A 57,671-nucleotide genomic window follows, 5' to 3' on the forward strand; every position below is an offset into this window, starting at 1 on the left:
TATGTGGATCTTGGTACTTGGTTACACCAGTTAAATGGTGTGACTAAGTTTTTGTTGTTTATTACATGGATAACGGTTGTATTAACCACATTTGATTTGCGAATTATTATTCCCTTAATACTGATCGGTTTATATTTATTGAAAGAGACGAAGGTGCCTTTTTCTGCGTATAAACCTCTTTTGATTGGCACTGCAACTGTATTAAGTATGAATGCTGTATTTATGTTTTTACTTGCGCCAAATCAAGGGAATGAATTGTTGGGTTCTACGACTGTTTTATTGCCTATCTTTGGTAGTTATGCAATTACTCAAGAGACCTTATTTTATTTAGTAACAGTAACGTTAAAGTACTTTAGTATGTTCCCAATTGCTTTGGTATTTGTATTTACAACACACCCAACAGAGTTTGCAGCAAGCTTACATCGTCTTGGTCTACCTTATAAAATAGCTTATGCGGTTAGCTTAACGTTACGATACTTGCCTGAAGTTAAAAGTGACTTTATAAATATTATGCACGCACAGCAGGCCCGTGGTGTTGATTTATCGAAGAATGTTCCCGTATTTACACGAATTAGTAATATAGCAAAGATATTAGGACCACTGATTTTTTCTAGTTTAGACAGAGCAGATGAAATATCAAATGCAATGGTATTGAGAGGTTTTGGTCGAGGGAAAAGTCGAACGTGGTTTAGTGAAAAAGCGATAACTAAAACAGATAAAGTGATTATGTTAGGGTTATTCGTTATTGTGGTATTAGCGATTATAAAGCGAGTGTTTGAGACGTCGCTATTTTGGTATCCATTCAATTAATACCATAAATAAGATAAAGAGATAATAAAAGTAGGCAGCGTGGCCTACTTTTTACTTTTCTGCTTGGTTGAAATGTTCAATCACATCTGAACTGATATTTTCATGACTAAAAATAAGCATTGATGTTAGTTTTTCGACCATTGCTTCAGGCTCTAATTCACTAAAGATAACATTATTTATAAGTGTCTTAATCAGTAACTCTTCATGTTCTAGAAAACCACGAGCGTCAATTTCTACTGGTATATCACTAGGCATACGGTCAAATTGTAAAAAAGTCATATTATGTTGAACATTTGAGGCTAATAGCTGTTCTGGGAACCATTCTTCTCCAGTAACGACTTCAAGATCATCATCATGAGTCGCTTGAATATCTTGTAAGCATTTAATTAATTCAGAAATTTGCACATTGATTCTCAATATGTGGAGTAGTATTCATTAGTAGTAACACTATACTTAAATTTTAAAGGTGATTGAAACGATATTTAGTTCAATTACTTAAAGCGTTTGTTTTTTACCATTAATTTAATCTAGAGAATCCTTTTGCATAAGTACATTTTTAATTTGAAACCGACACTTCTTTTTATTATCTCATTTTTTCTTGTTAGCTGGGCTAATGCCGAGACGATTGATAATAAGAATGTTAAAGGGATCATTGAGAGCTCTTCTACAGAAAAAGAAAAGCAGTGGGGTATCGCTGGGGTCGTTAGGACGGCCAGTATTCCTTATGAAACGGACACTGAAACAGTATCAACGTTTATACCGATGATGTTTTTTGAGAATGATTATGTATTTATTAATGGTATGGAAGGCGGCGTTTTTTTATATCAAGAAAGTGAATGGCAATTAAGTGCCTTGATGAGACTCCGTTATTTTGATCTCCCTAAGGAAGTTCAAAATCAAGCGGGTGGAGATGTTGTCGATACCGGTTTTCAAGTTCGTTACCATATTGACGATGAGTGGTTTTTTGATTCAGAGCTAATGGTTGATCCTGAGTTTCGTGCTTATATGAATTTCACATTAGGTGCGGAAATTGAGTCTGGTGACTGGTGGTTTAATCCAAGTATTGAAACTCGATGGAAAGAAGCCGAGTTTAATAATTATTATTATGGTTTAAATGACGATACTAACGACAGATTAAGTGCAGGAGTTGATGTGAAAGCGGGTTTTATGTCTCGCTACCATGTTACGTCTAATTTATATCTTCTGGGAGGAAGTTATGTCTCTCGTTTAGATGATAGTGCCTATAGCAGTGAATATATTGATAATCGTTGGGAATTTGAATATTTCTTAGGGGTGGGCTTTTTTACCGATAGCGGTACTTCTTCCCGAAAAGACATTAAAAATAAGCCGTATTTACGAATCGCACATGGGTGGGCGACTCCTTCAAATATCGGCGATATTATTAATTTAGATACAGAAAAAGATCCTTACAATAATCAAATGACGTCTGTGTTTTATGGATTACCTTTAACAGATGAGTTGTTTTCTTTGCCGATAGACCTTTACTTGACTCCAGGTTATGTACAGCATTGGAAATCAGACGTACAAGATTTAAGTTCTGAATTTGTTGTCGCAATTAAAGCTTATGTAACTGTGCCATGGCCAACAAAATGGAGATTTGGTGTTGCAGAAGGCCTTTCGTACATTAACCATGTTTCCTATATTGAACAGTCTGAAATGGATGAAAAGGGCTATAAAGAAAGTAAATTGTTAAATTATCTTGATTTCTCTTTTGATGTCAATTTAGGCGATTTATTTAATCATCGAGATCTTGATGGTGTCTGGGTTGGTTATAGTATTCACCACCGTTCAGCTATTTTTGAAAATTCATCCCAATATGGCAGGATTAAAGGCGGCAGTAACTACAACAGTATCTATGTTCAATTCGATATTTAAATTATTCGACTAAATATAAAATAGCGCTGTATTTTTAATACGGCGCTTTTTTATATGTATAAATTATGTCAGATAAATATGGCCTGGTTTATTTAGCTATGAATTCTATTTTTTCGTCAATGATATAACGAGCAGTCATTATCTTGACTATAAAATCAATGAGTTAATTTTTGCGATCCAATGTTGCAACTTGTGAATTATAGCCATGTGTTTTTTGAACTTTGTCATAAAATAAGCTGAATATTAATGATTAACGGATTACTTTAACGATATTACTTTGCGATGAAAATTAAGTGGGTTATTATTTTTTTGAGACGAGTGTCTTATGATTTAAACGCTTGTATAAAGGATCACTATGCGAGTACTTCAAAAAATCACAATAGGGATGTTAATTTTCTCTATTGGTATCCTAACTTGGTATCATTTTTACGGTGATACAAAAACGATAACGATTAGCCCAAATATGCATGCATATTATGCCGCTGACGATACTAAGGTGGGTGGTATTAGTGAATCAAGACTTGTTGATGGTAATGGACAACCAAATTTAATATGTGAACTAAAAAGGGGTAACTATCCTTGGCCTTATTGTGAGGCGGCTATTCACCTTTCAGACAGCATTTTTAAAGGAATAGATCTCTCTGATTATTCAAAATTAGTGTTAGATATTGATTATAAAAGTACAGATCCTAACGGCCGTTTACGTGTCTATTTGCGTAACAGTAACCCCGCTTATACAAAAAGAAATGATGCAGCATCACTAAAGTTTAACGGTATTGAGTATGAGCCTGGTTTTAATACTGGACCAAAAGAGATTGATTTATCAGACTTCCAAGTTCTTACTTGGTGGATTGCAGATTATAAAGTAGCTGTTGAGCATGCCGCTCCAGAGTTTTCTAATATTTCGATTATTGAAATTGCGACCGCATCGGGTGTAGCTGATGGTGAGTTTGACATAACAATTAATAGCATTGAGTTTCGTGGCGTTTGGATAAAAGAAACGACATTACTCAAAAGTATTTTATACGTATGGTTAGCAATAATCATGAGTTATGTTTGGTATGAACAGAAAAGGCTTAATAAAAAGCTTAAAGCAAGTACTTATCGTGAAGGTAGGCTAAAAAACCTTAATGACAGCCTAAAAGAAAAAAATGTGGAGTTTGCTGAGCTTGCTCATCGTGATTCATTAACAGGAGCACGAAACCGAAACGCGGTGAGAGCTTGGCTTGATAGAATGTCACAACAAGTGCGCTGGGGTAAGCAAACATTTTCTGTTATCTATATTGATATTGATTATTTCAAAAAGGTTAACGATGAATTAGGCCATCAAACCGGCGATGATATATTAAGAGAGTTTGTATTGGTCATTACGGGAGCTATCAAAAGTACAGACTTTTTGGTCCGCTGGGGAGGGGAGGAGTTTATTGTTTTCAGCCCAAATCATAATTTAGTAGAAGCTGCTGAAAAAGCAGAGCAGATCCGCCATACAATTGAACATCATTTATGGTGTCATAATGAACCCTTAACCAGTAGTTTTGGGGTGGCTGAAATGAAAAACGAACGAATTACAGAAGTCATTGCACGAGCGGATGATGCTTTATATAAAGCAAAAAATGCCGGTCGTAATAGAGTTGTGATAAGTCAGAATATCGTAGTAGCAGAGTCTAGCGTTCATTATATAAACTAACAATTTTCAAAGAAGCCTTATTGTTTGATGCAGTAAGGCTTTTTTAGTGATTATTCAACAGGAGGAGAGCTATGTTTAATCGGTTCTTTAGGGCCTAGAAACTTTGGTTGAACATGAAATACATACAAATCTAGCATCGCTTTGGTTCTTGCAAGTACTTCTCTGAATCGAATTTTTCTGTTTGCCCATCCGGTGGGTGATGGAACGACTAAACAAACAGTATCCATATCGAAATGGTTAGAAATAAATACAGCACGTTGACAATGAAATTCTTGTGTAACAATAGTTAAGCTATTGGCATCAAATATTTCTTTGGCTCGTTGTACTGAATCTAATGTTCTAAATCCTGCGTAATCAAGCGTTATTTTATCTTCGGGGATCCCTGCTTTTAATAAATCGCGCTTCATTGTCCATGGTTCATTATATGAACGATGAGCATTATCACCGCTTAATAAAAAATGTGAGACTTTATTTTGTTTAAATAAAGCAATTGCAGCATCAATACGGTATTGATAATAAGGGTTTAATGTTCTACGAATATACTTACTAGTCCCTAGAACTAATGCCGTTTCTTGAGCCGGAAGGGCTTCAATGTCTTGGTATAATTGTGATTGTGTTGAAAAAGACATATAAAAATCGGCAGCTAAAACACAAGATGTAAGTGTAATCATTACAATCGTTGCTATTTTTAGCCACTTCTTCATTATGTCAAACACTGAGATTGTCATCATTCCTCAACTTAAATTAACGATACTTACACTTGGCGATTTTTCTGTGCCCACGCACCAATTATAATAAAGGTCGAAAAAACAATAGCAAGCATAAAAGCTGGCTGAATAGAGCGTAAAGCAGAACTGAGAATAGGCGATGCTTTTACAATTAACAATCCATAACCAAATGCATTAATGCCAATGAAAGCCCCTGTACGGATTAGGAAATGTTTACCTGATAAAAAGGCTCTAACTGCTCGATTAATATCACCGCCAAGCATAACAAGAGCACAAGCAATCATTGCAATTGAGATATCAGATAAATAAGGAGTTAAGTAGCTCCCCATGGAATTAAAAAAAGAAACAATGTGATTCATGTAAGCCATCTTTTTATAAAATAATTATTGCTGACTATTCTATCTCTTATAGAACAGATAGTTAAAAAAAAACCAGAGAAATGTTCTCTGGTTTTGATTTCGGTTGAAACTTTTAATTAAAACGCAGTTCGTTTGTAGCGACGGTAAACCGGTTTCCAGAAGTATTGTTCAATTTTTTGATGCAATGCTTCGTCGGTAATTTCTAAGGCATAACCTTGTTCGATTGCTTTTTTAGCAACGGCGAAAGCAATTTTCTTCGATACAGTATGTATTTCTTCCAATGGTGGAAGAAGCGCACCTGAGCCATTAATCGCCAATGGAGAACACTCTGCTAATGCACGACTTGATTCTCTTAACATTGCATCAGAAACACGAGTTGCTTTAATTGCTAAGACACCGAGACCAATACCAGGGAAGATGAAGCTGTTATTACATTGTGCAATTGGGTAAGTTTGACCGTTGTGAGTTACCGGATCAAACGGGCTACCTGTTGCTACTAATGCTTGTCCATCAGTCCAACGAATAATGTCGTTTGGCGTTGCTTCAACACGGCTTGTTGGGTTAGACAGTGGGAACACAATAGGACGTTCACAATGTTTATGCATCTCTTGGATAACTTCTTTACTGAACAACCCAGGGGCACCAGATACACCAATCAATACGGTTGGTTTAGCATTACGCATGACATCAACAAGAGAGTAGTTTGGCTCTTCAGAAACCCATTCTTTCGTATTTTCTGCTTTTTGAACTAAGCGTTGTTGGAAATCAAGCAGGTTGGGCATGCCTTCTTGCAATAAGCCCCAACGGTCAACCATGTACACTTGAGAGCGAGCTTGAGCATCAGAGATACCTTCCGATACCATCTGAGCAATGATTGCTTCTGCAATACCGCACCCAGCAGAACCGGCACCAAGGAAAGTCACTCGTTGCTGAGCTAATGAACTTCCTGCTGCTTTACATGCCGCAAGTAAAGAGCCAACAGTAACCGCAGCGGTTCCTTGAATATCATCATTAAAGCAACAAATACGATTTTTATAACGTTCAAGTAAAGGCATCGCATTTTTCTGAGCGAAATCTTCAAATTGAACGAGAGCTTGAGGCCAGCGGCGTTGAACGGCTTGAATGAACTCTTCAACAAAATCTTTATATTCGTCACCAGTAACACGAGGATGACGCCAGCCCATGTACATAGGGTCAGCAAGGCGTTGAGGGTTATTTGTACCCACATCAAGAACGATTGGTAAAGTATGAGCAGGGCTGATACCGCCACAAGCGGTATACAGTGCTAATTTACCAATTGGGATGCCCATGCCACCGATCCCCTGATCACCTAGACCAAGAATACGCTCACCATCAGTCACCACGATAACTTTTACGTTTTGGTTTGCAGCGTTGTTTAGTAGATCATCAATGCGGTTTTTGTTTTCATAAGAGATGAATAGTCCACGACCACGACGGTAGATGTTTGAGAAGTTTTCACACGCTGCGCCAACGGTTGGTGTGTAAATAATTGGCATCATTTCGCTGATGTGGTTTTGAACTAAGCGATAAAACAAGGTCTCATTCGTGTCTTGAATATTGCGAAGGTAGATATGCTTATCCATATCATTTTCAAAACTTTGATATTGCTTATAAGCACGACCAGTTTGCTCTTCAATACTTTCGATAGCTTCAGGAAGTAAGCCTTCTAAGTTAAAATATTTACGCTCAGTTGTGCTGAATGCGCTGCCTTTATTTAGCAGAGGAGTACTTAGAAGTGCTGGGCCAGCATAAGGGATATATAGGGGACGTTTGTTGTTATTCATTGTTATGCTTCTTCAAATCAAGAATGAACCACAGATCCTATGCCTACTTAACGCAAATATCAAAGCGTGAATGAAAATAAAGTGCGAATAGAGTCATGTTTTTATCAATCAAATCCGCTAAAGTAGTGAAATATCCTTTTATCTCTCGGTTTATATGTCTTTATTACCAATTAATGCGATTCATTCTGAGTTTTCTGCTTCTATTCCACGTAAAAATTTAGTTATTCAATCTGAAACGGGATCAGGGAAATCAACACATTTACCGTTATGGGCTGCTGAATATGGCAGAGTATTAGTGATTGAACCAAGACGAATTGCTTGTACTGCTTTAGCTGAGTATCTCGCTTTACAACATGAGTGTGTTTTAGGGACTGATATTGGTTATGCGATTAAATTGGATGCTCAATATAGCGAGGACAGCAAGATAGTCTTTGTTACTCCAGGTATTGCGTTAAAGTGGTTTATGGAAGATAGATTAGCAACGTTTGATGTTGTGATGATTGATGAGTTTCATGAGCGCCGCTGGGATACCGATATATTATTGGCCCTGTTAAATAAACACCAAAAACATCGGTTGATTTTGACGTCGGCAACAATGGAAAGTCAGAAATTAGCAGAATATGCCAATGCTGACGTATTAACGGCTGAAGGACGTCAATATGAGGTGATGATTTCAAATATTGCCGATCACCCGCAGAAAATGCCTTCGAACCAAGATTTAGAACAACGAATTATTGAGGCTTTAGTAAGCACATTAAAGCAAGGTGAAACCGGAGATATATTGGTATTTTTACCCGGTAAAAAAGAAATAATACAATGCGTTCAAATTGCGACTACAAAATTCTCCAACACTGTAGCCATTCCTTTATTTGCAGGCGTATCTGATACTTATCGACATCAAGCTTTAACTCAAACTTCTCAACAACGAATTATTTTCTCTACTAATATAGCTGAGACGTCGCTAACCATACCAAATGTTACTGTTATCATTGATTCTGGATTAGAGAGAAGGACGCACCAGCGTAACGGGCGAACGACTCTTTCACTGCAAGCGATTTCAAAAGCAAGCAGAGATCAACGTTCAGGACGAGCAGGTCGTACTCAAGCAGGGCGAGCCATTCGATTGTTTGGTGAACACGCACCATTAGAGTCAATGACACCTCCAGAATTACAAAGAGAAGAATTAGTTGAGGCAGTACTTGCTGCCGCAAGTTGTGGTGTTAAATTACGTGAGATAGCGCTTCTTGAATCCTTGCCTGAAAAATCACTCTGTTTAGCTGAAGATAAGTTAAAGCAAATGGGGGCGATTGATTCAGAATTACTCATTACCGACTATGGTTTACGTTTATTTCCTTTGCCTATTGATACTCTTTTTTCACACATGATTTCAGTGGTAGAAGGTAAAGCGGAAAAAGAAACCGTGGTTGATGTAGTCGCGGGATTATCTGTATCAAATAAACTGTGTTCATTGTCTAATTCTGAGATGGCGCTAGATGAATTTTTACGCTGGAATCCAAAGTCGTGTGATGTAGTAACGCTAGTTTCTATTATTCGTGGGCATGAATGCCATGGATTAACGATCGATGATGAGTTGCGTAAAGAAGCACAAGCTCTCGCGGTACAAATTAGGTCAGAATTATCATTACCTGAGTTAGAGGCGAGTAGTCGATTAAAAAGAGATGAAGTGTTACAGCAATTGGTTAAAAAATTACCAGAGTTAGTTTATATTCGAAGAGAAAAACGAAGAGAAGCGTTTGGTAATGGTAAGCAAGAGGTTGTATTAGGACGACATAGTCATTTTTTGCCTGTTTATGAGGCTGCTGTTGTGTTTGACCAATTTTCTCTTCCCGGAAGAGGCAATAAGCAGACTTTAACGATAGGTACAGCCTTAGCGCCAATAGAATTATCTTGGATTATTGATTCTGGACTGGCTGACTGTCGTATTGGCGAATGCATTCATGATGATAAAGATCTGAAAATCGCTCATGAATATTATTATGCAAATCGACTGTTAATGATTAAATATGTAGAGCCCACAGAGGTGGATGCGATTCCAGCAATCGTCTCTCAAGTCATGGAGGGGAGCATATTACCGTCATTTAAAGAGAAAAGAATGACTGAAATTGCGGCTTGGCAACTCTATTGTCAACTTAATGGCAATAAAATAAGTTCAGTAGTGACGTTTGAATCTTGGTTTACAGAACAATTAGAAGATCTTGGTATTACTTCTTTAGAAGAGATGACGATATTTGATGAAACTGATTTTATATTTGATGGGATCCCTGAGTGGGAAATGTCTGACTTTATAAAAACCTATCCTCAGCATGTTGTTTTGCCGGATATCACCTTATCTGTCGACTATTTCCCTCAAAGTAAGCGTATTTTGCTAAATTATGTAAAAGGCCAACGAAAAGGGGATGTTAAAAGGTGGGAGCTTCCAACCTGGTCTGGTTGGCGCATTCAATATAAAAAAGCCAGTCGTAACATTGACGTTAGATAACTCTGTGAGTTAGCGTCAATGTCGGTATGTATTTTGCTTATTAGTGAAAAAGACAGGTTTCTGACAAAAGGTCAATTATGAAAAAATGGATGCTATTAATTGCATTGGCGTTACCCTTCATTACATCAGCAAAAACGCTTAATAGTATTTCTGCTTACGAAGACAGTTATTTACTAGGAAGTTACACCGATAAAATAAACAAAGACGAATACGTGAGTGGTGGATTTGAAGATGCAAATGGTCTTCAAAATGTAGAAGTAAAGTTTCAGTTTTCCTTAGCTGTTCCATTAATTCCGATGAATAATACTACGGCTTTTATGTTTTCTTATACCCAAAAGTCATTATGGCAATTAGGTAACAATGAAATATCATCACCTTTTAGAGAAACGAACTATAAACCTCAATTTTTTGTGATGCATCAATCCAATATGTTGTTTTTTAACAGCGCAGAATTTGGTTATATGCATGAATCTAATGGTCAAACATCTGGATTATCTCGCAGTTGGGATCGAGTTTATGGCTCTTTAGAGCGTCTTGATGGACCGGTACAGTATGGTTTTCGTGCATGGTATGTCTTTAGTGATGAAGAAAATAACGAAGATATTAATGATTTCATGGCCCCTTACGATGTATGGTTAAAATTGGGGAATGACATTGGTGAATTTTCAACTCGATTTCATTATAACTTTGATACAAATAAAGGTGGCGTAGAAGCGGCCTACACGTTGTATGTAAATAAATTCATTGGCTTGTATGTTCAAGGTTGGACCGGTTATGGCGAAACGTTGATTGATTACAATTATAATCACAGCCGTATTGGTATTGGTATGAGATTATTACCACCAAATTAAGAGTGAATTTTATATACGATAACCCTCGTCATTTTTTGAATAGACCCTAATTCAGGGATTATTTGGTCTATGACAATGATCATTGTGATCCGTTTAAAATTGAATTACGATCGCGGCAGTTTTTTATTTGGATACACAATATGATAATAATGATGTTATTGAGTTTTGTTCTTATTGGGGCGGTACTGTGGTGGTTTTTTAGTCGCGGTAATGCAGCGTCATTGAATCCAGTTTGGATGATATTTATAGTCATCATTAGCATGATTGTTATTTTTTCTTCGGGTTTACGCCCTGAAAAGTTTGCTGTAAATAATAAAGTCATTACTGAACCATTAGGGCCCTTGTCGTATGATGACAAGATGCGCTATTTAGAAGACCAATTGAAAGCGTCGCCAAACGATGCTGAATTGTGGTTTGAAATAGGGCAAGGCTATTTACTTAATGGTGAATTGAATGCAGCCAATATTTGTTTTGGTTATGTTATTCGACTAACCGAAGAACCAACAGCAAATCAATACGCAGCCAAAGCTACTGCTCAGTATTATCTACATTCTCAGTTATTTGATGAAGAAATAGAAACACTATTGGATAAAGCGTTGGCATTAGATGAATACAATCAAGCGGCCTTAACGTTAATTGCTTCTGATCATTTTGTAACTTTCCGTTATCAAAAAGCAATTAATGCATGGCAGAAAATTTTAGATTCTGAACGTGTAGATGTTGATAGAGTAACTATCATTAATTCGATTAACCAAGCGAAACAATTAATGCAAGCTCGTCGCTAGTTAAAGAGTTAAAGAGTTAAAGAGTTAAAGAGTTAAAGATATGAAAAAGCCGATATTTCATTTGAAATATCGGCTTTTTTTATTGTTTATTAATGATAATTAAAACGCCACAATAATAAACATTCAGTTGAGTAACGTATTATTGTATTGGTGGATAATCTTTTGCTTCACGTTCTTTTGCTTGCTCATCCCATTTAGGTGCGAGGGTTTCTAAGAAATGTTTTTTCTCCGCTTCCATGCCTTCCATATCCATTCCAAGGGCTTTTTGTGCCGCAGCCTTGGTTGAAATGTCAGGAATAACTATCGGGTCGGTAATGCCTTTTTTCGCTAGTAGTCGAATAAGTTTAGTTCGCGCATCAGCCGCTTTATCAACAGCAGTGCCTAATACTTCTAGGGCGATTTCAGGTGCATGCATATGTATACCATGTGAAGCAATTGCATAATCCCAACGCCATTGTGCATGACGGATATCTAATAGGATAGGTTCCATCTCTTCTTTTGTTGCTCCAGCATCCCATGCTGCTCCTGCTTCAAAATGCGCAGCGACAATTTGACGCTCTGCCGTTAATTTCATTTTTAAAACTTGAGCTTTACGGCTTGCGACGACACCTTGTAGCATTTCTTTTGATTGCGTATGACAATTAGCACACGTATCTTCAAAGCGATCAAATGGGTTACCCACTTTGTGGTCTGTATAAACAGTGCCATCTTCATTTGTTACTTTTGGCATATGACAATCAACACAAGTGACCTTGTTTTTACCATGGATGCCTTCACGCCATGTTTCGTAGCCTGGGTGTTGTGCTTTTAGCATTGGAGCTTTAGAGACTTTATGAGTCCAATCACTAAAGCCAATTTCGTCATAGTACTCTTCCATTTCGTCAACCGTAGTCCCTTTATCCCAAGGGAATTTAACGGCTTTGGTTTTTCCTGTGAAGTAGTATTCGACGTGACATTGACCGCATACAGAGGCTTGTTGGTCTAAGCGTGATTGATCATCAAATGGTTTATTGATTGCATCCATTGCTCGTTCAACATGAGGTTTAGTAATAGCTAACGCGGGCTCGCCATTTTTAAATTCTTCGCTACGAGTATCGTGGCAATCAGCACAACCAATCGGGTTTTGAATTTCACTGCCTAAACGAGCCCATTTACCAGAAAAATAGCCATCTTCACCTTGTTCTTCGATGACACGGCCAACATCTGGGCTTTTACAGCTCCAACATGCCATTGGCATTGGGCCAGAGTTTGCATCGGTTGGGCCTGCGGTACGTAAGGTTTCACGTACATCATCTATCGCGTAAAAATGCCCACGGGCTTTATTGTAGTCTTTAGCAAAACCATAGCCTGCCCACATGATAACCATGTTTGGGTCTCCAGCTAAGGCATCTTCAATTTGTACGCTGTCAGAAGTAGATCGCCAAGATTTATATTGTTCAGCATGTTCTTTGGCATACGCTTCATTACGAGGGTCAACTCGTTCATTTTTTTCAGAATCGGCAAAGCTGTGGCTACTTAATAATAAGGTAGTCACCATGGCAATTGCAGCGACTGAACGACGGGTCCATTGCTTTTTCACAGTTGATATCTCCAATATTCTTGTTATGAATTAGCCAAGCGTTGTGAGAACGACTATCAATCAGAATTGGAAACATAATGAGTATATCGTAGATAAGGAAAGGTCATTTTTTCATCGGAGCTTGTATTGATTTACATCAAGTTACATAAGTGATCTATATCACCAATAAATACTTATACCTCTAAAGTATTAACTTAAATGCATCTTATTAATAATGGTTCTTATTTACCTTATATAACAGTGAGATAACTCTATCTGCGCCATATCACAAAAGTGGTAGACAGATGCATTTTATAAGACACACTTTGTATTATTTCGACACATTTATATATAAAATGTCTTTGTTAAGCGTTGTGGCTAACTATCCAATGAGAATTGATTTCAATGAAGAGCGTATTTCTTCATCAATACAATCACTCATCCATTTTATTTATGTTCGATCTTTGATTGATTTGACTGAAATAAAATAGGAAAGGGAAGGATATAACATGGGCAAAGTTAATTTAGCCATAGCCACAATGTTGAAGCTACTCTTCGCATTTTGTCTCTATGGTTTGTCTCTCAATGTTGCAGCGGATGAATCACCCCAATTAGTTGATGCTAATTCATCTGTTCGACATGAAGTGACACTAATTCGTGACCGAGATTACGCATGTACTCAATGTCATAAAGACGAAAAAGAAACACTCAAAGGTTCTCACGGTAAGAATGCATTTGCCATTCTTAAGCGTGATGTGAATTGTGTAGAGTGTCATAAATCAATAGGGCCTGATCATCGAGAAGGCGCTCCTCAAGTAACCAAATATTCTGCAGCACAATCAAAGCAAGGCACGGAAAAAGTGACCCTCTCGTTTGATGAAATTTTACAAGCTAATAGCCAATGTACTGATTGTCATACCTCAGAAAGATTACGTGATGATAGCTGGACGCATGACGTTCACGCTAAAAATCTAACCTGTTCATCTTGTCATATTGTACACGGAGAAAAAGAAGCGGTACTTTCTTTTGATCATTCATCAAAGATAAAGATGTGCGTTGATTGCCACGCTGATTTTAATCAGAAAGAAAATAAGCTAGGAGAATAGTATGAGTTGTTCTAGACGAAATTTTTTAGCAGGTTCAGGTGCGGTTATCTTTACTACCGGAGTCGCAACTACGTCATTAATAAGCAGTAAAAAAACGTTGGCTTATTCAATGGAAGATGGCGCAAAACGTTATGGCATGGTACATGATGAGACCGCCTGTATTGGTTGTACTGCGTGTACTGAAGCGTGCCGTGAAGTGAATAGTGTGCCAGAAGGGGTTTCTCGATTAGAGATTATCCGTAGTGAACCGCGTGGAGTGTTCCCTGATGTCGATTATCGCTTTACGCGTAAGTCATGCCAACACTGTGAAAATGCACCTTGTGTAATGGTGTGTCCGACAGGCGCTGCTTATAAAGACGAAGCAACTGGTATTGTCGATGTCCATAACGAAAAATGTGTAGGGTGCGGCTACTGTTTAGCGGCGTGTCCTTATCAAGTACGTTTCTTTAACCCTGTTACTAAATCTGCAGATAAATGTGATTTTTGTCGTGAGACGAATTTAGCTCAAGGTAAACAACCTGCGTGTGTTGAATCGTGTCCAACAAAAGCACTTATTTTTGGTGATTTGAACGATAAAGACAGCGAGATTAATGCGGTATTAAATAATAGCGTATTCTACCGAGATAAAGTGGATCTAGGCACTAAGCCTAAGTTATTTAAGATCCCAAACCAAAAAGGGGAGATTTAAGATGAGTGCATGGGAAGCTGCGTTTAATTTTGACTCCTTAGTTTGGGATTGGATCATTGCGATCTATCTTTTCTTAGCTGGTATGTCTGCCGGTGCCGTGATGATTTCACTGTACTTGAAGCGTAACGTCATTGAAGGAGATCCTGCGCATAACGGCATTATAAAAGCCATGGCGATTTTAGCGCCTTTTGGCATTATTGTCGGCTTGCTGATTTTGGTATTCCACCTAACAAAACCGTTAGCATTTTGGAAAATCATGATCTACTTTAACCCAACCTCGGTAATGTCGATGGGGGTGGTTTTATTTCAAGTCTACATGGTCGTCTTGTTTGCTTGGATTGGGATTATTTTTCGCAAAGATATCATGGGATTTTTAAAAGGGAAGTTTACTTTTATTGATGCTATTTTGTTGAAAATAGAGAAGTTTGAAAATGCGTTAGAATTTTTTTTAGGTATTCTTGCAATAATGCTTGCTGCCTATACTGGGTTTTTATTGTCCGCATTACAAACCTACCCAATGTTGAATAATCCGGTATTGCCGATTCTATTCTTGTTCTCTAGTTTATCTTCTGGTGCCGCGGCGTGTTTGCTGTTTGGTATTTTAGGTTTTGGCGAATCGAGTACAAGTACTTCAGTGAAGTGGATTCATAACTTTGAACGACCAGTCGTGCTGTTTGAGTTGTTTGTTATTATCACTTTCTTTACTGGATTGATCTTCAGTGGTGGCCAAGGTGAAGTAGCTGCTTGGGCTGCAATTGGTGGTGGATTTTGGGGTACTTGGTTCTGGGTAGGTGTTATTGGCCTAGGAATGATCACGCCATTGGCGCTCAATGCATTTGCACCTAAAGAAGTCTCGCATAGTAAGGGCTTTATTTTTGTAGTCACATCATTGAGCTTAATTGGTGTATTAATGCTTCGTACCTTTGTTTTATACGCAGGACAAATGACCGTCGTATAATGCAGTATCGTCATGTTTATCTTAAGTTACTTATTTAAGTCACACTAGGATAAGCATGACGTTTTTATTTTTTGAGGGATCAGTGGAGTCGTATGATTGCTGAAATAGGTCAATTTTGGTTAATAGCAACGATGGTGTTATCTTTTGTTGCTTCCATATCTGCTATATATGGAATATCACGTTCTCAGAATTCTTGGGCTACGTTAATTTTTCCTCTCTCGATTCTTAGTACTTTATTCTGTTTTCTTTCTGTGTCTGCATTGGGATATGGCTTCTATATTGATGATTTTTCTATTCGATATATTGCTGAACACTCTAACTCTGCATTACCTGTATTTTTTAAAATTGCCGCTATTTGGGGTGGTCATGAAGGGTCATTATTGTTTTGGGTATTAACTTTAGCACTATGGGCAGGGTTAATTACGCTAAAGAGAAAAACAATACAAACAGAGTACGTTATTCGAGTTTTATTAGTGCTTAATGCATTAATTGCTATTTTTTCAGCCTTTACTTTATTTGCTTCAAATCCTTTCATTATTTACGTTAATACACCATTAGAAGGTCGAGATTTGAATCCAATGTTGCAAGATATTGGATTGATATTTCATCCACCATTATTGTATTTAGGTTATGTCGGTTTTGCTGCCACATTTGCTTTTGCGCTTGCTGCATTAATGATGAAAGACGTACCGCAATATTGGGTTAAACACGCAAGACATTGGACACTATTAGCGTGGTCATTATTGACTGCTGGGATCAGTTTAGGCTCGTGGTGGGCATATTATGAACTCGGTTGGGGCGGTTGGTGGTTTTGGGATCCGGTTGAAAACGCCTCTTTGTTACCTTGGTTAACCGCAACGGGTTTACTGCATACCTTAATCGCGAGTGATAAGAAAAACCAACTTCTAAAAACGTCGATGATCCTGTCATTAGTGACATTTTGTTTGAGTATTTTAGGGACGTTTGTCGTCCGCTCAGGGGTGCTTACTTCTGTTCATGCATTCGCGGTGGACCCAACTCGTGGGATCATTCTTCTTCTGATCTTATTTGTGGTTATGTTAGTCTCTTTTTCTCTGTATTCATTAAAAAGTAGACAGTTAAATAGCCAGCCTATTCGTCATTTTATCAGTCGTGATTTTCTATTTTTATTGCTCGCAGGTTTATTTTTAATTGCAACAATCACGGTATTACTTGGCACATTTTATCCTATGATTTTCCAAATTTTTGGATTAGGAAATATCTCCGTTGGAGCGCCTTATTTTAATCTGTTATTTGTGCCAATGGCGATTGTTGCTTTGTTCATGATCGCCGTGTCGGTCTTTGTTCGTTGGGAAGGAAAGACAACAAATGCAAATACCAAGAAGATCGTTATTTCAGGCTTGATGTCTATTGTGCTAGGGCTAGGAATATATCGTGTTCAATATGAAAATATCGCAGTAATTCCTAGCTTGGTTTGGGTGCTAGCTTTCGCTGTAGTAATGGGGTCTATTTGGTCGCTGATACAGTCCAAAGGCAAAGCGCTAGGAATGGTTATCGCTCATATTGGTATTGCGATAGTGATGATTGGTGCAGCGATGAATAGTGAACACTCTTTTGAAAGCAGTGCGAAAATGGAACCGGGCATAACCGCTAAATTAGCCGATTATGAGATCACTTATAAAGAAACCGAATTACTGGTAGGTTCAAATTACACTGCAGAACAAGCAAATCTATTGATACGTGAAAATGGCAAAGAAATAGCCATGGTTCAGCCACAACGCCGTCATTATCAAGTTCGTGTAATGAACATGAGTGAGCCTGCAATGTATTGGTTTTGGCATGGTGACATATACGTGACGTTAGGCGAAAAATTAAAAGACGGCAGTTTCGCATTACGTTTACAATATAAAGCGTATGTACGATGGATTTGGTTTGGGTCTATTTTGATGGCGCTTGGTGGTGTATTAGCTATGGTAAAAAGAAAGAGTAATTATTCATGAAATCAACAGTAAAAATAGGGATCGCCGTTGGTGTATGTGCGATTGTCTTTATCTTGTTACTGACAGGATTAGAAACAAAAGAATCGACAACATCAACCGCAATGGTAGGGCAACCTATTCCTGCGTTTGAATTACCAGAAGTCATGGATACTTCCATATTATTAGATGAATCGTTATTTCAACAACAGCCACTAACTTTGCTAAATGTTTGGGCTGCATGGTGTGGGATTTGCAAAACAGAACATCAGTTTTTACATCAATTAAAAGAGCAGGGTGTGAATATTATCGGTTTGGATTATAGAGATGATCGCATTGCAGCTAAACAAGTATTAGAACAAACAGGCAGTCCTTATCAAGCGGTGATTTTTGACCCTAGTGGCTCTCTAGCGATGGATTTAGGTGTATATGGCACACCAACAACGTTTCTAGTGAATCAACAAGGTATTATATTACATCGCTTTACTGGTGCTTTAGATGAAAAGAAATGGCAGCGTGAATTTGCTGACTTTTTTGAGGCGAAATAATGAAGCGTTCTTTTAATCTATTGGTGTCGTTATTCTGCTTATGTTCTGTATTTTCCGTTAATGCATCATTGGATAGCAGTAATGGTTTATTTGTTGCTGCTGACAAAGCGACAATAGAAAGTGTAGAGCTGTTTGAATTTGATTCTCCAGAGCAGCAGCGACAAGCGATAGCATTGGCGAAAAGATTACGTTGTCCGCAATGTCAAAATCAAAACTTAATTGAGTCAAATTCACCGATTGCAAAAGATCTGCGTTTAGAAGTGTATCAACAGATCAAAGCAGGTAAGAGTGATAAAGACGTGGTGGCATTTATGACGCGCCGTTTTGGTGATTTTGTTTTATATGAACCGCCATTAAATGCGAAAACCATCGTGCTTTGGCTGTTGCCTCTGCTGTTACTCGTTGGCTTTGGCATTATGGCGGTTAAATCAGTGAAGAAGAATCGTAAACAGTAAGCTTAGCTTGCTAATGCGGTGTGCTCTGCTTCATAAGACCATTCTACACAACATTTTGCTAATATTTCTAGTGAGTCTAAGCACAGCTTTGGTGAATTCATATTTTGTTCAGCCAATGCGACAGGAATTTCAGTACAACCAAAAATAACCGCTTCTGCACCTTGGGCTAGCATATCTTCAAAAACAGGTAACATCATCGCTTTCCCTTTCTCTACATTACCTGCTTTTACTTCGTAAATTCCTGCCATCACTGCTTGTTGTTGTAAATCGTCAGTTTCAATCACATCATTTAAAACAAAAAAAGTCGCAATTATTGGTGGGCAATCATTGCGACTTTCTATTGCATATTATGCGTATCGTTATCAAGCTAGATTACATCCTGCGGGTGAAAAAGTGTGGAGTATTCTTTGTGATATCGAGTCTTAATTATTGATTATGGGTTCTTTATCAAAACTGATGGTTGGTACACAAAGAATTAAAAGGGACGCACTGATAATAGAAGCCATTAGATCTGTTGGCCAGTGCATTCCAAGCCATATACGGCTAAGCCCAACACCAATGCCCCATGTCAAGACAAGGAAAGTAAGCAAATAGTGCTTATGACGGAGTAAGAAACCTCCCCAAAATAAAACGCAAATTGCTGCAAAAATAGTATGCCCTGATGGGAATGAATAGTTCATACCACTACGCCATTGTTCGATACGAGCCGGGCTCACAATGTTTTCCACCTGCGTAATAAGTATGTCTTTATTACTTTCACTAAGGGCATAAAAATTTTCTGGACTATCGATTAAATCAACTTGGACTAAAGCCTGAGTATAAGGTCGAGGAATTTCTGTGATGGCTTTAACGCCAATTTTGAGGGCTAAACTTAACACTAAAAGGATAGCAAATTGAACATACAGAGCGCCTATTTTTTTTATAGGTAAACGCTTTAGTATAGGAATACTACAGAATATAGCTGATGTGAGAAGAAACATAGGCGACCCAGCAGAGCGACTTAACCAACCCAAACCATGACTTCCTATATTTGATAAAGGATCAAATAAATTTGGGGTTGGGATGATTAAAAGTATAGCTAACATACTTAAAATTAAAAGAATAAAAATAGCTAACTCATAGGTGCGGTATTTCGGTGAAAAAGAAAATAACATAGTAATTCATTTAATAAAATCAAGTAAAGGTAGTGTACTTTGCTTAGATTATTTATGGTCAAAATAAAGTAAGAAAGCCCACAATAAAATAGAGCGACAGGCCGTCATTGTAACAAGATATTTCAAGTGATCAGTGTTTTATTTTTTAAAGTGCCGTTATCTGTATTAATCATTGTAAGAGTAGATTTAAATGTTTGTCAAAAAACACGGGTCAGATATCTGCTCCGAAAGCATATCCATACACTCCTCACTCTATAAAAATAGAGCTAAAATGATAAGGCATTCTTTTTGATTTAATTCATAAAATTGATAGGTCGCTCAATGAATATAGACTCTAGAGGTATAGAGCCTTTTTTTTGCTTATAAAAAATGGTCTAATTACGCCTCATTCCTAATTCCTCGTTTGGTATCAACATGGATCCAGTTATTCGCCGAGCAAAAGAAATCGATCTCTTTCGCTTAAATTCAATGATGTATCAGTTACATGATGAACATCATCAGCAATGCCCTGAACTATTTAAAACAGCCTCTGAAATCGAAGAAGAGAAAAGCATTTCTCGCTACTTAGATGATCCTGATTGTATGATATACGTCGCCGAATTAGATGGTGATGTCATTGGTTTTGTCACTGGGCATTTTTGTGAATTAGTCTCTACAGTAAGTAAAGCGGTGATGATGGCTACTATTGATGAATTGTATGTAGAGCCACAGAGTCGACGTGCAGGAATTGCAGAAAAATTAATGACACGTATTGAGCAAGAATTAAAAGATTATGGAGTAAAAGAAATATTTGTTGAAGTGTGGGACTTTAATCAATCAGCATTGAAATTTTATTATCAACAGGGGTTGAAAGAGCATATTCATTATTTGCGTAAACCTTTGAAAGAGATTGAGATATGAATAAATTCCTAGCTTGCCTCTTATTGCTATCAGCTGCTTTTTCGGTATCTGCGTTTTCTAATGAGTCCTCGTTATCAAAAGGGGCGGTGTGTGTTGTCGATGATGGTTTCAGGGTTGTTCTTATTGAAGAGCTGATTACAGGTAAATTATCATTACCTGGTGGAATCATTGATGAAGGAGAAAGTGGAAAAGAAGCTGCCGAGCGTGAAGTTTGGGAAGAGACTGGCCTTGTTGTCACGGCAAAAGATATCTTGTATCAAGATGAAAAGGCAACGATTTACCGTTGCGTTAGTAATTCTGATATTGTCGCTTTTGATTTACAAACAGCAGATGGTTTCTTTCGTATTCCATCTTGGTTTGCCCCACATTATGGGATAGAAACCGAAGCGGTATATTTAACTGAACCATACAAAGTAGACCCTAATAAATATCGCTATCCTGAACAGTTAGAGCAATTACAGCAATGGTTTGCCAAGCCGATAGATGGTGGAAGTAATATCACTTGGGTTACGAATCTTGTCGGTCAAGCTTCAGATATTCATCAATATGAATTGAAGTTACTCATGTCGTTACGAGAGAGTATTAATGCATTACCAAGTATTGTTAACGTTGTAATTAAAGTATTTTTCACCCTAATTAATGAAACAGGGCAAGAAGCTTTTTTCTATGCTTTATTTGTCGTCGCTTTAGTTTATTTCGGAAGAGAGACTGCGCTGACATTACTGTTTGGTATTATATTAACGATAGTTTTTACTGGCTTAGCGAAACAGGGTTTAGGATTTCCTCGTCCATTTGTTTATGTTCCTCAACTGCAATTAAGTGCAGCAAATGGATTTGGAATGCCAAGCATGAATGCAATGCTTTCTACCGTTATTTACGGCATTTTTTATCTTGCATTAAAAAGAAAACAAGTTACTTCATCTACGTTGAAGATCTTTGGGCAGATTTGTATTTTTTTAATCATCCTTCAATCCTTTGCTCGTGTATGGCTAGGTATTCATTTTCTTAGCGATGTCGTTGCTGGGGTTTTATTGGGTATGATGGTCGTCTATCATTTCTCAAGTTTGCAAAAGAAACATGGCGATTTATTGTATCGAGTTATGGGAAGTGTTTCATTTTGGTTATTAATGGCAGTTGCTACTAGTGGCCTAGCATTTGTCATGTTCTATATGAATTATCTGTATATGGCAGCATTATGCTGGGGAACAACACTGGCACTTATATTGAAAAAAGAGCACGCCATGCTGGTCTCGATAAAGAGTCGTCTAATTGCATTTAGTTCTATTATTGTTTTAATGATGACCTTTCGCTTTGGTACCTATATGGTTCTAGACGCCTTGCCTTCTGGAAGCATTATTGTTTTAACGATAAAGGCAACAGCAAACTTTTTACTAATATTCTTGATTATTATGCTATCGGGATGGTTACCGAACTTGTTAAATAATCAAAAAAAATAGGTTTATTATAAAATATAATTGGGTTGTTTTAGTTAATACCTAGACAACCCAATTGTTTTATACTTAAATTGAATGTTCGTCTAGCCATGCTAAGGCTTCATTCTGTACTGATATTCTAGTGGTCTTATATAATTTACTACCAGTAAAATCTCTGTACTTTTCAGCCTCAGGATAAGATTTAGCTGCTGCTAAATTAAACCAAAAATACGATTTTTTCATATCTTGCTTAATATCAATACCCTTAAAATATAAAAATCCAAGGTTACGCATTGCGGTAGCGTTGTTGAGTTCTGCTGATTTTATATACAGAATCTCTGCTTGATGTGTATTTTGAACTAACCCTTTGCCTTGAAGGTACAAATCAGCCAGGTTATTCATCGCATTACTATTTTCTAATTCAATTGCTTTGTTGTACCAATCAATCGCGATAGGGTATTGATTCTCACTTTCATAGATTTTTCCAAGATTGTAATAAGCGATGGCGCTTTTATTTATAGCGGCTTTGGTAAAATACTGAATGGCAAGTTTTGTATTAATATCAGTGCCAATACCTTTAGCATAGAGAACGCCGATTTTATTTTGAGCTTCTATTGAACCGTTATTTGCTGCGCTTGTTAACCAAATTATTGCTTCTTTATAGTTATCTTGGTTTAAGTAGGCAGTACCTTTAAGGTAATCATTATGTGCGTCCGTATTAGCAAACGCGAGGGGGGAACATAATGCTGCAGATAGTAATAGAGTTTTTAATATTAATTTCATTACAGAACCAACTAGTTAGCTAAATATATAGCTGATATGTTAGCAACAAAAGAACAGTACGGCGAGTGATAAATGGATCGTATATTATTATATGAGATGCTAAAAACAGTAACGTTATTATGTGAAAATTAGTGATTATTTGATTTGATCATAAAAAGCCACTCTTTATAAATAGAGTGGCTTTAACATGATTATTTGTTTTGAATCGCGATTGAAGGTGGAAAAATATCTGATTTTCTAAATTCTTGCATTACACGTAACGTGATGTCTGTTTCAAATAGTTTTTCGAATTTAATATCAACGACATAAGCTTTACACGTTAATTGAATGGCTAAATAATTATCAGTAATACTTTGTTTAACTAAAACTACAACAGGTTTTGGTAAATGGATATAACGGCTAGAAGAGGCTGCTTCTTGAATAATATCACGAGCCGCATTAATGTCTTGATCCATCCCAATGTAGAAAGGGATAACAACTTGCATATCCAGTGCGCCGTAGTTCCCGCTCATTGCGACTTCATTTAAGAATTTATTGTTTGGGATCGTAATAATATCGTCGTTTAGTGTCTGCATACGAACTGAACGTAAACCAATGGCAATTATATCGCCATAATGTCCTTCAAAAGTGACTCTGTCACCCACTTGAAAAGGTCGGTCGATCATGATGGTTAACCCTGCGATAAAAGAAGCGGTAAGATCTTTTAGTGCAAAACCAACAGAGACAGCTAAAGTCCCCCCAATTAGGGCTAAGACTCTTTCATCAACACGGAAACTGAGCATGAAAACGGTCATACCCGTAGACATATAAATAAAAAATTGGAAGAAAGACTGTAGTTTTTGCATCAACATTCTACGTTGGGCAAATTGGCTACTAATACCATCCACAATTGATTGAGTAAAACGAAGCAATAACCAAGCAATAAAAACAATGATAAATGAGAATGCTACGCCGCTCCATCGGATTAAGCTTGCGAACTGATGTAGGTTATCAAGTGATTGAGGATCTTCAGCAAATGCTGTTTGTCCAAAACTACACGCAATAAGAAAAATAAATAATCGAAGCATATTATTTCACCAATAAATGTTGACGATGAAGAACATTAGTAATGTGACGGAACCAGTGATCAGAAATACGGGCTTTACTGTCATTCCATTCAATATAACCACGGCTTTGGAAGTAACGTAGGGTACTTATTACTTCGGCCATGCTTAAGCGGCTGCATTCACTCACGTCAGCAGGAGAGGCTATTTCCAATTGAACAATAGAGCGTAAAACAGCAAGCATAGGTTTTGGCATGGTTTCAAGATCATCAGAGTGTGGTGCTTTAAATAATCGGACAAGAACTGCATTTGAATCTTTATCACGATGAAGAGATAACCTAAAAAATCGCAAGGCAACGGTAGGGTTTCCATCAGAATAATCCCATAGAATACGGTAGAAGCCGTTTTTTGCTCGTTCTTCTTCAGTTAAGTCCTCTTCATCCCATTGTCTTGGTAACACCAACCCGTCAAAAGAAATAGTTGGTGTATTCTCAATGACTGTAATCCGAGATTCCAGTAATTGGCTAATTTGTTTTTCAGCCCATTTAGGCATGAAGGTAACTAAATCAAATAATAAACGCTCTCCACGCGCACGGTCGATAAAGCGCCAGCTTGATTTTTCAATGGCAAGAACAACGCGGTGACTTTTTCGTGCTCGGCGAAGTAAATTGGTTAACCTCATTAAATCCGCCAACCCATTAACTTTAGGTTTCACCAAACGTTGAGCATTATCAAAAGCAATTAAATAACATTCTTCGCAGTTTCTTAAATGCTGAAGAATATCTCTTTCTGAAGAATCGCCGCTTAAACCTAATTGAATTGCGAGTTCAGGAAGTAGAGCTGAATATCCATCATAAGGGCAATTAATGTAGATTGGCTGCGCATTTTTTACTTTATTTAAAATACGGTTAAGTAAGGTAGTTGTACCGACACCTCTTTCTCCGGATAAAACGCACACGGCAGGGCTTTCAGTCAGTAAATAGCGGGAGAGCGACGTTATTTCATCTTTAGCATAAGACTCAATTAAAGGGGAGTTTTCTGAGCCAGGTGCAATATAGTCAAAAGCCGTTGTCCCTTTTATACGAACCAAGTTAGAGAGTTCTCGCGAAACCTCTGTTTGTTTCGCTACTTCTATTCTAAATAAATAAGCGAGAGCATGACTAAAAGCCGCATATTGAGATAGAGAACTAATAATACTATGTTGAATAGATCGCCAAGATAACCAAGCGGCACTGCAAGCTATTGCAGGAATTGAAATTAAGAAAGTTTGTTGATTACGTACAGCCCACATAATTGATACAGGAAGTGGTTCAATACTGTTAATTCTATCAAAAACCGTTGTTTTCCATTGTTTTAAGGTATAGACAGTCAGTAGGATAAAGAACAAATAAACGAGTGAGTTTATCCATGCATAGATTGTTCCTTGGCCAAGGGTTCTTGACGAGATCTGCAAAATAACCCCTGCGACAATTGCTCCCCAAATATAATGGCGTATTGTTGATAAACGTAAGGCGGTAATGTCTTTTTTATTGTGTTTACTATTACGGTAAGTGAACTCAAGAACGAAACTTACAGCGATTGATCCGCCCAATACCCACCAAGTAAAAATCTCTAGGAAGATTAAGTGTTGTAAGCTTGGAAGCGTTGAAATAATCCGTAATGTTACGGTGATTAAAAGTAACCAAGCAATCGCTTTGTGTGCACGAGTTAGATACCAAATACTTCTGATAAATATGTTTGGTTTTGTCGTACCTTCGAGTTTTGAGATTTTAAAGTCGTTGATTAGGCGATCTGAGTTTCTCATCCACCAATTGAATATAAAAAATACGCACAATACTTTAAATATCACACTGATAATAGGAACTGGAGATATCTTTAAATCATGCAATAAGCTTTTAAAGCTGCGGATTTGATAATGTAAATAATATTCAATATTTAACTTAGTAATCGAAAGTTCAGAATAAAACTGAGTGACACCGTATGGACCAAAGCCGGTTAATTGTTCTCGAGTGGTTTGGTCTGTTAACGTTAGCAGTTGTTGCTTACTTAAATTTAAAGAATTAAGTGATTGATGGTTACTTTCTACGATAGACCACTCAGCTTCATTACTGTTATTTCTATATTTTATTAATGCATCTTCAAGATTTTTTGAGTGTTTTTTTTGCTCAATAATCGTGGATGATAAAAGTCGTTTTACTTGAGCGTAATTATTTTTTGAGAAAAAATGCTGCTCTGGAAGTGACTGAATATCCGTTTCAATTTTTTGGGCTTGTGGTGTGATTTCTATTAATTGGTCATCAGAAAGGTCCCAATTGGCATAGCTCAATTGCGGTAAGGTAAAAAGAAAAACAAATAAAAAATAATGAGAAAGTTTTTTCATATAAGCCAAGTAAATGAATAGTATTAATAATACCTTAGCTAAAATTTTTGAAAAAACCAGTAACAAAGGTAGGAATCGCGAACAAAAGAAAATTGCAGTCATTATTTAGTGTCTTTTTATAAAAAATAGACAGATAAAATTGTTTTACAAAGGTATTAATTCTAATTCAAGGTAAAAATCATTAGAATAGAGATAGAAATTTATTCCTTTTCGATGAGCTTACAATGTATTGGTTCTTATTTTTTGGTAGTGTAATTTGTTTAATTATCGTTGTTTTGCACTTTCAATCGATCGAACAGGAAAAAAGAGCAGCAGCACAACGTAAAACGCGCTCTCTGACCTCTTCAAGTCCCGTCACTTTTGATGAAGACGTCGATAGAAAAGATAAAATAGAACGAGCTAAAAATGGCAATATAACCGCTCAACTGGCATTGGGTGCAGATTTAGAACTAGTAGATCAAAACGGTGCGATAAAATGGTACCTTAAAGCGGCAGAGCAAAATAGCCAGCAAGCTTTTTACGCTTTAGTTAGGCTTTACGATGATAATTATGATGATCCAAATTCAAGTGAGAAGTCTAAATTTTGGGCAGCCCGTTTAGGTGATTCAAAAGGGCAACAGGAAGCAACGCTTACTTTAGGAAAGTTTTATTTAGAAGGCATAGGGTGTGATAAAGATATTGATATTGGCACTCAAACTATTACAAATTTAGCATTAAAAAATAACCTTAAAGCACAGCTTTTTCTTGCCCGTTGGTATCAAAAATTACAAAATGGACATCCGGAAGGTTTTTATTGGATGCTAAGAGCCGCTTATCAAGATGATGCGAAAGCTATGGTCACGGTTAGTTCTTGTTATTATCATGGTATTGGCGTAAAGAAGAATGTTTATAAAGCGATTTATTGGTCTGAGCGTGGGGGTGAACTTAAAAGCCCTGAATCTCAATTTCGTTCAGCACAATATAATCAGAAAATATCCTCCTCTCATAACGCAGTGGCTTATATTTGGGCTTACCTTGCTGTTGCGAACGGGTATGAAGACGCTCACAGCTTAAAGAATGATTTAGAAGCAAGTTTACCTTTAGAAAACCTATTAACTATTCAAAATGTCGCTCGTAAATTGCATGGTTTAATGGATGAAAAACCCGTTAAAAAACACTCAGTCATTCGCTTGTTAAATAAATTTTATGTAAGAGAAAACCATTTCCCGCCTGAAGATATCAATGACGAATGTGCGATGTATATAAATTAGCAGTATGATTGTAGATAGATAGTCAAAGCGATAGATACAAAAATGCCAGTCTGTGAAGACTGGCATTTTTTATATCATCGAAGTAGTTATCGATTAATCATCACGCATGATACCAAGAATACTTAGTAAGCTGATGAAGATATTGTAGATAGAAACATACAACGTAATCGTTGCAGAAATGTAGCTTGTTTCACCACCACGAATAATCGATTGTGTAGTCAATAGAATTGCACCTGTTGAGAACAGAATAAACATACCGCTCATAGCAAGGTGTAATAAAGGCATTTGTAGGAAGATGTTCGCTACCATACCAATAAGTAAAACAACAAAACCAGCCATTAACACGCCGTTAAGGAATGATAAATCACGCTTCGTTGTTAGTGCATAAGCGGATGCTGCCATAAATGAAAGCGCAGTACCACCAAGAGCCGTTAAGATCACATCGCCCATACCTGCACCAATGTACATGTTTAGAATTGGACCAATGGTGTAACCTAAGAAGCCAGTAAATAGGAATGTGAATAGAAGACCCATGCTGTTGTTACGGTTCTTTTCTGTTAAGTACAATAGCCCGTAGAAACCAACAAGCATAATGATAATACCCGGACGAGGTAGATTCAGAGCCATTGATACGCCAGCAACAAGCGCTGACCATAGTAGCGTCATAGACAGTAAGAAATAAGTATTACGTAATACTTTATTCGTTTGTAGAGCTGACTCTTGTGTACGAGTTTGGCCGAACATTTGATTATTCATCGTATTCCCCTTGGAATGGACAGACATAAATATATAGACAGTTATGGTGCCTATAGTTCAAAAAATCAAGGAAGTTCTGTTTTTTGAACTGAATTAGTTGAGCTAGAAACCATTTTACACCAGTGTATTAACTTAGGTGATGAAGTTTGTAAGTATCTGTAACAACAAACAGCGATCCTAAGATCGCTGTTTATGTGTTCTATTTGACTTTACAGTCGTCGTTTTAGCCTTTCTTCTTTAATGATGTAAAATCTGGCTTAAAAACAATTGTGTACGATCAGATTGTGGATTTTCAAAGAAATCGATAGGGTTGTTTTCTTCAATAATCTCCCCTGCATCCATAAATATGACGCGGTCAGCAACTTCTTTGGCAAACCCCATTTCGTGAGTTACACACAACATTGTCATCCCTTCATCAGTCAGCTCAACCATTACATCTAACACTTCTCGTACCATCTCTGGGTCAAGAGCTGAAGTCGGTTCATCAAATAACATTACTTGTGGGTTCATACATAATGAACGAGCAATCGCTACTCGTTGTTGTTGACCTCCAGACAGTTGGCCTGGGTATTTATCCGCTTGGTCAGGGATTTTTACACGTTCAAGGTATTTCATTCCCAATGCATCTGCTTCTGATTTAGGCATCTTTTTTACCCAAATGAGGGCAAGTGTGCAATTCTCAAGAACCGTAAGGTGAGGAAATAGATTAAAGTGCTGAAAACACATTCCTACCTCTCTACGAACCGCTTCAATGTTTTTTAAATCTTCAGTCAGCTCTGTACCAGAGACAAAAATGTGACCTTTTTGGTGCTCTTCTAAGCGGTTAATACAACGGATCATGGTAGATTTACCTGAGCCTGATGGGCCACAGATAACTATTTTTTCGCCTTTTTTAACTTGTAAGTTAATATTTTTAAGTACATGAAATTGACCATACCATTTGTTCATGTCTTCTAATTGGATCATATATTCTTGTTGAGTCGTCATAACTACATCCTTGAATTCTGTTAATTATCGCTTGTGGCCTGTATGAAGTTTGTTTTCTAAATAGATGGAGTATCTCGACATCGAGAAACAGAACACCCAGAAAACCAAAGCGACAAAGACATAACTTTCCGTAGAGAACCCTAACCATTCAGGGTCAGTATTGGCGGCTTGACCAATACCTAGTACATCAAACATACCAATAATAAGCACAAGACTGGTGTCTTTAAATAAACCAATAAAGGTATTTACGATAGATGGAATGGTAATCTTTAATGCTTGAGGAAGAATGATTAAGCGCATTTTCTTCCAATAACCTAACCCTAAGGCATCAGCCGCTTCGTATTGACCTTTTGGTATCGCTTGTAAGCCACCACGAACTACTTCGGCCATATATGCGGCACTAAATAGAACAACACCAATGAGTGCTCTAAAGAGTTTATCCAGTTCCATTCCTTCAGATAAAAACAGTGGCAGCATAACCGAAGCCATGAAAAGAACAGTGATAAGAGGAACACCACGCCAAATTTCAATGTAAACGGTACACATACTGCGGATTATTGGCATTTCAGAACGCCGGCCCAGCGCAAGCGCGACCCCAATCGGTAATGAAACAACAATACCTACAATAGCAATAACCAACGTAATTAATAAACCGCCCCAAAGGTGAGTATCGACAATGGGTAGCCCGAATACGCCGCCATATAATAAAAAGGCCGCAAAAAATGGGAAGATATTTACAAATACTAACCAAATAGCCACTTTTTTAGGGGTGTGTTCATAAGCGAGTAACGCAACAAAGATTGCGAGTAGTCCATAAAACAACTGAGGTCGCCAAAGCTCTTCCGTCGGGTAAAATCCATACATGAATTGATCCCAACGCACATTGATCATTACCCAGCAAGCCCCTTCGCTAGAGCAAGCATCTCGTGTTGTTCCAATCCAATCGGCATTGATGAGTGCCCAGCTGACTGCATTCCATAAACCACTAAAGGCTAAATAAGCGATGATAATGGTAAGAAGGGAGTTTGAAGGCCCATTAAATAGATTTTTCTTAAGCCACGTTATTACACCTACCGTATTTGCTGGAGGTGGAAGATCTGGCTGAAATTGATGTATGCTCATAGTTACCTCTCAACCAATGCGACTTTACTGTTATAGATATTCATCAAAAATGACGTTAATAAACTCAGGGTTAGGTAAACCGCCATTGTCATGGTAATGATTTCAATAGCTTGCCCTGTTTGGTTGAGCGTTGTGCCTGCAAAAACAGAAACGAGATCTGGATAACCAATGGCCATTGCTAATGAAGAGTTTTTAGTTAAGTTTAAATACTGGCTTGTTAGAGGAGGAATGATAATTCGCATTGCTTGTGGGATAACAACAAGCTTTAAGGTTTTATTTTTAGGTAAGCCTAAAGCCATTGCCGCTTCAGTTTGACCGTGGCTAACCGCATTAATACCAGAACGGACAATCTCAGCAATGAATGACGCGGTGTAAACACTTAATGCCACAACTAATGCAGCTAGTTCAGGGATAATGCTAATACCACCACGGAAGTTAAATCCTTTCAGTTCTGGATAATCGATAGAAACAGGCATTCCAGAAATAAAATAGGCGAGGGTCGGTAAACCGACTAGCAGTAAAACCGAATAGCGTAATACTGGTGTTTGTTGTCCTGTTAATGTTTGTTTGTTTTTAGCCCATCTTGATAGGGACATAATAAAGACAATCGCAAGCACAACGGCCATACCGATAAGGTTCGAACCTTCTTCAAAAATAGGACCAGGGAAGAATAACCCTCGAACATTTAAGAATACGCTTTCACCTAAGCTTAAACTTTGGCGAGGGGATGGAAGTGCTTGTAAAACAGCGAAATACCAAAAGAAAATTTGCAATAAAAGGGGGATATTTCGGAACGTTTCAATATATACCGCAGCACATCGGCTTACTAACCAATTACTTGATAAGCGCGCAATACCGACTGTAAATCCGAGTAGTGTTGCGAATAATATCCCTAGAACAGAGACCAGAGCAGTGTTTAAAAGCCCAACAACAAACGTGCGTCCATAAGTATGCGTTTCATCATATTCCACTAAAGATAAGCCGATACCAAACCCTGCTTCTTGATCTAAAAAGGCAAGACCAGTAGCGATACCGCGAGATTCTAAATTGGATAATGCATTATTAACTATGGAGTAAAAGAAAAAAACAAGTGCAGCAATGGCAAGCACCTGAAATAAAATTGCACGAAATGTTGGATTATAAAAGAGGTTTTTATTTTTAGATGACATACAACTACAACCTTAAATCCATTTATAAAAGGGGTGAAAAATCACCCCATAAAATTGTATTAGTTTCTATTTATTATTTGTCTCTATTTACCATAAGAATTAACGAATAGGTGCTGCGTACATGAAGCCGCCTGCGTTCCAAAGTGCATTTACACCACGAGAAATTTGCAGTGGTGAGCCTTTACCTACGGTACGCTCAAAGCTTTCGCCATAGTTACCTACTTGTTTCACTACTTGATAACCCCAGTCATCACGAATACCTAGGCCTTTGCCTTTTGGTCCATCAACACCAAGAATACGTTTGATATTTGGATCTTTAGATTTCAGCATTTGGTCTGCATTTTGAGAGTTGATGCCATATTCTTCGGCATTTATCATTGCATTTAGCACCCATTTATTGATATTAAACCATTGGTCATCACCTTGACGCACTACTGGTCCCAATGGTTCTTTTGAAATGATTTCTGGTAGAACCTGCGCTGTTTTAGGATCTTTAAGGTTTAAACGAAGCGCATAAAGACCAGATTGGTCAGTAGTAAGCGCATCACATCGACCAGCATCAAATCCTTTAGAGGTTTGTGCAGCAGTATCAAATACGACAGGTTTATATTCCATATCATTATTACGGAAGTAATCAGCAAGGTTCAATTCAGTGGTTGTTCCTGATTGAACACAAACAGACGCACCATCGAGTTCTTTAGCGCTAGTTAAGCCAAGCTCTTTTTTGACCATAAAGCCTTGACCATCGTAGTAATTTACACCAACAAAATTTAGACCAAGAGAAGTATCACGATGCAATGTCCACGTTGTATTACGTGATAGCACATCAATCTCACCTGATTGAAGTGCAGTAAAGCGCTCTTTTGCTGTGAGTGGAACATACTTAACTTTAGATTTATCACCTAATACAGCGGCAGCAACAGCTTGGCAGAATTCAACATCAATACCTTCCCATTCACCTTTTGAGTTAGGGTTTGAGAAGCCGGGAAGGCCGGTACTTACTCCACATTGAACATATCCATTCTTCATTACTTTATTGAGAGTACCTTCAGCCGCGACAGCTTGTGTAGACATAAGCAGTGCAGAGGCACTAAGAGCAGCGTAAAGAGCATTTGTTTTAAATTTCATCTGTGTTCTTCCTTATAATCCATTATTGAACTGGCGTATCACAATCTAATGTGTTGCGTTAGCCATTAGAGGGTACTTAATTGCTACTTTTATAAGCAGCTGTATTTAAACGATATACAATAGTTAATGATTTGTGAAATTAGCTAACAAATAAAATATAGGTAAATAGATCTGACTTATCCAGTATGGTTGGCGATAAAATCTAGTTTTTTTTTAAATAGCAGTGTTAATGATCTGGTCTGACGTTTAAAGTTGTTAATTAATTGTTAATTTGTATATTTTGTGAATATGTTAAGTCACATTTTATTTTTGACGCTTACCGCCACTACCTTAATGAATAGAAGCAAGGTATATTGTTGATACTAAATAAAAGACTCAGTGAGGATGTAATGAGATATTTTCCCATTTTTATGGATATTCAAAAGCGACCAGTTCTAGTGGTTGGTGGTGGGGAAGTTGCTTGTCGTAAAATCGATATGTTATTACAAGCAGATGCTGATATTACGGTTATCGCACCTTCGATAAAACCGTACTTATCTCGTTATGTTGAACAAGAGAAAATTACGTACCATAAAGGTTTCTATCATCATAGTTTACTTGATAATAAGTACGTGCAAGTATGGGCAACAACAGATAACTCAGAGTTAAATCACCAAGTATATAAAGATGCACATGGTGCAGGGATCTTAGTGAATGTTGTTGATGATACAGGGTATTGTGATTTTATTACGCCATCAATGGTTAATCGTGGTCGTGTTCAAGTTGCGATTTCAAGTGGTGGATCTTCACCCGTTTTAATCCGTATTATACGAGAACAATTAGAGACGCAGCTTTCAACTAAAATTGCGATGTTAGCTGACTTTGGTGCAGATAAAAGAAATGTGGTGAAAAAATATTTTTCAACTGTTGATGAACGTAGAAAGTTTTGGGAAATGTTTTTACGCTCTCCTGATATTGAAACGCTTACGACAAGAAATGAATTAGAACACTTATTCACTCGTTATTTGTCAAATGACATTAGTGTGAGATCTGAACGTAACTGGATTGAATACAATCAAGATACAGAGATGCTAACATTAAAATCATTACGTCTAATGCAACAAGCTGAATGGGTGATATATTTTAATGATTGTCCCTCTGAATTTGTTGAATTATGCCGTCGTGATGCTGAGCGAATTTCAATTAATTCGGAACAAGAAATTGCAGAGTATTTGCAACAAGCAGAAAAAGATCAGGTTCGAGTGACCATATTAATTAAAAAAGGCCACTTGGTATCAAATGCTCAATTACAAACTTATCTATCTAATGATATTTATGTAAAAACACTTTAAGGAAAGTGAATGCAATACTTGATCATAAAAAATGCGATTGCAGAGCAGATTGAAAATGGCATGTTAGAACCTGGACATAAATTACCCTCTGAGCGGGTACTTGCTGACGCTTTCTCAACAACGCGTATTACATTAAGAGAGGCGCTAAATTACCTAGCATTATCAGGAAAAGTCTATAAGGAAGAACGACGAGGTTGGTTTGTATCACAAGAGGCGCTAATTTTTAACCCTGCTCAAGAATTAGATATTTTGAAGGTATGTAAAAAATACAATCGAAGCTATAAAACAGAACTTATTGATTCAAAGCGTATACTAGCGCCGAAAATGGTGGCAGACACATTAAACCTACCTCCTTTTTCATATGTTGTTATGTATAGCCGATTGATCATCATTGAAGGAAGAAAAGTTGCGGTTCAATATCAATATTTGCCTGAAGCATTATTTCCATCACTCGCAACAATGGATAACGATATTGATGTTATTTCTCTTTTAAAAGAACAATACTTATTACATTGTCCGAGTTTACGTGTGAAGGTTGGGGTGTTTCCTGCAACAGAAGGTGAGTCGGCTGTATTAAATATTAGCTCTGGAAGTATGTTGATGGACATCCATCAATCTGCAATAAATAACAATAAAAAAGGGTATTTATTACAGGTTATTCGTTGTTGTCATGACGTAATCGAAATTGAAATTAAATAAAGGTTTCAGAAAGCACTGACCTGTTTAATTTGTTCAACCAATTCACTTTCAGTAAGAGGCTCTGAATTGAGGTTAAACTCAGCAGAAGATCCCCCTTTTAGCATATAAACAGTGGTGCCGCAGTGATCATAATGGTACCACTTTCCATCAATACAAACGTCGGTATAGCATTTAGGGTTTCTTAATAAAGTCATAAATCGCTCCTTGATACATTTTGATAACAAATTTAATGTATCGTGCAATAGTGGCTTTATAGTTGATCTAAATCAAACTGAGACTGACTTTACATTATTTGTTGCTGAATTGTTAACCTAAACGCTTCGGTGCTTGAGCCCCAGCTACTGGTCGATTTACAGAAAGAGTACGACCTTTCTTTAACCCTTTTTCATAATCAGCAGTAATATTGGCCATGGCTTCTCTTAATTGTTGTTTAAAAGTTTCACGGTCAATATTTTTAAATTCTTTATCAATGTAGTCATTAATTTTATTGGCTGATTCATCATCAGGCGCTATTACGGGCAGTTTTTCAAGAGCGCCTTCTATCCAACCGGCTAGAAATGAGTTTACACGCTTAGTGACTTCAAGTTGCCCAGTTCCTGATCCTGAAAAGCTGTTTTTAAATTGGCCTGTTTGTTCATTCATTTCACGATAAACAATATCAAAGGCAAATGCCGCAAAGATTGCGCGATCAGCTGAACCAATAAATTCAGTTTTTTTCAGTCCTTTGTGGTTTAGCAATACCGCCTCAACACCAAAACGGGTGTTAATACCACGAATAATCTTTAAGATATTACTGCCAACATTAGCAGGAAGAAGATGAGAACTTTGTGTTTTACCCATCTTGATAAATTCAATATCATCTTTCTCAAGGCCATACTTAAGCATAAGGCGATGCGCCATTCTAATGGCTTGAGCGGCTTCATTCACATTAGCGGAATTACCAAGTTCAAGACATTTAGCGATCTTTTTTAGAGCCTTTTGCTTTGCAGATGACATAGATTTACCTTACTTTTTACGGGGCAACTATTTTACCTGTCTCTCTCTTTATTTGAAAGAAAATTAAAGCTCTTGGATATATTAAATACCTAATTCATCAAACAGCGAGTCATCAGCGTCTTGGTATGAAGATTCTTTTAACGCTGATGCTTGAGAGTTACTTGTTTTATGTTGTTCAAATAGGTCATCGGCATCAAAATCTTCTTCTTGTTCAAATTCTTCAAGCTGAATGAATTCTGTTTTATCCATAGCAAGCTCAAGGTAGAAGATATTATTTTTTTCTGTAGTGAAAGTGACTCGACGTGCCTGTGGGCGGTCTAAATTGGTATCAACAGAAAGGATGACTTGTTTATTTAAAGCCAACATCTTAGGTTGGTTTTGAGAAATTGTGGTTTGTAATGTTTTACGGATTTGCCCTGTAAAATCACCAATAATTTGATTCATTAATTCACCCAATACATCACCAACTTCATCAGATGTATGCAAAATTGCCAATTCTTCTTCAGGGAACCCCATGTTACTCATGTATTTGGTGTATAGCTCTAATGCTGCGTCTTTAGTGAAATTTGTAACCACCAAGCCAGAGAAGCCGCCATCAAAAAGAACAAAGCAACCAAAATCTGGCTTTAAACTCGTTTTAGTGATTTTTTGTACCATAGCAGAATAGTTAACTGAACTTTGTGTCGCTTTACTTAATACGCCAGACATCGAACGGCATAGTATTAATAGAATATCGTCAGTAGTAATGATTTTTGTTTTGTTTTTTTTCATTGCTGGTTTCATAACTTTCTCTAAATAAATAAGGTGCGATGGTGATATAAATAAAAACCTAGCAAAATATATGCCATAGAATACGATACAGACTCTCAACTGCTTATCTTTATATTGGTATAAGCAATTTATTAATTAAGATATAAAATTGTGATTATTTGTCGGATATAGCATAGGCGAGATGTTTTATCCATGCGAGATGTTGTAAAGTGTGTCTAGAACAACATTATAATGCTGAGGATCAGCAATTAAAGGAGCAGGGAGCAATGTTACCAGTATTACCATTCCAATCGACTATCGATCCAACGGTAGTGGATTATCTAGATAAATTAAAAGAAAGTGAATTTAGTGGTGATATAGAAACGACCTATTCAAGTCGCCTAGCTGTTGCAACAGATAACAGTGTTTATCAACAATTGCCACAAGCGGTATTATTACCGAAAAATACGAAAGACGTAGAGTGTTTAGCGTTACTTGCAAATCAAGATACATATAAAACAGTCACCTTTTCACCTCGAGGCGGTGGCACTGGTACCAATGGACAATCTTTAACTAAAGGCATTGTTGTTGATTTATCTCGTTATATGAATCAAGTGCTTGAAATCAATATTGAGCAAGGTTGGGCTAGAGTTCAAACGGGTCTAATTAAAGATCAGCTTAATGATGCACTTCGCCCACATGGTTATTTCTTCTCTCCTGATTTGTCTACCAGTAATCGTGCAACCATTGGTGGGATGATAAACACAGATGCTTCAGGCCAAGGGTCGTTAAAATACGGTAAAACGTCTGATCATGTTTTAGCGGTTACCGCTGTCTTAGCGGATGGTTCATGTTTAGATACCAGTCTTCAATATGAGCTTCAGCCAGAATCTGTGCGTTCTATTTTAGATGTTACGGCTTCTGTTTGTCGTAGAAACCGTGTGAAAATTGAAGAAAAATTCCCACCATTAAATCGGTTTCTAACCGGATATGATTTAAAGAACGCATTAAATACAGAGACGGATCAGTTTGATGTCACTAGAGTATTATGTGGTTCTGAAGGGTCATTAGCTTTTCTTACTGAAGCCAAAGTCAATATTACTGCAATTCCAAAAGCCAGAACGTTAATTAATATTAAATACGACACGTTTGATGCCGCATTAAGAAATGCGCCATTTATGGTAGAGGCAAATGCACTCTCTGTAGAAACCATCGACTCAAGAGTGTTGAATTTTGCAAAGCAAGACATTGTTTGGCATAGCGTCAGTGATTTGATTACTGACGTAGCAAACAAAGAAATGCTAGGTTTAAATATGGTTGAGTTTGCAGGGACAGATCTCGACTTGGTTGATCAACAAGTCACGGATCTCATTACGCAACTGGAATCTTTAATGCAAGCTGAGCAGGCCGGTATTATTGGTTATCAAATCATTAAAGATGTGGCAAGTATTGGTCGTATTTATACCATGCGTAAAAAAGCCGTGGGATTATTAGGGGCAACAAAAGGGTCTGCAAAACCGGTTGCCTTTGCTGAAGATACTTGTGTACCCCCTGAAAATTTAGCAGACTTTATTCAAGAATTTAGACAATTGCTAGATTCACATCAATTAAATTATGGCATGTTTGGTCATGTCGATGCTGGTGTTTTACATGTTCGTCCAGCTTTAGATATGTGTGATCCTAAACAAGAATTGTTAATGCACACTATTTCAGATCAAGTCGTGGCTTTAGTTTCAAAGTATGGTGGCTTGATGTGGGGCGAGCATGGAAAAGGCTTCCGTTCTGAATATGGGCCTGCATTTTTTGGGGAAGAATTATTCCTTGAATTACGAAGAGTAAAGGGCGTATTTGACCCTCATAATAAAATGAATCCAGGTAAAATTTGTACGCCGTTAGATAGCAGTGATGAGCTTGTTAAAGTCAGTGATACAAAACGTGGATATTATGACCGACAAATTCCAATTGAAGTAAGAGATAGCTTTAATCAAGCGATGGAATGTAATGGGAATGGGCTTTGTTTTAATTATGAAACCAGTTCTCCGATGTGTCCGTCAATGAAAATAACGGCAGATCGTCGCCACTCTCCAAAAGGGCGAGCGGGTCTTGTTCGAGAATGGTTGCGTCAATTAGCAGAACAAGGTGTAGACCCTGTTGCGTTAGAACAAGAATTATTGACCAAGCGTCCATCAATAAAACAAATCATTGACCGAATTCGTAATCGTATAAACAAAGAAAAGGAATATGATTATTCGCATGAAGTGCATGACGCAATGATGGGATGTTTGGCTTGTAAAGCCTGTGCAAGTCAATGCCCAATAAAAGTAGATGTACCAAGTTTCCGATCTCGATTTTTAAATATTTATCACAGTCGTTATCAGCGCCCGATGAAAGATTACATGGTGGCTAATATTGAAACTATGCTTCCTATCATGGCCAAAGCACCTGGTATAATTAATGTCGTGCTTAGACAAGGTTTGACTCAAACCCTAACAAAGAAAACGTTAGGTTATGTCGATATGCCATTACTTTCGGTTCCAACATTAAAAGAACGGTGTAAAAATAAAGAAATTTCGACGTTTAATCTTGAAAAGATGACTACGCTTTCCGAAAATGAACGTAAGAAGCATGTATTGATTGTTCAAGATCCATTCACTAGTTATTATGATGCCGAAGTCGTGAGTGACTTTATTGAGTTGATCCAACGGTTAGGTTTAACACCAATATTATTGCCATTTAAGCCCAATGGTAAAGCTCAACATATTAAAGGATTTTTAAAGCAATTTTCGTCGACAGCAAAAACAACGAGTGAGTTTTTAAATCGAATTGCTGAATTAAAAATACCAATGGTTGGGGTGGATCCTGCTTTAGTTCTCTGTTATCGAGATGAATATGACGAGATATTGGCTGATAAACGAGGTGATTTTGTCGTATTGACGGTGCATGAATGGCTTTATCCTCAACTATCATCGTTTGCGAAGGCAACGGTATTTGATAAAAGAGCTTGGCAATTATTTGCCCATTGTACAGAAAAAACTAAATTACCAAATGCAGAAAAGGAATGGGGGGAAATTTTCCGTCATTTTGGACTGATACTAAAGACAGTTCCTGTTGGATGTTGTGGGATGGCTGGAACGTATGGCCATGAGGCAGATAAATTAGAATCATCAAAAGCGATTTATGAATTAAGTTGGAAAGGAAACTTAGCTAATTTGGACATGGAGCGTTCCTTGATAACAGGTTATTCATGCCGTAGTCAGGTTAAGCGATTTGAAGGAAAGCAATTAAAACATCCATTACAAGCGCTACTGACTAATATATAATGATCTAATGTCGCGTTACTTTTTGTAAAAATAACGCGACTTACCTGTAGTAACATAAATACAAATTGTTTTTAGTTTGTTAAATTAATACTGCATTTACTTTACGGGTTAGTATATTGTGTTTGTTGTTTTTACTAGAGTTATAATATAGATGAGTAGCGCTGAACTTATTAGACGCATTCCACAAATGAATGTTTTAGTTTTTACTGAAAAGAGAGAGCGTAGTACCCAGATCCGTCAGTTTTTTCAAAAAGCTGGATTTAAAAATGCGGATAGTTTTAATGTAAATCTGAAAGCATCAAATCTTTCTGTTTATGATTATTATTTTATTGAGTATCACTATGCTGATCATGAAGTGATTTCTGATATTGTTAATTGTGCACGCGAAAAAGCTAAATTTGGAAAGCGTCCTATTTTTATCGTTGATATTGATAACGATGATTCACCAGTTGATGATATCAATGCAAGAGAGCTTTTTCCTGATTTTATAGTAAATAGCCCAATCAACTTTGGTTATATTAATGAACTGATAAAAAAATCATTCAATCTTACGCTTTTAATTGAAAAATTGATCGGTGAAGTAAAAGGTTCTCAATCTGCATTTATCAAACGTGCTCAAACCTATCCAGGTACGTATAAAAATAGAATGCTACTTAATATGACTTTAGAAGAGTTATATAAGGCTAACGATTTTGTAACGTTCAAAAAAGTATATCAACGACACGATAAAAGTGAAATTATGCCTCAAAATTTGATGGCATATTGTCAAATTGTAGAAAAACCTAAAGCAATTCCTGTTCTTGAATTACTGCTGCGTTCAAAGAAATACTTATTCCAAGCAAATTTTATGTTAGCGGATATTTATGCAGAAGCAAAACAACCAAATAAAGTCCAATCATCGTTAGCAAGTGCGTATGAGAACAACCCAAAAAATGATGATGTTTTTTATGCATACTTAACGTTTATTGTTGAAAATAATAAATCAGCTTTACTGCATAATATGGTGATGAAGCGCTTTTATCATATTGGTATTAATTCAATAACATTAAATAAAATGGTTATTGATATTGCGGATATTGTTTACAAATCAAAAGTTACGTTTAATAAAGAGCAATATCGACGTTTTTTTGGTCAATTGGTCATGACCTTGAAAAAACGTATATCAATGGATAAACGTGATGAGCTACAGGGATATATTAATATTTTTATCGCTCGTCAATTATTTAAACAAGGAAAGCGTTATAAAGCAAAAGCAATTGCTGCAACGTGCTATTACCGTTTTCTATCTGAGCGTAAAGTCGCTTCTGATGAATTTCGTGTTGCCACTTTTGGTGTGCTAGCAATGGCGGGCGAAATAAAGTTGTGTGTCACACTGTATAAAATGTTTGATCAAGCTGGGCTTAAAAAAACGGCCCCTCAGTTATTGCAGCAATCGATGGCCCATTTTCAAAAGTTGAATAAAGTATACCAATGGTTAAGAGCTCAAAAGTCTGCTGATGAAAATAATCTACAATTGATAAAAATCGGTCAAACGTACCCATATTCTTCTGATCTTAATTACATGCTATTAACGCTAACATTAAGAGGGAAGAACTTGATGAAAGACCCAGAAAATATTAAACAATGTTTAGTTGTAATACGTCGAATGGAAAAAACGAATAACACCGCAGGTTACGAAAATGTAATGTCATCTGTAGAGCAAAATAAGAAAATACTCATTGATGTATTGTTAGGTAGCTCATGATTTTATCTGTTTTTTTTCTTAATAGGTTTTATCCATCACAGAGATAGGAAAGAGTGATTTAGCTTTTTTCTAAAAATAGTCCACACTTAAGTTATCAAAATAAAAGATAGCGATTGCTAGGGGTATACATGATGGAAAATAAAAAAGTAAAACAATACATGAGCGCACGCCCACTTTCTTTGACAGCGGATATGTCATTATCAGCAGCGTTAGACCAATTTATTACTTCACAACATATTGGCGGCCCAGTTGTTAATGAACAAAGAGAAGTGATTGGGTTTATTTCAGAACAAGATTTAATAAAGTCACTGCTTGGTGTGAGTTACCATTGCCAAGATACGCACGTAGTAGGTGATGTAATGAGACAAGATGTCTTAACGGTAACGCCAGAAGATAATATTATCGAGCTTGCACAAAGTATGACAGCGGATAAGCCTAAAATTTACCCTGTTGTGGATGGTGGTAAATTGGTCGGCATTATTACTCGACGTAATGTTCTTCAGGCTATCAGTGAATCAATTGGTCATTGCTTTAAACATCCTGTTTAAGCGGTTTGATTATCTTCCTTTTAAAAAGGCACTTCGGTGCCTTTTTTACGTCTGCATAATTTAGTTCTTGACCTTGGAGTTAACTCTAAGGTCTATAGTTAAAGTAGATAAACAAATTACCTAACGAAAGGATATTCTCATGTGTACAGCCCATAAAACCACCCATAGCCAAGATCATAAGCATAATCCATCAAGCTCATGCTGTGCTGCACCAAAAATTACAGCGATAAAGGCAGAAAGCGCGGTTGCTGATTGCTGTAGCAGCTTTGATAAAGCAACAGATGCGGACTCGTGCTGTGGTAGTGATCCTGGAGAATCAGACCCCTTAGTTGTCATTCCAGCAACAAGTACTTTTTCTCGCAGTTGGCTGATTGCTGACATGGATTGCCCAAGTTGTGCTGCTAAATTAAAAAAAGCGATTATTGCCATTCCAGAAGTGACGGACGCTAACGTTATCTTTGCAACAGAGAAACTGACGGTAAGAGCCAATAACGAAGCGGCGTTTGAGCGAGTGATTAGTGTCGCGAAAACCACGGGTTTTCCATTATCTGATATGGGGTCAAAAAACGCATCAGAAAGTGATGCACAACCATTTTGGCGTAAAAATATTTTATTGATCATCCTTGTTGCCTTTTTAGTCATTGCGACAGGTATTAATTTAGTTAACAAAGAACTCGGGACCATTGCATTTACGGTTGCTGGTTTATTTGGCCTTATTCCAATTGGTAAAAAAGCGATTCGTTTAGCTATCAATGGCTCTCCATTTTCGATAGAAACGTTAATGACAGTTGCCGCTATTGGTGCTGTGTATTTAGGTGAAACGGTTGAAGCCGTCATGGTTATCTTATTGTTTATGTTAGGTGAACAATTAGAAGGCTATGCGTCAGCGAAAGCTCGTAGTGGCGTGAAAGCGTTAATGGACTTAGTGCCAGATACAGCACTACGCATCAATAAAGATGGCACTAAAGAAGAGGTTTCGGCTTCCGATCTGAAAGTAGGAGACAGAGTTCAAGTTTCTCCTGGTGATCGTTTAGCTGCCGATGCAATATTAGCGTCAGAGTTTGCTTCTTTTGATGAAAGCGCCTTAACGGGAGAGTCTGTTCCTGTTGATAAAAAGACAGGTGATGTATTAATGGCAGGGTCGATTGTTAATGACCGTGTGATTGAAATCGAGATAACGTCAGCTCAAGGTGAAAACGCGATTGATCGTATCTTACATTTGATTGAAGAAGCGGAATCCCGTAAAGCACCGTTAGAGCGTTTTCTTGATAAATTCAGCCGTTGGTACACACCAGCAATGATGTTGATGTCATTACTGGTTATCATTATTCCACCATTGATGTTTGGTCAATCATGGGACACGTGGATTTACCGTGGTTTAGCTATGCTACTGATCGCTTGTCCTTGTGCGTTAGTGATATCAACACCAGCAGCGATTACTTCTGGTTTAGCTACAGCGGCAAAACGCGGAGCTTTGATTAAAGGGGGCGCTGCATTAGAAGAGCTTGGTCATATTCAAAACATCGCATTTGATAAGACGGGGACGCTAACCCAAGGTAAGCCAGTATTAACTGATATTCGTGTTTTAGTGGAAGCTGAAACCGAAGAAAGTATTTTATTGCAATCAGCCGCGGTTGAAATGGGTTCATCGCATCCTTTAGCAAGAGCCGTAGTAATAAAAGCGCAAGAACAAGGATTAACCGTTATTGAAGCCGATGACCGTGAAACAGTGGTCGGCAAAGGTATTAAGGGTATCGTTAATAACCAACGTATTGAATTGTATGCACCGCAGCAGTTTGATGGTGAGGTTATCCTTGAAATTGAGAGCCAAATTGCCTTTCTAGAGCAGCAGGGTAAAACGGTTGTATTAGTCCTTATTAATGAGCAGATCTCAGGGTTACTTGCGTGGCGTGATGAACTGCGTCCAGATGCAAAAATAGCCATTGAGAAGTTAGTTAAATTAGGTATAAAACCAATCATGCTTACTGGCGATAACGAACGCGCAGCAAAAGCGATTGCTGAAGAGCTGAATATTGACTATAAAGCGGGTTTATTGCCATCAGACAAAGTGAAATACGTTGAGCAGTTAACTGCGCAGGCAAAAACGGCAATGGTCGGTGATGGTATTAATGATGCGCCAGCAATGAAGACCGCTTCTATTGGTATTGCGATGGGTGGAGGAACCGATGTTGCTCTTGAAACTGCAGATGCGGCATTAACCCATAACCGTTTAGAAGAACTTGCACCAATGGTGGCGCTATCAAAAGCAACGCTAAGTAATATTCGCCAGAACATTACGCTAGCGCTAGGATTAAAATCCATATTCTTAGTGACAAGCTTGTTTGGTATTACCGGCTTATGGGTTGCAGTTCTTGCTGACAGTGGTGCAACAGCACTTGTTACCTTGAATGCACTGCGTCTATTGCGCTTTAAAGAAAAATAAACGTACGATACCGTAAAAATAAAACCGCCATTTTATTTGTTTAAAATGGCGGTTTTTGTTTATGAATTTGCAAGAGTGAGATAAGCAGGCACATCAATCTCATCAATTTGCTCTGGTTTTAAAAATCTGTTGGCGTACTCAAGGTAAACTTTATCTTCTAAAAATAGTTGGAATATCTCTTTATCTATATGCTGATTTTTTGCCATGAAAGCCAAGATTTTCAATGATTCAGACAGTGTTTTTGGCGTTTTATAAGGGCGATCACTGGCAGTCAGTGCTTCAAAAATATCAGCAATAGCCATCATCCTTGCGGTTACCGGTAATTGAGATGCAGGAATAGCATAAGGGTAGCCTTTACCTGACATTTGTTCATGGTGCCCACCTGCAATTTGAGGGATGTTTTTAAGATGATCAGGATAAGGCAATTCTTTAAGCATATTAATCGTTTGAATAATATGGTCATTAATTAAAAAACGTTCTTCATTGGTTAGGGTTCCTCGTTGAGCTGAGAGGTTATATATCTCGCCGTGATTAAATTTATTCTGGTAAGGTTTAAGATTAAACTGTTCATCCGCCTTTCGGTTTTGCTCCCAAGGAATGAGATGACTCGTGCTATCTTGCAAAATGGATTCAATAGCCGGAGTGATTTTGTCTGCATCAGACAAGCGCTGTTTTTCTTCCCATGATAATCCAAGTTGTTTATCCAAGGTGCGAATAAAGGTTCTTTTCGCTATTTTATTTAGACGTTCAATATTGTCGTCACTAAAAAATTCAGCGCCGAGGTTAGATTGAGCAATAAACGTGAACTCTTCATCCAGATCTTTAATCGTATTATGGTAATGATTTTCTAATTCTGGCGTGTTTTGTCTATTTTTAAGTAGGTCATGTAAGTAAGCCAGTTCAGCGTCTCGTTTTAGAATTTCATAGCGAGTACGAATTTCGTGAATACGGTTACTAAACATATCCAGTTTTGTTGCTTTATCAATTACGTGATCAGCGGTGGTTAGCTTACCGCAATCGTGCAACCAAGAAGCAAGGTATAGTTCTTCCCATTCCTCATCATTCAATGAAAATGCACTCCATTGATTTTGATTTTCTTGCGCGGCTTTTGCTAACATTAAGGTCAATTCTGGTACTCGCTGACAATGGCCTGCGGTATGAGGAGATTTTGCATCAATGGCGGAGGCAATCGATTTAGTAAAAGAAAGTAAAAGGGCTTTTTGCTGTTCTAGAAGTTTATTTTTATCAATGGATACTGCGATTATTTGCACTAAACGTTCAATAAATAATAGTCGGTATTTAGGGACAGTATGATTAAGTGGAACTTCAATGACTAGGCAGCCAATGAGCTTTTTCTTATCATTATGTAAATTGAAGTAATGTACAGAGGCTTCACAGTAATAAGATTGGTCTTCATTCTTGATAGGGATCTTTTTCTTACCTTCGATACTGCTTAATGTATTTTCGTTATCAGTGATATAAAGATAACTGTGTCCTGTCGTAATCTTATGGATTTTTTTATCAACAATCGCACCTAATTGAAATAAATTACCGCTTTTTGCAATGATAAAAACCATTTTTAAAATATCATCAATAGTTTGATCCATCGTTTCAAGCGTGCTGCTGAGGTTATGAATTTCTTTAACAATTGAATCTTGCTTTTTCTGTTGATTAAATTGGAAGTGATTTATTTTTTGCGCGTTTTTAAGCAGTGTAACTAATCGATTTGATATGTAAGAAGAGGATAGAAATATAATCAATATCGCGAGAAATATGTAGGCGATGACATTCAAAAACAAATCATTAGATATAGTATTAAAGTTATGATTAATAACACTTTCAGGGATGAGAGACACAAAATACAGAGAGCTACGATTTAATTTGTGGACAAAAGCTGTGTAGGTAGAGCCATCTAGAGACACGGTCTCATGCTCATCATGTAGTACACCTTGCAGTTGCGAATAAGATAAAGGCGTAGGGACATGGTCAGAGTAAATTATTTCTTTTAACTGGTAATCATAAAGATAAAATCCGACATTTCTTTTATTTACAAGTTCGTGGTCTGTGGTTTCAAAAAAAATGGCGGTTGAAATTTGTAAAATAATTTTGAGATTCGTATTTTTAGAGCGACTTAAATATAGATATTCATTATTAAAGGTATATGTTTTATTTGTTTTCCACATCTCCTCCAATGATAATCTAGTTGCATATTCTGCTTCGATGGTTCCGTTAATGTTTTTTAAATTAATACCATTATTTTCAATGTCATAGATATATACATTAGTTAATGCAGGAGAGTGAGAAAAAGCAGAAGACATAAAGTTGATTAGTGATGGTGGGATATTATTAATATCCAATGAGCTTATATCAGAGATTTCTTCTGCTAATGCGTCTATTTGGTATATGGTGAAGTTTACATTATTACTGATGATTTGCTGGTGAAGCTCGGCAACATCAGCGATATGTTCACTTGATAGCTTTGTGACAGCGCCTTTTATATTTGTATATAAATGTGCTGAAAACAGGATGAAAATAGTCGCAAAAATAATGAATAAGTACGTTTTTAATGAAATCCGTTTCATTGCACCCTCGTGAAAATATGTGATATCTAACCTTTAATCTAGTGCATAAAAACAATAAAACCAATTATTTACTTGATAATTAATGATTCTTGTCCAAGACTTGATCTATGCATAATTATTATTAGGTGACTATAAATGGATTTGTTGTCTTCTTACCGCTCCAATCAAAAAAGAACAATGCTGCGGGTTTTACCTTCATCGTTGCTTATTAATATCTTATCGTTATCAATCCCTCTCGTTGTACTACAAATTTACGATCGAATCTTACCAAATCAAAGTTATGGTACTGCGGTACTGCTTCTTAGTGGTGCTAGTATTGCTATTTTAATCGATGCTTTTCTTCGTTTTGTTCGTTCTTGGATACTAGCCGCCGCCTCAATAAATACCGAAACGAAGATGTATTCTTATATTTTACATCAACTGACTGAACTGCCTGCTAAACAATTATTGAGTTTAAAGCCTGGCCATCTTCAAGAGGGGCTGAAAGGGATCTCTTCAATTAAAGAGTTCTATTCTGGTGGTTTGTTGAGTGGGCTCATTGATGTGCCCTTTGTGCTTATTTTCCTTTCATTAGTTGCTTATGTGGGAGGGGAGCTTGTTCTTATTCCGATTATTGTTTGGATTATTGCGGCGGTGTTTGTTTGTTTGTTTTCGAATAAATCATATCAGCATGCTAAGACTGCAGCAGGAAGTGAAATCAGTCGGATGAATTTTTTAGTTATTGTTTTTACCATGCTTGAAGGGGTAAAAAAACAAGCAGCAGAATCGCGCACGTTTCAATACTTTAAGGAACTAAACCAAAGCAGATGGCTATCTGTTGCAGAATCAGAGCGTAATACAGCTATCGCACAAGAATGTATTCAAATTGCCGCGCTGGGAACCTCTGTTGTTATGGTTATTATTGGTAGTTTGTCGGTATTATCTGGTGAACTAACCACGGGAGGCTTAGCCGCGTGTTCTATTTTATCTGGTCGAGCGGTTGCCCCAATGAGTGCATTAGTGGGGTTACGTTTGAAATACAGCTCGTTTCAAGTGGCTAATAATTCAGTAAAAGATTTATTTAAGAATATAAGCTCAAAAGAAACGGTAACATCGGAAAAACTTCCTGCATTTGAATCTTTAACAGCCAAAAATTATCACATTGAACGTTTTGGTTTTTGTCACCAATTAAGTCTTTCTGTAAATAAAGGCGACATTGTTACTTTCTATGGAGGCGATACTGATCTGTGTAGTCAATTAATGAGTAATTTATCTGGGTTAGAAGCTAAAACAGAGGGGGAATTGCTTTGGAATAATCAAGTATCCACTAGTGATTATTATGACTATAGAAATCAAACGGCGTTTGTGACAAGCCGTCCGATACTTATTTCTGGATCACTCTTAGATAACCTGACGGGGTTTAACGTTAATCAGGTAAAAGAGGTATTGCCATTAATTAAGGCGCTGGGTTTGGATAATGTTATTTCTGAATTACCTAACGGTTTAGAAACCAAAGTTGGTTTTCAGCTAGGTGAGCAGTTAAGTCAAGGCGGTGTGAAATTGGTATCCTTAGTCTGTCAATTAGCAAAGCCGGTGCCGCTGTTATTTTTAGATAAACCAGAGATTGCATTAGATATTGAATCAGTAACTCGATTAGCAAAAGTTCTTTCAATTTTATCAAGTAATGGAAAGACCATTATTTTAAATACTGACCATCCGCTCTTGGTTGAGCTATCGAAAACGCAAGCAGAGCTTATACCATTACAAGGAGAAGGTTAATGGATAAGAATTATCAATCGCAGGTCATTAATTTATTGATGGCGATGGATGTAAATACCAATGTTCATGCTTTTAGCCAAGAATGGATCGCATCAAATCGACTTGAAAGTATGGATGATGTTTTTACATTATTGGACAGGTTAGGTATTGCATATACAGTGCACCCTTATACTAAAAAACTCGCTTCAAAATCGCATTTAGCGGCATTGTATATTACGGATGATGACATTGAAGTTTGTCGATTTTTATTAAATGACTTTCAAATCTACCAACAAGGAGAATTTGAAAGTAACTCATTACCTCGTCACGCTATCTCATCTGTTGTCGTTCTTATTCATGAACAACCTAGAGAGAGAAATTCCACCGATTGGGTTGGCGAACGGATAGATAAATTTAAATCATTATTACCGATGCTGCTGTGTATTAGTTTTTTTGCTAATGTGTTTGCGTTGGCCATCCCTTTTATTACGATGTCTATTTATGATCATGTCATTGGTGGGGATGCTGGCCATGAACTTGTCGGTATTGCAATTGGGGCTGCATTGTTATTTACGATGATGCTGTTATTAAAAGTGATACGAAGCCAATTGTTAACCACCATCTCAAACCGCATTAGCCGAGAAATCTCAGAAAAGGTGCTATACCGAATATTTAGTTCTTCATTATTAGTGAACCGTTCGGTGTCATCGTCAGCATTAATGTCACGGTTAACGACGGCAGAGAGTTTTAAGGGATTGCTTCAAGGCCCTCTTGGAGGAGCATTGTTTGACCTTCCTTTTGTTTTCCTTTTTATTATTGCGATTGGTTTTTTAGGCGGATGGCTAGTTCTTGTGCCTGTTTTTTCACTTTTTTGCTATTACGGGTTAGCTCATCATAGTCAAAAAAAATTGATGAGATCATCCCATCAAACAACGATATCTGGAACGAATCGTTATTCTTTATTATTTGAATTAAACAGTAAATTGGCTTTTTTACGTAGTGCAAATATGAGTGAGTTTTGGATAAAACGATTTGAAAAAGCCAATGTATTAGCGGCCAAAAATAGTTTTTTTCACAGCAGTCATCAAGCCAAGTATACCTCGATTTATTATGCGTTAGGTTTGCTTAGTACATTGGCGGTAATCGCTCTTGGTATTGGTCTTATCTTTAATCAAGCGATGACGGCAGGGGGATTGATTGCAACCATGATGCTGATCTCTCGCGTGACAGGACCAGCCCAAATGCTTGCGAATAGTGGATCTCGTTTTACGCAAATAAAGCAAGCTAGGTTGCAAATTAATCAGTCAATTAGTCAAAAAATAGAAGGTGATTTTTCATTTCAGCATCACTCTTTATCGTCGGAGAAGCCGACTATTGAGTTAGAACAAATTACGCTGCGTTTTCCTCAACAAATGAAACCTGCGCTCTCTGGTATTTCATTGAAAATAGAACCAGGGCAAGTTGTCGTCATTACTGGACCAATGGCTAGTGGAAAAACGGCGTTGCTAGAATTGCTTGCGGGGTTAAACCAACCACAGAGTGGGGTAATTAAGGTTAATGGGCATAATTTATCGCAATACGATCCTCAAATATACCGTCAGTGGTTGGGATACTATTCGGCAAAGCCTGAGCTTTTACTGTTAACTATTCGCGAGTTTGTTAGTGATAATCGAAACCTTGCTGATGATCTTATTATTGGTGCGATTGAGCAGGTTGGCGGGAAAGCATGGTTTAATTCGTTATCTCATGGTTTAGATACTCAATTGAATGAGTCGATTGTGGCGAGTATTTCTCATGCTTTATCTGGGTATGAAGCCAAAGTATTGTCGCAAGCAAAACTGTATATTCATGAATACCCGTTGTATTTATTGGATAATCCGGTCATGGATACCGCTTCGCGTGACTTGTTTCAACAGTGGTTATCTCAACGCAAAGGAAGATCGACCATTGTGTTTTCATCACATGATCCTGAATTAATTAAATTAGCAGACCAAGTGATTATTCTTGATGGAGGGTCACTCGTATACGCAGGACCGTTACCGGATAATTCAAAGACAGAGATAGCAATGGAGGCCTCTCTATGAACAAGCAAAATGTGGATGTTGTTGAATCAAAAGTGACGGCTCGTTTATTGTCATTGAGTACTTATTTTATTACCGTTTGTTTAGTTCTATTTATAGCATGGTCGGTATTCACTAAAGTGGATGAAATTGCTAAAGCTAAAGGTGCAGTTATTCCTGAAGGAGAGCGCCAAATTATTCAAAGTGAAACGGGTGGGCGACTTAAATCAATTTTGGTTTCTGAAGGGGAGTTGGTTGAAAAAGGTCAAACATTAGTTGAGTTTGACTCTAAATTTCAGAATACCGCATTAGATGAATTGAATGCACAAAGAGCGGCGTTAGAATTAACGATTGAACGCTTAAATTCATTGGTAGAAATTCGTGACCCTGATTTCTCACAATACGCTGATTTTTACCCTCGACAGGTTTCACAGCAGTTAAAACAACTTGCCGCAGAGAAGGAGTTATTTTTTCAAAAACGAAGTGCGGTGATTAAAGAGCAAGCTCAAGTCGCTGCGGAATTGGAAGGATTACAAACGGAGTTACCTGTTTATCAACGTCAATTAAATGCGACTAAACAAGAATTAGACATATTAATTAAGGGTCAAAAAGCAGGGAATATATCTAAATTAAGAGTTTTAGAAATGAAGCAAAAATTGGCTTCGATTGAAAAAGAGATCCAACAAGCAAAGAGCCAAGAGAATGTGTTAAAGCGTAAAGCGGAAACCGTGGGCGCTCAGTTAAAACAGATAGGGGCAGAAGCGAGAGTTCAAGCCAATATTGAACGCTCTAAAGCAGAAGCGGATTTAAGTGGATTAAGAGCTCGTATTCGTTCTGGTAAAGAAAAAGTATTAGATACCGTAGTTAAATCGCCAGTAAAAGGGTTGGTTCAAAGTATTCCATCAACTCAAAATGGGGGAGTTATTACTCCTGGTGGTACGATTGCTGAAATCGTGCCAGTAGAGGGTAAAGCAAGCTTTAAAGCTCGTTTATCTCCTCGTGATATTGGTTTTGTTTCTATTGGTCAACCCGCACGAATTAAAGTGGATGCGTTTGATTACAGTCGCTTTGGTGCATTAAAGGGAGAGGTTGAAAAAATATCGCCAACGACCAGTAAAAATGAAAGAGGAGATATTTATTACGAAGTTACGGTCTCGATTGAAAAGTCATATTTTCGTGATAACCCTGACGCTTTTTCTTTATTACCAGGGATGACTGGCGAGGTTGATATAACAACGGGTGAAAAAAGTGTCTTCCAGTATTTATGGAAACCAATTTACACCAATGTTAGTCGGGCATTTGGTGAGCGTTAATCATTATCCTGAATAGATAGGTGTAATATTAACCAAAAATAAAAAGGAACGCTAAATCGCGTTCCTTTTTAGATCCAGCATCGTTATTTTTAGGTATTAGGGTCAATATCAGGCAAACCATCAATGTCATTGTGATGATGGTGGTTTTCATCCTCTTGTTTATTCTGGCTATGATCTTGATTGTGATGCTCCATTGCATCAGATAAATCGATGTGTGATGAGTGATCATCTGTTATATCAGTGTTGTCATGCGCTAATACAATATCTAGGTCTGTAGGCGCATGGTGATCGTTATGTTCTGTAAGTTTTGGTGGTGGTGTGATACCTAAAGCATCTAAATAGGCTGAGGCACCAGACGAGTGTTCATCTAAGTCAACCGAGAAGGATAATTCACTTATAGGGTTATTACTAAAATCGGGTTCATCATGCTGCACTGCAGGTGATGGAGCGGGATGAGTCGGTAATATGGGTGATATATCCATTCCTGTTAGGGTTGTTTGATCAATGTGATGACCGCTATTGCCATGTACCGATTGTGAGTGCAAGCGTAGATGAACTTCAACGTGAGAGTTTTGAGAGCCTCCTAGTGTCAACACAAATGTGTCCGTTTCGTCGGTACCTCCGGAGTTTCCTCCTGAGTGGGCCTTTATTACACCAGAAGAGGGGGCGTAATCATAATGAAGCTCTCCGGTTGCAGGATTAATATGCAATGTTCCGAATTGCCCGTGCAAAGTATTAACAGAATGACCATGACTATCTGAGATCCCCCAGCCAGTTTGTAAGTTTGGCGTTCCTTGTTGAAGTGTTGGTGGAATGCCAAGCAGTGCGTGTAGATCTTGGTGACCAGCACCTCCTGAAATGATAGCAGGAGTAACTAATGTTGGGATTGGTGGTGTATCTGTATGACCATCAATGGTCATCACTATTTCTTTCGTAACTTGTCCTCCATGACCATCATCGACTAACAAAGAGAACTTATCGGTTAGGGTATCTCCATTATTTAAACCATTAACTTGCTTATTATTGTTATCCACTGAATATAGCCATAGTCCCGAATGTGTATCGTATTTTACGTTACCAAAGCTAGCAGTATGACTTGGATCTAACGCCACAGAGGTGGTATCTCCATCAATATCAGTAATGACAAGTTGCCCAGCAGTGTCTACATTTGAATCTTCCTTAACATGATGTGAGCCTAATTGTTTTTCAATGACAGTTGGTAAGTCATTGACAGACGTTATGTCGAAGAAAATATGACCTGCATTAGAACTATCGTGACCATCAGAGGCGGTAAATTCGATGCCACCAAGGCCTCTTGCGCCACTACTGTGATAATTCGCATCGGGTGTATAGGATAAATGGGCGATGTCGGAGGCTGATACCTTATCACCTACATTTACTGTTTGTCCGTTAAGTTCCAAGTGTCCATGTGTCAAGCTAGTAATGGTGATACTAGATAAAGCGTCACCATCAACATCGCTGAAGTGAAAATCTGCCACGCTAAGTGCATGTGGCGTGTCTTCTTGAATATTGATGAAGGCCGCGCCTACCTTAGGGGCGTCGTTTGTGCCTTGAATCGCTATCGCTAAGTCTGCCGTTGTTGTATTACCGTGATTGTCCACTGCACTATAAACCACGCTATCAACCAACGGTGTGCTGCCAGCCCCTAATTGTTGCACGGCCGCTAAATTATTATCTAATGTATAAGTGTAGCTGCCATTCGTATTGAGGTGGAATAAACCATATGTCCCTTGAACATCACCAATGGTTGTGAGTGCAATAGCATCGCTATCGTTGCTAAGCACGTTACCAGTAACAGGTTGAACAGAATCTTCCAACGCGGTATTGCTATCATCACTTGCGCAAGCGGTTCTATCTAATATAAGCGGGTGACCGTAGCTATTTAAGGATTGGGCTGTTGCCGTGTTTCCTGCATGATCGGTCCCAGTGACATGAATATTTAGCTGTCCCTCTGCTAATGTTGACAAGTCAATATGGTCAAATTGTAAATATTGATGATCGGGATGACTGCTACTCGGCCCGCCTTTATGAGGTACATTGACATTGACCAATACTGGCGTGCCACCACCATCACTGGTGATCTCTATTTGCGTGACTTCAGAGTCCCTTGGTAAATAAACTTGCACATACATTTCACCGTTGTTATCAATATCAGCTGAATTGACGCGTATATCCGTGTGCGTATCGAGGGTGTAACTGACGGTCGTCGCTGCTGATACATTTCCCGCAACATCGGTTTGGCGCACTTGAACATTATTAAGCCCTTCTACAGGCGTAAAACTCTGCTGCCAATGCCCGCCATTGTCGGTAGAATATTCTACAATCGCACCTTTTTCTAATCCAGTCACCGACAGTTCACCGTGATTGGTGAGTTGGTCTATCGCTGAATTGCCAGAGTCAGTTTTAAGTGAAACCTGCGGTGCATTGACACTATTATCTAATGTGAATGTCAGTGAACTATTGCCTGAAATATTACCTGCTGTATCGGTTTGATGCGCTAATACCGTATTGCTACCAGAGATGGGCGAAAATTGATTTGACCAGGTATTACCCCCATCGACTGAATATTCAATGATGGCGCCGACTTCCTGATTTTGTATGGTTAAAGCACCGTCACTACTAATATGATCTTGGGCATTACCAGTATCATGGGTTAATGAGATTACTGGTGGGACAACTTGGTTATCCAGTGTAAATGTTAATGCTGATTCTGGCGACACATTACCCGCCAAATCCGTTTGTCGCACCGACACAGTATTGCTGCCTTGTTGTGGCGTAAAGCTTGATGCCCATGTTTTCCCATTATCTATGGAGTATTCAATACTTGCGCCGGTTTCTTGTCCTGTAATGGTGAGTAGCCCATCGTTAGTGATCAGATCGTTAGCTACGCCAGTATCATTCACCAGTGTGATTGTTAATGGGGCTGCACTTAAGTCCGCCGTTGGCGCATTTGCCTGCGCAAGTGTTGAAGCATTACCATTAGCATCGGTAATGCTCGCGCTGATTTTTGCTCCCGGCGCTATTTCTACTAGTGCCTGTTTGGCTAATATTTCAGCCCCCGTTAGCACATGCGCTTGACCATTAATAAACAACGTATCACTTTTGTCAGCATCAGCGGGTATGTTAATCATTGCCGTGATCGTGCCGGCTGCTCCAACAGCAACTTCTGCTGCGTTATATTGGTTGTCATTGCCAGTACTTTCAAAACTAATACTCGGCGCATCGGCGTGTGTATCAACACTAAAGCGGTCAAACTTACTTGGGGTTTGATTACCGGCTTTATCTGTTGCTTGAATATAAGCGGTATACGTTTGGTCAGGCAAGTTAGTCGCATCAACACTATAACCACCTTTTCCATCCAAGGTGGCGTGTAAGGTTTCTATTATTTGGTTGCCATGTTTGATGACAATATCAACTTGAGTAGTATCAATATCGACACTGCCCGCAAAAGTGGTTTGGTGCGTGGTTGATGTCGATAAATACACATTGGATATCGTCGGGGCAGTGTAATCGACTTGCAGTGCTAGCGTGGCGGATTGCTGGTTACCAGCAGTGTCCGTTGCTTCAACGGTTAGGGTTTGAGCGCCTTCAGCTAAATTACTAGTGGTTAATTGATATTGCCCACTCGCATCACTGGTTCCTGATGCGACGATGTTACCGTGTTCATCAGTAATACTTATCGTCGCATTCGCTTCTGCCAGCCCTGTAATAACAGGCGTATGTTGATTCGTTAAGTCATCATGGTTAGAAATACCAGAATCAGAGGTTGCCGCTAAATCAACCGAAGGTGTAACGGTGTCTGTATCGATATTTACACTTAACACCCCCGATACAACGGGTAACACTGATGAAGGCGCCAACGCTTTTGCAGATAAATTATATAAACCGTCGGTAAGGGTTGTAAGGTCAGTACTGTAATCGCCGTTAGCATCAGATATTGCATGCGCAACAGGCGTCGAACCTTCGTAAATCGTCACCTGTGAAAATGGAATATCGGTCGTACCCGAAATCATAGGTGTATTATCGTGAGTAATATGATCGGTGCTTGAACTACCAGTATCACTGCTTGCCGCTAATGTGAGGTTGACCTTATTAACGGGCGGTATCGACGCAATTTGCTGTGGCTGGGTTGTTGTCACCACTGGTACATTCGCTATTTGCGTGGTAATCGTTGGGACTCCACCCGTGATTGCTGGTGCAGATACGGTTGCCGTGACATCAAAGCTAACAAACTGGTGAGACTCGCCACCATGCCCATCTGAAACTCGTACCTCAAAAACTTCCTTAGCACTATAAGTGCCTGTTGTTGGGTCAAAGTTCATCCCCGCGACAGAAGCGGCTTGCTGATAGCTAAATGCACCTGTTGTTGGATCAACGTGCAATTGACCAAACTGCCCGTGAGGTTGCAAGGTGTCGTATTGCATCTGATCACCAGTATCAATATCACTGGCGTGTAATTGCCCCGCGCTATGACCCGATAATTGCACGGTTAACGTTGGTGCATCATTGGTGCCAACCATCGTGACAGCAATTGCCTGCTCTGTTCCATCGATACTATGAACTGTAAACGTTTCGGTTAGGGTTGCACCACTGCCAAGGTGTTGAACCGCGGTGTTATCAATACGATAGACCCAACGTCCGTCGCTGCCCATCATCAACTGACCTTGCGCGGCAGAACCATCGGCCAATTGATGGATGTTTTCAGCACTAAAACGATTGTCAGGATTATCAACATCAGTGCTTTGTAGTGTTCCCTGAGTGAGTAAGTTGCCGGAATGAACGTTTAAATCTTCTGTAACTGAACCTAATTTATCGCCTTGAAAATGAGCGGCATCATTTACATTACTAATATCTAACTTCATGATGGCTAGCGACGAGTTTGCAGCACCGTCATTGACGCTATAACCGAAATTAATCACCCCGGTGAAATCTTTTGTTGGTATAAAGCTTAAGTTCCCAATCTCACTCGCTGCGACTATATCGCCGTTATGGACAAGCTTGCCATTCAGAGTCAGACTTCCTTCTAACGCAGTAGGGACTGTTACAATAGTGATATGATCAAGGGCGGCACCATCATCTACATCGGCAAACCCAAATTCTGACGCGTTAAAAGTATGTACTTGATCTTCTGTCGATGTGATCACTTGCGCGTTAACTGTCGGTTTGTCGTTCGTTCCCACCACGTCAATTGTGATGGTATGAGCGGTACCATCTCTTGAATGTACAAGATAACTAACTTGCTCTGTTTGACCTGCGCCTAAATGCTGTAACGCACTATTCGGTACTGAATATCCCCAACTTCCAGCCGCACTAATGTTTAGGTGGCCACCAAA

General features: G+C 38.0%; 43 protein-coding genes and 2 pseudogenes (2 of these 45 running past the window's edge). 25 read left to right on the forward strand and 20 right to left on the reverse strand.

Annotation, left to right across the window (positions count from 1 at the left end; genetic code table 11):
* Positions 1-810, forward strand: partial view of an energy-coupling factor transporter transmembrane protein EcfT gene (locus A6E03_RS14110; protein ID WP_065592469.1) — the 3' portion only. 33 nt of this gene lie to the left of the window's left edge; the window shows 810 of its 843 coding nt (coding positions 34-843); its start codon lies beyond the left edge, outside the window; its stop codon occupies positions 808-810.
* 51 nt (positions 811-861) lie between these two features.
* Here A6E03_RS14110 and A6E03_RS14115 read toward each other — a convergent pair whose 3' ends face one another.
* Complete coding sequence (locus tag A6E03_RS14115) at positions 862-1,215, reverse strand: hypothetical protein (RefSeq protein WP_065592470.1); 354 nt, start codon at positions 1,213-1,215, stop codon at positions 862-864.
* Between the two features lie 219 nt (positions 1,216-1,434).
* On the opposite strand from A6E03_RS14115, the gene A6E03_RS14120 reads away from it, so the two are divergent.
* Both A6E03_RS14120 and A6E03_RS14125 read left to right on the forward strand, forming a co-directional pair.
* Positions 1,435-2,706 carry a MipA/OmpV family protein gene (locus A6E03_RS14120; RefSeq protein WP_065601121.1) on the forward strand — a complete coding sequence of 424 codons (1,272 nt, stop codon included), beginning with the start codon at positions 1,435-1,437 and terminating at the stop codon, positions 2,704-2,706.
* 355 nt (positions 2,707-3,061) lie between these two features.
* On the forward strand, positions 3,062-4,393 hold the full coding sequence (locus tag A6E03_RS14125; RefSeq protein WP_065592471.1) for a GGDEF domain-containing protein: 1,332 nt from the start codon (positions 3,062-3,064) through the stop codon (positions 4,391-4,393).
* A gap of 50 nt (positions 4,394-4,443) precedes the next feature.
* Here the strand turns inward: A6E03_RS14125 and A6E03_RS14130 are convergent, their stop codons facing one another.
* The 3 genes from A6E03_RS14130 to A6E03_RS14140 all read right to left on the reverse strand — a co-directional run bounded on the left by A6E03_RS14130 (position 4,444) and on the right by A6E03_RS14140 (position 7,285).
* Positions 4,444-5,121 (reverse strand): vancomycin high temperature exclusion protein, encoded by a 678-nt coding sequence (locus A6E03_RS14130; protein ID WP_065592472.1) that lies wholly within the window; start codon positions 5,119-5,121, stop codon positions 4,444-4,446.
* A gap of 26 nt (positions 5,122-5,147) precedes the next feature.
* On the reverse strand, positions 5,148-5,480 hold the full coding sequence (locus A6E03_RS14135; RefSeq protein ID WP_060991277.1) for a DUF3392 domain-containing protein: 333 nt from the start codon (positions 5,478-5,480) through the stop codon (positions 5,148-5,150).
* 116 nt (positions 5,481-5,596) lie between these two features.
* A complete protein-coding gene (locus tag A6E03_RS14140; RefSeq protein WP_065592473.1) occupies positions 5,597-7,285 on the reverse strand; it encodes an NAD-dependent malic enzyme in 1,689 nt (562 codons plus the stop codon).
* A gap of 154 nt (positions 7,286-7,439) precedes the next feature.
* Between A6E03_RS14140 and A6E03_RS14145 the strand changes: the two genes are divergently transcribed.
* From A6E03_RS14145 to A6E03_RS14155, 3 genes are all read left to right on the forward strand, one after another.
* Positions 7,440-9,785 (forward strand): DEAD/DEAH box helicase, encoded by a 2,346-nt coding sequence (locus tag A6E03_RS14145; protein ID WP_065601099.1) that lies wholly within the window; start codon positions 7,440-7,442, stop codon positions 9,783-9,785.
* Between the two features lie 77 nt (positions 9,786-9,862).
* Entirely contained in the window at positions 9,863-10,636 is a 774-nt protein-coding gene (locus A6E03_RS14150) for a phospholipase A (RefSeq protein WP_065601100.1), read from the forward strand.
* 140 nt (positions 10,637-10,776) lie between these two features.
* Positions 10,777-11,421, forward strand: a complete 645-nt coding sequence (locus tag A6E03_RS14155) for a heme lyase (protein ID WP_065601101.1) — start codon at positions 10,777-10,779, stop codon at positions 11,419-11,421.
* Between the two features lie 139 nt (positions 11,422-11,560).
* Here A6E03_RS14155 and nrfA read toward each other — a convergent pair whose 3' ends face one another.
* Complete coding sequence (gene nrfA, locus A6E03_RS14160; RefSeq protein ID WP_065592477.1) at positions 11,561-13,000, reverse strand: ammonia-forming nitrite reductase cytochrome c552 subunit; 1,440 nt, start codon at positions 12,998-13,000, stop codon at positions 11,561-11,563.
* A 488-nt stretch (positions 13,001-13,488) separates the two neighbouring features.
* Here nrfA and nrfB point away from each other — a divergent pair, with 488 nt between their 5' ends.
* From nrfB to nrfF, 6 genes are all read left to right on the forward strand, one after another.
* Positions 13,489-14,085, forward strand: coding sequence for a cytochrome c nitrite reductase pentaheme subunit (nrfB, locus tag A6E03_RS14165; RefSeq protein WP_065601102.1), 597 nt, complete (start codon positions 13,489-13,491; stop codon positions 14,083-14,085).
* A 1-nt stretch (position 14,086) separates the two neighbouring features.
* Positions 14,087-14,773: a cytochrome c nitrite reductase Fe-S protein gene (gene nrfC / locus A6E03_RS14170; protein WP_065601103.1), complete on the forward strand. Its 687-nt coding sequence runs from the start codon at positions 14,087-14,089 to the stop codon at positions 14,771-14,773.
* Position 14,774: 1 nt separating this feature from the next.
* On the forward strand, positions 14,775-15,731 hold the full coding sequence (gene nrfD / locus A6E03_RS14175; protein WP_065601104.1) for a cytochrome c nitrite reductase subunit NrfD: 957 nt from the start codon (positions 14,775-14,777) through the stop codon (positions 15,729-15,731).
* A gap of 92 nt (positions 15,732-15,823) precedes the next feature.
* Positions 15,824-17,710 (forward strand): heme lyase CcmF/NrfE family subunit, encoded by a 1,887-nt coding sequence (locus tag A6E03_RS14180; RefSeq protein WP_065601105.1) that lies wholly within the window; start codon positions 15,824-15,826, stop codon positions 17,708-17,710.
* Positions 17,707-18,234 carry a DsbE family thiol:disulfide interchange protein gene (locus tag A6E03_RS14185; protein ID WP_065601106.1) on the forward strand — a complete coding sequence of 176 codons (528 nt, stop codon included), beginning with the start codon at positions 17,707-17,709 and terminating at the stop codon, positions 18,232-18,234. Before A6E03_RS14180 ends, A6E03_RS14185 begins: the two co-directional genes overlap by 4 nt.
* The gene (nrfF, locus tag A6E03_RS14190) at positions 18,234-18,689 is read left to right on the forward strand and encodes a heme lyase NrfEFG subunit NrfF (RefSeq protein ID WP_065601107.1); all 456 of its coding nucleotides are present in this window, start codon (positions 18,234-18,236) and stop codon (positions 18,687-18,689) included. Before A6E03_RS14185 ends, nrfF begins: the two co-directional genes overlap by 1 nt.
* A gap of 2 nt (positions 18,690-18,691) precedes the next feature.
* Here the strand turns inward: nrfF and A6E03_RS14195 are convergent.
* Positions 18,692-18,973, reverse strand: a pseudogene (locus tag A6E03_RS14195) (aspartate/glutamate racemase family protein); the annotation flags it as partial.
* Between the two features lie 13 nt (positions 18,974-18,986).
* Here A6E03_RS14195 and A6E03_RS20555 point away from each other — a divergent pair.
* Positions 18,987-19,115, forward strand: a pseudogene (locus A6E03_RS20555) (LysR family transcriptional regulator); the annotation flags it as partial.
* On the opposite strand, the gene A6E03_RS14200 reads toward A6E03_RS20555, so the two are convergent.
* The gene (locus A6E03_RS14200) at positions 19,112-19,843 is read right to left on the reverse strand and encodes a phosphatase PAP2 family protein (RefSeq protein WP_065592484.1); all 732 of its coding nucleotides are present in this window, start codon (positions 19,841-19,843) and stop codon (positions 19,112-19,114) included. The pseudogene A6E03_RS20555 and the gene A6E03_RS14200 overlap by 4 nt on opposite strands.
* Positions 19,844-20,257: 414 nt before the next feature.
* On the opposite strand from A6E03_RS14200, the gene A6E03_RS14205 reads away from it, so the two are divergent.
* Together A6E03_RS14205 and A6E03_RS14210 are read left to right on the forward strand one after the other, a co-directional pair.
* Positions 20,258-20,743, forward strand: a complete 486-nt coding sequence (locus tag A6E03_RS14205) for a GNAT family N-acetyltransferase (protein ID WP_065592485.1) — start codon at positions 20,258-20,260, stop codon at positions 20,741-20,743.
* Entirely contained in the window at positions 20,740-22,200 is a 1,461-nt protein-coding gene (locus tag A6E03_RS14210) for a bifunctional NUDIX hydrolase/phosphatase PAP2 family protein (RefSeq protein WP_065601108.1), read from the forward strand. The genes A6E03_RS14205 and A6E03_RS14210 overlap by 4 nt, the downstream gene beginning before the upstream one ends.
* A 63-nt stretch (positions 22,201-22,263) precedes the next feature.
* Here A6E03_RS14210 and A6E03_RS14215 read toward each other — a convergent pair whose 3' ends face one another.
* From A6E03_RS14215 to A6E03_RS14225, 3 genes are all read right to left on the reverse strand, one after another.
* The gene (locus A6E03_RS14215) at positions 22,264-22,959 is read right to left on the reverse strand and encodes a tetratricopeptide repeat protein (RefSeq protein ID WP_065592487.1); all 696 of its coding nucleotides are present in this window, start codon (positions 22,957-22,959) and stop codon (positions 22,264-22,266) included.
* Positions 22,960-23,150: 191 nt separating this feature from the next.
* On the reverse strand, positions 23,151-24,026 hold the full coding sequence (locus A6E03_RS14220) for a mechanosensitive ion channel family protein (RefSeq protein ID WP_065592488.1): 876 nt from the start codon (positions 24,024-24,026) through the stop codon (positions 23,151-23,153).
* A gap of 1 nt (position 24,027) precedes the next feature.
* Positions 24,028-26,382, reverse strand: coding sequence for an ATP-binding protein (locus A6E03_RS14225; protein WP_065592489.1), 2,355 nt, complete (start codon positions 26,380-26,382; stop codon positions 24,028-24,030).
* 224 nt (positions 26,383-26,606) lie between these two features.
* Here A6E03_RS14225 and A6E03_RS14230 point away from each other — a divergent pair, with 224 nt between their 5' ends.
* Positions 26,607-27,632 carry a tetratricopeptide repeat protein gene (locus A6E03_RS14230; protein WP_065601109.1) on the forward strand — a complete coding sequence of 342 codons (1,026 nt, stop codon included), beginning with the start codon at positions 26,607-26,609 and terminating at the stop codon, positions 27,630-27,632.
* A 93-nt stretch (positions 27,633-27,725) separates the two neighbouring features.
* On the opposite strand, the gene A6E03_RS14235 is transcribed toward A6E03_RS14230, so the two are convergent.
* From A6E03_RS14235 to A6E03_RS14255, 5 genes are all read right to left on the reverse strand, one after another.
* Positions 27,726-28,388, reverse strand: coding sequence for a Bax inhibitor-1 family protein (locus tag A6E03_RS14235; RefSeq protein ID WP_065592491.1), 663 nt, complete (start codon positions 28,386-28,388; stop codon positions 27,726-27,728).
* A gap of 237 nt (positions 28,389-28,625) precedes the next feature.
* Positions 28,626-29,375, reverse strand: coding sequence for an amino acid ABC transporter ATP-binding protein (locus tag A6E03_RS14240; RefSeq protein ID WP_065601110.1), 750 nt, complete (start codon positions 29,373-29,375; stop codon positions 28,626-28,628).
* A gap of 24 nt (positions 29,376-29,399) precedes the next feature.
* On the reverse strand, positions 29,400-30,497 hold the full coding sequence (locus tag A6E03_RS14245; RefSeq protein ID WP_065601111.1) for an amino acid ABC transporter permease: 1,098 nt from the start codon (positions 30,495-30,497) through the stop codon (positions 29,400-29,402).
* A gap of 2 nt (positions 30,498-30,499) precedes the next feature.
* Entirely contained in the window at positions 30,500-31,666 is a 1,167-nt protein-coding gene (locus tag A6E03_RS14250; RefSeq protein ID WP_065601112.1) for an amino acid ABC transporter permease, read from the reverse strand.
* A gap of 99 nt (positions 31,667-31,765) precedes the next feature.
* Complete coding sequence (locus tag A6E03_RS14255) at positions 31,766-32,794, reverse strand: amino acid ABC transporter substrate-binding protein (RefSeq protein WP_065601113.1); 1,029 nt, start codon at positions 32,792-32,794, stop codon at positions 31,766-31,768.
* Positions 32,795-33,183: 389 nt separating this feature from the next.
* On the opposite strand from A6E03_RS14255, the gene A6E03_RS14260 reads away from it, so the two are divergent.
* Complete coding sequence (locus A6E03_RS14260; protein ID WP_065592496.1) at positions 33,184-34,125, forward strand: bifunctional precorrin-2 dehydrogenase/sirohydrochlorin ferrochelatase; 942 nt, start codon at positions 33,184-33,186, stop codon at positions 34,123-34,125.
* Positions 34,126-34,134: 9 nt separating this feature from the next.
* Positions 34,135-34,824: a UTRA domain-containing protein gene (locus tag A6E03_RS14265; RefSeq protein ID WP_065601114.1), complete on the forward strand. Its 690-nt coding sequence runs from the start codon at positions 34,135-34,137 to the stop codon at positions 34,822-34,824.
* A gap of 5 nt (positions 34,825-34,829) precedes the next feature.
* On the opposite strand, the gene A6E03_RS14270 is transcribed toward A6E03_RS14265, so the two are convergent.
* The 3 genes from A6E03_RS14270 to A6E03_RS14280 form a co-directional block, all read right to left on the reverse strand.
* On the reverse strand, positions 34,830-35,018 hold the full coding sequence (locus A6E03_RS14270) for a hypothetical protein (RefSeq protein WP_065592498.1): 189 nt from the start codon (positions 35,016-35,018) through the stop codon (positions 34,830-34,832).
* 112 nt (positions 35,019-35,130) lie between these two features.
* Entirely contained in the window at positions 35,131-35,820 is a 690-nt protein-coding gene (locus tag A6E03_RS14275) for a DUF2786 domain-containing protein (RefSeq protein WP_065592499.1), read from the reverse strand.
* Between the two features lie 81 nt (positions 35,821-35,901).
* Entirely contained in the window at positions 35,902-36,591 is a 690-nt protein-coding gene (locus tag A6E03_RS14280) for a DUF3334 family protein (RefSeq protein ID WP_176703488.1), read from the reverse strand.
* A gap of 266 nt (positions 36,592-36,857) precedes the next feature.
* On the opposite strand from A6E03_RS14280, the gene A6E03_RS14285 reads away from it, so the two are divergent.
* The 4 genes from A6E03_RS14285 (at position 36,858) to A6E03_RS14300 (ending at position 44,625) form a co-directional block, all read left to right on the forward strand.
* The gene (locus A6E03_RS14285; RefSeq protein ID WP_065601115.1) at positions 36,858-39,890 is read left to right on the forward strand and encodes an FAD-binding and (Fe-S)-binding domain-containing protein; all 3,033 of its coding nucleotides are present in this window, start codon (positions 36,858-36,860) and stop codon (positions 39,888-39,890) included.
* A 151-nt stretch (positions 39,891-40,041) separates the two neighbouring features.
* Complete coding sequence (locus A6E03_RS14290) at positions 40,042-41,634, forward strand: hypothetical protein (protein WP_065601116.1); 1,593 nt, start codon at positions 40,042-40,044, stop codon at positions 41,632-41,634.
* A gap of 131 nt (positions 41,635-41,765) precedes the next feature.
* Positions 41,766-42,182 carry a CBS domain-containing protein gene (locus tag A6E03_RS14295; protein ID WP_023603473.1) on the forward strand — a complete coding sequence of 139 codons (417 nt, stop codon included), beginning with the start codon at positions 41,766-41,768 and terminating at the stop codon, positions 42,180-42,182.
* A 139-nt stretch (positions 42,183-42,321) separates the two neighbouring features.
* Positions 42,322-44,625 (forward strand): zinc/cadmium/mercury/lead-transporting ATPase, encoded by a 2,304-nt coding sequence (locus tag A6E03_RS14300; protein WP_065601117.1) that lies wholly within the window; start codon positions 42,322-42,324, stop codon positions 44,623-44,625.
* A gap of 59 nt (positions 44,626-44,684) precedes the next feature.
* Here A6E03_RS14300 and A6E03_RS14305 read toward each other — a convergent pair whose 3' ends face one another.
* Complete coding sequence (locus tag A6E03_RS14305) at positions 44,685-47,207, reverse strand: HD-GYP domain-containing protein (protein ID WP_065601118.1); 2,523 nt, start codon at positions 47,205-47,207, stop codon at positions 44,685-44,687.
* Between the two features lie 135 nt (positions 47,208-47,342).
* Here A6E03_RS14305 and A6E03_RS14310 point away from each other — a divergent pair, with 135 nt between their 5' ends.
* From A6E03_RS14310 to A6E03_RS14320, 3 genes are read left to right on the forward strand one after another with little or no spacing between them, the layout of a single operon-like run.
* Entirely contained in the window at positions 47,343-48,965 is a 1,623-nt protein-coding gene (locus A6E03_RS14310) for an ABC transporter transmembrane domain-containing protein (RefSeq protein ID WP_065601119.1), read from the forward strand.
* Positions 48,965-51,028 (forward strand): peptidase domain-containing ABC transporter, encoded by a 2,064-nt coding sequence (locus tag A6E03_RS14315; protein ID WP_065601120.1) that lies wholly within the window; start codon positions 48,965-48,967, stop codon positions 51,026-51,028. The genes A6E03_RS14310 and A6E03_RS14315 overlap by 1 nt, the downstream gene beginning before the upstream one ends.
* Complete coding sequence (locus A6E03_RS14320) at positions 51,025-52,317, forward strand: HlyD family type I secretion periplasmic adaptor subunit (RefSeq protein ID WP_065592507.1); 1,293 nt, start codon at positions 51,025-51,027, stop codon at positions 52,315-52,317. The genes A6E03_RS14315 and A6E03_RS14320 overlap by 4 nt, the downstream gene beginning before the upstream one ends.
* A gap of 89 nt (positions 52,318-52,406) precedes the next feature.
* Here A6E03_RS14320 and A6E03_RS14325 read toward each other — a convergent pair.
* On the reverse strand, positions 52,407-57,671 hold part of the coding region annotated (locus A6E03_RS14325) for a VCBS domain-containing protein (RefSeq protein WP_141677285.1) (this coding region is incomplete at its 5' end). The annotated region continues 3,426 nt past the right edge of the window; 5,265 of 8,691 annotated nt are visible.

This window comes from Aliivibrio sp. 1S128, from assembly GCF_001691065.1.
Taxonomy (GTDB): domain Bacteria; phylum Pseudomonadota; class Gammaproteobacteria; order Enterobacterales; family Vibrionaceae; genus Aliivibrio.

What these genes read in the sequence shown, in the direction of transcription:
- A6E03_RS14300 (WP_065601117.1), top strand. Translation starts at nt 42,322, where the DNA reads ATGTGTACAGCCCATAAAACCACCCATAGCCAAGATCATAAGCATAAT.
- nrfB (WP_065601102.1), top strand. Translation starts at nt 13,489, where the DNA reads ATGGGCAAAGTTAATTTAGCCATAGCCACAATGTTGAAGCTACTCTTC.
- A6E03_RS14230 (WP_065601109.1), top strand. Translation starts at nt 26,607, where the DNA reads ATGTATTGGTTCTTATTTTTTGGTAGTGTAATTTGTTTAATTATCGTT.
- nrfF (WP_065601107.1), top strand. Translation starts at nt 18,234, where the DNA reads ATGAAGCGTTCTTTTAATCTATTGGTGTCGTTATTCTGCTTATGTTCT.
- A6E03_RS14275 (WP_065592499.1), bottom strand. Translation starts at nt 35,820, where the DNA reads ATGTCATCTGCAAAGCAAAAGGCTCTAAAAAAGATCGCTAAATGTCTT.
- A6E03_RS14185 (WP_065601106.1), top strand. Translation starts at nt 17,707, where the DNA reads ATGAAATCAACAGTAAAAATAGGGATCGCCGTTGGTGTATGTGCGATT.
- nrfC (WP_065601103.1), top strand. Translation starts at nt 14,087, where the DNA reads ATGAGTTGTTCTAGACGAAATTTTTTAGCAGGTTCAGGTGCGGTTATC.
- A6E03_RS14205 (WP_065592485.1), top strand. Translation starts at nt 20,258, where the DNA reads ATGGATCCAGTTATTCGCCGAGCAAAAGAAATCGATCTCTTTCGCTTA.
- A6E03_RS14200 (WP_065592484.1), bottom strand. Translation starts at nt 19,843, where the DNA reads ATGTTATTTTCTTTTTCACCGAAATACCGCACCTATGAGTTAGCTATT.
- nrfD (WP_065601104.1), top strand. Translation starts at nt 14,775, where the DNA reads ATGAGTGCATGGGAAGCTGCGTTTAATTTTGACTCCTTAGTTTGGGAT.
- A6E03_RS14320 (WP_065592507.1), top strand. Translation starts at nt 51,025, where the DNA reads ATGAACAAGCAAAATGTGGATGTTGTTGAATCAAAAGTGACGGCTCGT.
- A6E03_RS14210 (WP_065601108.1), top strand. Translation starts at nt 20,740, where the DNA reads ATGAATAAATTCCTAGCTTGCCTCTTATTGCTATCAGCTGCTTTTTCG.
- A6E03_RS14265 (WP_065601114.1), top strand. Translation starts at nt 34,135, where the DNA reads ATGCAATACTTGATCATAAAAAATGCGATTGCAGAGCAGATTGAAAAT.
- A6E03_RS14235 (WP_065592491.1), bottom strand. Translation starts at nt 28,388, where the DNA reads ATGAATAATCAAATGTTCGGCCAAACTCGTACACAAGAGTCAGCTCTA.
- A6E03_RS14240 (WP_065601110.1), bottom strand. Translation starts at nt 29,375, where the DNA reads ATGACGACTCAACAAGAATATATGATCCAATTAGAAGACATGAACAAA.
- A6E03_RS14130 (WP_065592472.1), bottom strand. Translation starts at nt 5,121, where the DNA reads ATGACAATCTCAGTGTTTGACATAATGAAGAAGTGGCTAAAAATAGCA.
- A6E03_RS14140 (WP_065592473.1), bottom strand. Translation starts at nt 7,285, where the DNA reads ATGAATAACAACAAACGTCCCCTATATATCCCTTATGCTGGCCCAGCA.
- A6E03_RS14255 (WP_065601113.1), bottom strand. Translation starts at nt 32,794, where the DNA reads ATGAAATTTAAAACAAATGCTCTTTACGCTGCTCTTAGTGCCTCTGCA.
- A6E03_RS14145 (WP_065601099.1), top strand. Translation starts at nt 7,440, where the DNA reads ATGTCTTTATTACCAATTAATGCGATTCATTCTGAGTTTTCTGCTTCT.
- A6E03_RS14125 (WP_065592471.1), top strand. Translation starts at nt 3,062, where the DNA reads ATGCGAGTACTTCAAAAAATCACAATAGGGATGTTAATTTTCTCTATT.
- A6E03_RS14220 (WP_065592488.1), bottom strand. Translation starts at nt 24,026, where the DNA reads ATGCTTCGATTATTTATTTTTCTTATTGCGTGTAGTTTTGGACAAACA.
- A6E03_RS14180 (WP_065601105.1), top strand. Translation starts at nt 15,824, where the DNA reads ATGATTGCTGAAATAGGTCAATTTTGGTTAATAGCAACGATGGTGTTA.
- A6E03_RS14310 (WP_065601119.1), top strand. Translation starts at nt 47,343, where the DNA reads ATGGATTTGTTGTCTTCTTACCGCTCCAATCAAAAAAGAACAATGCTG.
- A6E03_RS14305 (WP_065601118.1), bottom strand. Translation starts at nt 47,207, where the DNA reads ATGAAACGGATTTCATTAAAAACGTACTTATTCATTATTTTTGCGACT.
- A6E03_RS14315 (WP_065601120.1), top strand. Translation starts at nt 48,965, where the DNA reads ATGGATAAGAATTATCAATCGCAGGTCATTAATTTATTGATGGCGATG.
- A6E03_RS14150 (WP_065601100.1), top strand. Translation starts at nt 9,863, where the DNA reads ATGAAAAAATGGATGCTATTAATTGCATTGGCGTTACCCTTCATTACA.
- A6E03_RS14135 (WP_060991277.1), bottom strand. Translation starts at nt 5,480, where the DNA reads ATGAATCACATTGTTTCTTTTTTTAATTCCATGGGGAGCTACTTAACT.
- A6E03_RS14215 (WP_065592487.1), bottom strand. Translation starts at nt 22,959, where the DNA reads ATGAAATTAATATTAAAAACTCTATTACTATCTGCAGCATTATGTTCC.
- A6E03_RS14260 (WP_065592496.1), top strand. Translation starts at nt 33,184, where the DNA reads ATGAGATATTTTCCCATTTTTATGGATATTCAAAAGCGACCAGTTCTA.
- A6E03_RS14245 (WP_065601111.1), bottom strand. Translation starts at nt 30,497, where the DNA reads ATGAGCATACATCAATTTCAGCCAGATCTTCCACCTCCAGCAAATACG.
- A6E03_RS14290 (WP_065601116.1), top strand. Translation starts at nt 40,042, where the DNA reads ATGAGTAGCGCTGAACTTATTAGACGCATTCCACAAATGAATGTTTTA.
- A6E03_RS14280 (WP_176703488.1), bottom strand. Translation starts at nt 36,591, where the DNA reads ATGAAAAAAAACAAAACAAAAATCATTACTACTGACGATATTCTATTA.
- A6E03_RS14295 (WP_023603473.1), top strand. Translation starts at nt 41,766, where the DNA reads ATGGAAAATAAAAAAGTAAAACAATACATGAGCGCACGCCCACTTTCT.
- A6E03_RS14270 (WP_065592498.1), bottom strand. Translation starts at nt 35,018, where the DNA reads ATGACTTTATTAAGAAACCCTAAATGCTATACCGACGTTTGTATTGAT.
- A6E03_RS14250 (WP_065601112.1), bottom strand. Translation starts at nt 31,666, where the DNA reads ATGTCATCTAAAAATAAAAACCTCTTTTATAATCCAACATTTCGTGCA.
- A6E03_RS14155 (WP_065601101.1), top strand. Translation starts at nt 10,777, where the DNA reads ATGATAATAATGATGTTATTGAGTTTTGTTCTTATTGGGGCGGTACTG.
- A6E03_RS14225 (WP_065592489.1), bottom strand. Translation starts at nt 26,382, where the DNA reads ATGAAAAAACTTTCTCATTATTTTTTATTTGTTTTTCTTTTTACCTTA.
- A6E03_RS14285 (WP_065601115.1), top strand. Translation starts at nt 36,858, where the DNA reads ATGTTACCAGTATTACCATTCCAATCGACTATCGATCCAACGGTAGTG.